The following is a 55588-nucleotide window of genomic DNA, read 5'->3' on the forward strand; positions in this document are numbered from 1 at the left end:
CGAGGTCGAGCCAGCGATCGGGCGGCGTGGCAGGCATGGGGCTTCCTTGCGAAGGTCGGGCGGCCAGCCAAGGCTAGCTGCCAGCGGCCCACAGGGCCTGTCGCAAGGGTTGCCGGATTTTTCTGTTCAGCGTACGTGCTGCAACGGCATGCGCGAGGCCGCCAGGGGTTCGACGCTGACCTGGGCGACACAGATCAGGTTGCGCATTTTCTGTGCAATCAGTTCGGCGCGGTGCCAGCTCAGGCCGGCTACGCCGATCTCCAGGTTCAACAGGTCGTCCTGCTGCCGCATCTGTACCTGGTGCGGGGTGAGGAACTGCAGGGCGAACAGGTTGAGCACGCGGCACAGGCTGTCCGGCTCGGCTTCCACCTGCAGGCTGTAGCGCACGCTGCTGTGCGCAGCATTGGCGGCCCAGACATCGCTGCGCAGCGGGGTGACGGGGCTGTCCAGCCGTTCGTGGGCGCTCATGGGAAATCTCCGGTTTCGATGGAGGAATTTTTACATCTTCAACCGGGTATTTTTTCTCTATGATCGAGCGATCTGTGTAATCTGCGCATTGTTCGATTCATTAATGGCGCCTTGAGGGGATAAAACATGCAAAGCCAACTGGACGCCTACGACCGACGTATCCTGGCTCTGCTGCAGGAGGATGCGTCGCTGTCCAGCGCACAGATTGCCGAACGGGTCGGCCTGTCGCAGTCGCCGTGCTGGCGGCGGATCCAGCGGCTCAAGGAGGAGGGGGTGATTCGCGGGCAGGTGACCCTGCTCGATCGCAAGAAGATCGGCCTGAACACGCAGATTTTCGCCGAGGTTAAACTCAACGCCCACGGGCGGACCAACTTCGCCGAATTCACCGAGGCGATCCGCGAGTTTCCCGAGGTGCTGGAATGCTATGTGCTGATGGGCGCAGTGGACTTCCTGCTGCGCATCGTCACCCCGGACATCGAAGCCTACGAACGGTTCTTCTTCGAAAAGCTGTCGATGGTGCCGGGGATCCAGGAGGTCAACTCGATCGTGGCCTTGTCCGAAATCAAGTCCACGACCAGCTTGCCGGTGTAGCCGTCACTTGCGCAGCAGGTGCTTCCAGCCGCGGCTCTGGAACACCGCCATGGCCTGATGCACACGGGCTTCGAGCACGTCGTCGCTGATTGGCAGGCTGGCCAGTTCGTGCAGCTTGTTCAGCTCGCCGAACAGGCGGTCCAGGTCGGGGCTTTCCAGCACCTGGCGGGCATGGTGCAGCCAGGCCAGCAGGCGCTCGATGCGCGGCAGCTGTTCGGCCAGGTCTTCAGGCTGGCGGTGGTACAGCGGCAGTTGCAGCGCGTTGGCTTCGTCCGACAGCAGCACCTTGAGCCAGTTGCCCAGTTGCGCAGCGCCCTGGCGGTCACCACGCTTGTTGCGCTCGACGGTCCAGCCACGGGCCAGCAGCCAGCGCGAGGTGTCCAGCGAGAACTGGCCCCAGCGAGTGTCGAGCAGTTCTTCGGCGAACTGCTCGGGCGCCGCGCGGCGCACGTCTTCGTCGTCGTTGCCGGCCAGCACCAGCGGGCGCCAGTCCTCGAGCAGGGCGTCGAGGCTGGCACGCAGGGCGCTGGTGGTCGGGCGCGGCGCGGCCTGGCCCAGGCTGCCGAGTAGGGCGCGCAGTTCGGCCAGGCTCTGGACCCAGTCCTGCAGCAGGCGCCAGTGTCCGTTGAACAGGTACTGCTCGGCCAGGCGCTGGCTGCTGCCCAGCAGGTGCCAGGCCAGTGCCGCGAAGGCATCGTCCAGCGGCATCTCGGCGTTCAGTTCAGCAGGCGGCAGGCTCACGGCGAAGCTCGAGGGGTCGAGCAGGCGGTAGCCGCGTTCGGCCTTGCTGATGTCGCACGGCATCAGCGGCAGGCTGGCGGCCAGCTCGGCGGCCAGTTCCAGCAGTGCGGCCGGGTCGCCTTCACGCAGTTCCAGCTCCAGCTCGCAGATGGCTTCCTTCTGCTTGCCGGCCACTACATGGCCCAGGTCCAGCGCAGCCTCGATGACCACCTTGGCCTTGCCACGGCCCCAGGCGATTTCGGCGTACTCGCGGGTGAAGTCGGTGCTGAACAGCGGCTTGATGGTTTTCTTGTCCAGGTCGGCCAGCTCGGCCGGCCATACCTGCTCGTCGAGCTTCTTGAGGTCGAGCTTGGCCTTGGGTAGCTGCCATTCGTGCTCGTTGCGTACCGACAGCCCGGCGGTGCTGTGGCCACGGGCCTTGAGGGTCTGGATCACCACGTCGCCGTCACGGCGCAGGCGCAGGGCCACCTTGGCCGTGGCCAGGTCGCGTTCTGGGGTATCGAAATATTGATTGAGCAGCTCGCGCTGCTGCCAGCCGGACTTGTTGCGCTTCTTCAGCAACGGGTGTTCGCGCAGGGCAGCGAGGGTCTCGCGGCTGACCCGCAGTTTGAGTTCGGTTTCTTTGTTCATTGCTGGCAGGCTCGATGACTGGGTGCGTCTTGGCCGTGCAGTGTACAGGAGTCGGCCGCTGACGGTTTATTCCAGGTGCCCGATAGCCCTATGATGGGCCTCGTACCGAGGAGAATGCGCATGCCTTTGCCGCCGCTCAAAGACCAGTTCGCCGCCCTGATCGCCACGCCGTCGGTCAGTTGCACCCAGCCGAGCCTGGACCAGTCCAACCGCGCGGTGATCGACCTGCTGGCCACCTGGCTGGGTGACCTGGGTTTTGCCTGCGAGCTGCAGGAGGTGACGCCGGGCAAGTTCAACCTGCTGGCCAGCTACGGCAGCGGCCCCGGTGGCCTGGTGCTGGCCGGGCACAGCGACACGGTGCCCTATGACCCGCAGCTGTGGCAGACCGATCCGCTCAAGCTGACCGAGGTTGACGGGCGCTGGGTGGGCCTTGGCAGTTGCGACATGAAGGGCTTCTTCGCCCTGGTGATCGAAGCGGTACGCCCGCTGCTCGAGCAGCCGTTCAGGCAGCCGCTGCTGATCCTGGCCACCTGCGACGAGGAAAGTTCGATGTCCGGCGCCCGCGCCCTGGCCGACGCCGGCCGCCCGCTGGGCCGTGCAGCGGTGATCGGCGAGCCGACCGGGCTGCGCCCGATCCGCCTGCACAAGGGGGTGATGATGGAGCGCATCGATATCCTCGGGCGCAGCGGTCATTCGTCCGACCCGAGCCTGGGCCACAGCGCCTCGGAGGCGATGCATGCGGTGATGGGCGAGCTGATGGGCCTGCGCCGGCAATGGCAGCAGCAGTACAGCAACGCCCAGTTCAGCGTGCCGCAGCCGACCATGAACTTCGGCTGCATCCACGGTGGCGACAACCCCAACCGTATCTGCGGGCAGTGCGCCCTGGAGTTCGACCTGCGCCCACTACCGGGGATGGACCCCGAAGTGCTGCGTGCGGCGATCCGCAGCAAGCTGGCGCCGCTGGCCGAACAGCACCAGGTGCAGATCGACTACGCGCCGCTGTTTCCCGAGGTGCCGCCGTTCGAGCAGGCCGCCGACGCCGAACTGGTGCGCGTGGCCGAGCGTCTTACCGGGCATACGGCCGAGGCGGTGGCCTTTGGTACCGAGGCGCCTTACCTTCAACGTCTGGGCTGCGAAACCCTGGTGCTGGGCCCCGGCGACATCAGCTGTGCCCATCAGCCGGGCGAATACCTCGAAATGTCACGCCTGGAGCCTACCGTGCGTCTATTGCGTGAGTTGATCGGGCATTATTGCCTCAACCCGGTAATTGCCCGCTGATTTCAACCGTTTTTACCCAAGGAGAATGCGCGTGACGCCAGACCTGTTGCGACGATAACCCTTCGAGCGCTGTGTGCTTTTCCGTTCTTGTCCTTTTTCCACAGGTTTCTACAGGCTCTGGTTATGCCCGAATACGTCAATTGGCTGCGTCATGCTTCGCCTTACATCAATGCCCACCGCGACTGCACCTTCGTGGTCATGCTGCCCGGTGACGGGGTCGAGCACCCCAACTTCGGCAATATCGTCCACGACCTGGTGCTGCTGCACAGCCTGGGCGTGCGCCTGGTTCTGGTGCACGGTTCGCGCCCGCAGATCGAAAGCCGCCTGGCCGCCCGCGGCCTGAGCGCGCACTACCATCACGGCCTGCGCATCACCGATGCGGCCACCCTGGAATGCGTGATCGACGCGGTCGGCCACCTGCGCATCGCCATCGAGGCGCGCCTGTCGATGGACATGGCCGCGTCGCCGATGCAGGGTTCGCGCCTGCGCGTGGCCGCCGGCAACCTGGTCACGGCGCGCCCCATCGGCGTGCTCGAAGGCGTCGATTATCACCACACCGGCGAGGTGCGCCGGGTCGATCGCAAGGGCATCAATCGCCTGCTCGACGAACGCTCCATCGTGCTGCTGTCGCCGCTGGGCTATTCGCCCACCGGCGAGATCTTCAACCTGGCCTGCGAAGACGTCGCCACCCGTGCGGCCATCGAGCTGGGGGCCGACAAGCTGCTGCTGTTCGGCGCCGAGCGCGGGCTGATGGATGAGAGCGGCAGGCTGGTGCGTGAGCTGCGCCCGCAGCAGGTGCCGGCGCATCTGCAGCGCCTGGGCTCGGACTATCAGGGCGAGCTGCTGGACGCGGCCGCCGAAGCCTGCCGTGGCGGTGTGGCGCGCAGCCACATCGTCAGCTATGCCGAGGACGGTGCGCTGCTCACCGAGCTGTTCACCCGTGACGGTGGCGGCACGCTGGTGGCTCAGGAACAGTTCGAGAAGGTGCGCGAGGCGGCCATCGAGGATGTCGGCGGCCTGCTGGACCTGATCAGCCCGCTGGAAGAGCAGGGCATCCTGGTGCGGCGTTCGCGCGAGGTGCTGGAGCGCGAGATCGAGCAGTTCAGTGTGGTGGAGCGCGAGGGGATGATCATTGCCTGCGCGGCGCTGTACCCGATCGCCGATTCGGAGGCGGGCGAGTTGGCGTGCCTGGCGGTGAACCCGGAATACCGGCATGGCGGGCGTGGCGACGAGTTGCTGGAGCGCATCGAGACGCGTGCGCGGGAGATGGGCTTGAAGACCTTGTTCGTGCTGACGACGCGCACGGCGCACTGGTTCCGCGAACGCGGCTTCGTGCCCAGCGAGGTGGAGCGGCTGCCTGCGGCGCGGGCTTCGCTGTACAACTACCAGCGCAATTCGAAGATCTTCGAGAAGGCGCTTTAAGGGCTTCGCCGGCAAGGCCGGCTCCTACACGGTCACATCGACCCTGTAGGAGCCGGCCTTGCCGGCGAATGGACCTTACACGGTGTGCAGGTACCAGTTGTACTCAAGGTCGGAGATGGAGTGTTCGAACTCCTCCAGCTCGCTTTCCTTGCAGGCCACGAAGATATCGATGTACTTCGGATCGATGTACTTGGCCATGATCTCGCTGTCGTCCAGCTCGCGCAGTGCATCCCGCAGGTTGTTCGGCAGGCTCTGCTCGTTCTGCTCGTAGGAGTTGCCCACCATCGCCGGGCCCGGTTCGACCTTGTTGGTCAAACCGTGGTGCACGCCCGCCAGTACGGCTGCCATCAGCAGGTACGGGTTGGCGTCGGCACCGGCCACACGGTGCTCCAGGCGCACGGCGTCCGGCGTGCCGGTCGGTACGCGCAAGGCCACGGTACGGTTGTCCAGGCCCCAGGTCGGGGAGTTGGGCACGTAGAACTGGGCACCAAAACGGCGGTACGAGTTGACGTTCGGGCACAGGAACGCCATCGACGCCGGCAGGGTCTCGAGCACACCGCCGATCGCGTGACGCAATGCGGCGTTCTGCTCGGGATCCTCGCTGGTAAAGATGTTCTTGCCATCCTTGTCCAGCACCGAGATATGCACGTGCAGACCATTGCCCGCCTGGCCAGGGTACGGCTTGGCCATGAAGGTGGTGTCCATCTCATGGTCGTAGGCGATGTTCTTGATCAGACGCTTGAGCAGTACCGCGTAGTCGCAGGCCTTGATCGGGTCGGCCACGTGGTGCAGGTTCACTTCGAACTGCGCCGGGGCACTTTCCTTGACGATGGCGTCAGCCGGGATGCCTTGTTCCTTTGCACCTTCCAGAATGTCCTGCAGGCAGTCGACGTACTCGTCGAGGTCGTCGATCAGGTACACCTGGGTGGAGATCGGACGCTTGCCCGAGATCGGCGAGCGCGGCGGCTGCGGACGGCCGTTCACGTTCTCCTGGTCGATCAGGTAGAACTCCAGCTCGAACGCGGCGCAGATGGTCAGGCCCAGGTCGTCGAACTTGCTCACCACCTGGCGCAGCACTTCACGCGGGTCGGCGAAGAACGGCTCGCCCTCGAGCTCGTGCATGGTCATCAGCAGCTGCGCGGTAGGGCGCTTCTGCCAGGGCTCGTTGGAGAGGGTGCCGGGGATGGGATAGCAGATACGGTCGGCATCGCCGATGTCCAGGCCCAGGCCGGTGCTTTCGACGGTGGAACCGTTGATGTCCAGGGCGAAGAGGGAGGCCGGCAGGTTGATGCCTTTCTCGTAAACCTTGTGCAGGCTCGTGCGTTCGATGCGCTTGCCACGCACCACACCATTCATATCTGCAATCAGAAGGTCAACGTAGAGAACCTCAGGATGTTCCTTAAGGAACGCGTTCGCTTCGTTAAGCTGAACGGCACGCGGGGGTACCGACATGATGCAACACCTTTGTTGTTAAAAATATCAATCAATGGGGGCTTGCAGGTTCAGTCAACGCGAAAGCCCTGCTGAAGTCAAGCCAGCCCCATCATGCCCTAAAACGGCGCTGAAGCGGCATTTTTGCTGCAAATGAGGGCGTCGACAAGGCCTGCTTTGGTAGCGAGACAGCGACTTTGAGCGGGCCGTATTCTATTTTTTACAGGGGTGTTGTGTAAAAAAATGAACAAGGCTAAGCTCGGTTGCAACCCATAACAGCAATAATACCGGGGGTTACATGTCTCGCCAGCCGACAATCGGCGTCACCGGCCGCACCGCGCGGATCGGTCTGCACGCCCGCCGCACCCACGGCAGATACCGCGTGGCCGTGCGCCGCCACCTGGCCGCAATAATTGACGGCCTGGGCTGCATGCCCGGTATCGCACCCTCTTCTGTAATCGACTGCCACCACTATAGCCGGCCAGGCGGCCCAGCGGGTATTGCCCTGCGCGTTCGCCCCGTGGCAGGTGCTTTGCTTTAGCGTCGTGCGGCATCCAGAATGAGCAGGACGGCCCAGCCTGGGCGTCCTGACGTCAGTCCAGACATTTACCTCCTGAGGTATTTATGAGTAACAACCTCGACCAGCTCACCGATTGGTTGAAAGAGCACAAGATCACCGAAGTCGAGTGTCTGATCAGCGACCTCACCGGTATCACGCGCGGCAAGATCTCCCCCACCAACAAGTTCATTGCCGAAAAGGGCATGCGCCTGCCCGAAAGTGTGCTGTTGCAGACGGTGACCGGCGACTACGTCGACGATGACATCTATTACGAGCTGCTCGATCCGGCCGACATCGACATGATCTGTCGCCCCGACGAGAACGCGGTATTCCTGGTGCCATGGGCCATCGAGCCCACCGCGCAGGTGATCCACGACACCTACGACAAGCAGGGCAACCCGGTCGAGCTGTCGCCGCGCAACGTGCTCAAGAAGGTCTTGAAGCTCTACGCCGACAAAGGCTGGCAGCCGATCGTGGCGCCGGAGATGGAGTTCTACCTGACCAAGCGCTGCGAGGACCCGGACTTCCCGCTGCAGCCGCCCATCGGCCGCTCGGGTCGCCCCGAGACCGGTCGCCAGTCGTTCTCCATCGAGGCCGCCAACGAATTCGACCCGCTGTTCGAGGACGTCTACGACTGGTGCGAACTGCAGCACCTGGACCTGGACACGCTGATCCACGAGGACGGCACCGCGCAGATGGAAATCAACTTCCGTCACGGCAACGCGCTGTCGCTGGCCGACCAGATCCTGGTGTTCAAGCGCACCATGCGCGAGGCCGCGCTCAAGCACAACGTCGCCGCCACCTTCATGGCCAAGCCCATGACCGGCGAGCCGGGCAGTGCGATGCACCTGCACCAGAGCATCATCGACGTGAACACCGGCAAGAACATCTTCTCCAACGAAGACGGCAGCATGAGCCAGCTGTTCCTGCACCACGTCGGTGGCCTGCAGAAGTTCATCCCGTCGGTGCTGCCGCTGTTTGCCCCCAACGTCAACTCGTTCCGCCGCTTCCTGCCCGACACCTCGGCGCCGGTGAACGTGGAGTGGGGCGAGGAGAACCGCACCGTGGGCCTGCGCGTGCCGGATGCCGGCCCGCAGAACCGGCGTGTGGAAAACCGCCTGCCCGGCGCCGACGCCAACCCTTACCTGGCGATTGCCGCCAGCCTGTTGTGCGGCTACATCGGCATGGTCGAAGGCATCAACCCCAGCGCGCCGGTCAAGGGCCGCGGTTACGAGCGGCGCAACCTGCGCCTGCCGCTGACCATCGAGGACGCCCTTGAACGTATGGAGAACTGCAGCGCGCTGGAGCCGTACCTGGGCAAGAAATTCATCGCAGGCTACGTCGCCACCAAACGCGCCGAGCATGAAAATTTCAAACGCGTGATCAGCTCCTGGGAACGCGAGTTCCTGCTGTTCGCGGTCTGATAAACCCCGGGGCCGCAGGAGCGCGGCCGTCAGTCATCGGAGAAGCACATGAGCGTCAAGAACCCGCAAACCCGCGAGTGGCAAGACCTGAGTCGTGATCATCACCTGGCGCCGTTCAGCGACTACAAGCAGCTGAAGGAAAAAGGCCCGCGGATCATCACCAAGGCCAAGGGCGTGCACCTGTGGGACAGCGAGGGCAACAAGATCCTCGACGGCATGGCCGGGCTGTGGTGCGTGGCCGTCGGCTACGGCCGTGAAGAACTGGCCGAGGCGGCAGCCAGCCAGATGCGCGAGCTGCCGTACTACAACCTGTTCTTCCAGACCGCCCACCCGCCGGCGCTGGAGCTGGCCCGGGCGATCACCGAGGTGGCCCCTGCGGGCATGAGCCATGTGTTCTTTACCGGCTCCGGCTCCGAAGGCAACGACACCAACCTGCGCATGGTCCGCCATTACTGGGCGCTCAAGGGCAAGCCGCAGAAGCAGGTGATCATCGGTCGGGTCAACGGCTATCACGGCTCCACCGTGGCCGGCGCTGCCCTGGGCGGCATGAGCGGCATGCACGAGCAGGGCGGTACGCTGCCGGGCATCGTGCATATTGCGCAGCCGTACTGGTTCGGCGAAGGCGGCGACATGACCCCGGACGCGTTCGGCGTATGGGCCGCCGAGCAACTGGAGAAGAAGATCCTCGAGGTCGGCGAAGACAACGTGGCCGCCTTTATCGCCGAGCCGATCCAGGGTGCTGGCGGGGTGATCATCCCACCAGAAACCTACTGGCCGAAGATCAAGGAAATCCTCGCCAAGTACGAAATCCTGTTCATTGCCGATGAGGTGATCTGCGGTTTCGGTCGTACCGGCCAGTGGTTCGGTACCGACTACTACGGCCTCAAGCCCGACCTGATGACCATCGCCAAGGGCCTGACTTCGGGCTACATCCCCATGGGCGGCGTGATCGTGCGTGACGAAGTGGCGGCCGTGCTCAGCGAAGGCGGCGACTTCAACCACGGCTTCACCTACAGCGGCCACCCGGTGGCGGCAGCAGTGGCCCTGGAAAACCTGCGGATCCTGCGCGACGAGAAAATCATCGAGCGCGTTCAGGCAGAAACGGCACCGTATTTGCAGAAACGTCTGCGTGAGCTGAACGATCATCCGCTGGTGGGCGAGGTCCGTGGCCTGGGCATGCTCGGCGCGATCGAGCTGGTCAAGGACAAGGCGACCCGCACCCGTTACGAGGGCAAGGGCGTGGGCATGATCTGCCGCCAGTTCTGCTTCGACAACGGGCTGATCATGCGCGCCGTGGGCGACACCATGATCATCGCGCCGCCGCTGGTCATCACCTGCGAGGAGATCGACGAGCTGGTGGAAAAGGCACGCAAATGCCTGGACCTGACGCTCGAAGCGTTGAAGTGAGCAGGTGCTAGGCTCAGCCTTGGGTTGAATGGCGATCTGCGGCGCACTCTGGTTGAAACCGCGCCGTGGATCTTGCCAGACTAGCGACTGTTTCAGTCGCCCAGCGCTTGCGCCGAACGAGTCGGTCGCTGAACAGATGGTTTCTATAAAAAATTCTGGAGCATTACGCATGAAGAAAATGGGCAAGACGCTGTTGGCCGCTACCCTCGCGGGGTTGATGGCCGGTGCTGTTCAGGCGGACGACAAGGTGCTGCACGTCTACAACTGGTCCGACTACATTGCGCCGGACACCATCGCCAAGTTCGAGAAGCAGTCGGGCATCAAGGTGGTCTACGACGTGTTCGACAGCAACGAAACCCTGGAAGCCAAGCTGCTGGCCGGCAAGTCGGGCTACGACGTGGTGGTACCGTCCAACAACTTCCTGGCCAAGCAGATCAAGGCCGGTGTGTACCAGGAGCTGGACAAGTCCAAGCTGCCGAACTGGAAGAACCTCGACGAAGACCTGCTCAAGGCCGTGGGCGATGCCAGTGACCAGGGCAACAAGCATGCCTTCCCGTACATGTGGGGCAGCATCGGCATCGGCTACAACCCCGAGAAGGTCAAGGCCGCGCTGGGCGTCGACAAGATCGACTCGTGGGACGTGGTGTTCAAGCCGGAAAACATCGCCAAGCTCAAGAGCTGCGGCGTGAGTTTCCTCGACGCACCGACCGAAATGATCCCGGCGGCCCTGCATTACCTGGGCAAGCCGACCAACAGCAAGGACAAGGCAGACCTGAAGGCCGCCGAAGACCTGTTCCTGAGCATTCGCCCATCGGTGGCGTACTTCCATTCCTCCAAGTACATCTCGGACCTGGCCAACGGCAACATCTGCGTGGCCGTGGGTTACTCGGGTGACCTGGAGCAGTCCAAGGCCCGTGCCCACGAAGCGGGCGACAAGGTCAAGCTGGCCTACAGCATTCCGAAAGAAGGCGCCGGCACCTTCTATGACATGGTCGCGATTCCCAAGGACGCCACCAATGTCGAAGCAGCCTACAAGTTCATGGACTTCCTGATGCAGCCGGAAGTCATGGCCGAGATCACCAACGCCGTGCGCTTCCCGAACGGCAACAAGGCAGCCACCGCTCTGGTGGACAAGGACATCTCCGGCGACCCGAGCATCTACCCGTCGGATGAAGTGAAGAAGCACCTGTACGCGATCAGCGACCTGGATGCAGGCACCCTGCGCCTGATCACCCGCAGCTGGACCAAGATCAAATCGGGCAAATAAATCCGGTTTTTCCCGTCAGGCACTGAAAAACAGTGCCTGAACGGGGCTCGAGGGCAAATTCTTTTTGCTCGATGGGTGTATCGAAGGTAAGTTGCGCGCCGGTTTGCCGGTACCGCAGGCGTATCTGCCAAACGACTCGGGCACTTTTGTAGAGGACCTCCCACTTGTCTACTTCACATTTTCGCAAGGCCGTCCTGGCCACAGCGAGCCTGACGCTGGCGATCAGTGTCCAGGCGGCGCCCACGGTGCATATTTACAACTGGTCGGACTACATCGGCCAGACCACCCTTGCGGACTTCGAAAAGGAGACCGGCATCAAGCCGGTGCAGGACGTCTTCGATTCCAACGAAACCCTGGAAGGCAAGCTGCTGGCCGGTCGCACCGGCTATGACGTGGTGGTGCCGTCCAACCATTTCCTCGGCAAGCAGATCAAGGCGGGCGCGTTCCAGAAGCTCGACAAGACGCTGCTGCCCAACTATTCCAATCTCGACCCGGCCCTGATGAAGCGCCTGGAGAAGAACGACCCGGGCAACCAGTACGCGGTCCCCTACCTGTGGGGCACCAATGGCATCGGCTACAACGTCGAGAAGGTCAAGGCCGTGCTGGGCACCGACACCATCGATTCATGGGCCGTGCTGTTCGAGCCGGAAAACATCAAGAAGCTCTCCAAGTGCGGCGTGGCGTTCCTCGACTCGGCCGACGAGATGCTGCCGGCGGTGCTCAACTACATGGGCCGCGACCCCAACAGCACCAACCCCAAGGACTACGCCGACGCCGAGAAGAAGCTGCTGGCCATACGGCCCTACGTGACCTACTTCCACTCGTCCAAGTACATCTCGGACCTGGCCAACGGCGACATCTGCGTGGCCGCCGGCTTCTCCGGCGACGTGTTCCAGGCCAAGTCCCGCGCCGAAGAGGCGGGCAAGGGCGTGGAAATCGCCTACGCGATCCCCAAGGAAGGCGGCAACCTCTGGTTCGACATGCTGGCGATTCCCAAGGACGCCAAGAACGTCAAAGAGGCCCACGCCTTCATCAACTATCTGCTCAAGCCTGAGGTCATCGCCCAGGTCAGCGATTACGTCGGTTACGCCAACCCGAACCCCAAGGCTGGCGAACTCATGGACCAGAGCGTGCGAACCGACGCAGCGGTTTACCCACCGCAAGAGGTGCTGGACAAGCTGTACGTCAACTCAGAGTTACCCCCCAAAGTGCAACGTTTGATGACCCGAAGCTGGACCAAGATCAAGTCGGGCAAGTAACTATCCAGGGCCCGTCACGGCAGGGGCGGGCACCAAAATCTTGTTGGGAGTTTCACACATGGCAGTTGCCTCCGGTGCCTATAAGAAAGCCCTAGAAGGCGATCAGCAACCTAAACAGGTGCTGGTCAAGATCGACCGGGTTACAAAGAAGTTCGACGAAACCGTAGCGGTGGACGATGTGTCCCTGGAGATCAAGAAGGGCGAGATCTTCGCGCTGCTCGGTGGCTCCGGCTCGGGCAAGTCCACCTTGCTGCGCATGCTGGCAGGGTTCGAGCGCCCGACCGAAGGGCGGATCTTCCTCGATGGCGTGGACATCACCGATATGCCGCCCTACGAGCGGCCGATCAACATGATGTTCCAGTCCTACGCGCTGTTCCCGCACATGAGCGTGGCCGACAACATCGCCTTCGGCCTCAAGCAGGACCGCATGAGCAAGGACGAGATCGAGGCGCGGGTGGCCGAGATGCTCAAGCTGGTGCACATGACCCAGTACGCCAAGCGCAAGCCGCACCAGCTCTCCGGTGGCCAGCGCCAGCGTGTGGCCCTGGCCCGTTCGCTGGCCAAGCGGCCCAAGCTGCTGCTGCTCGATGAGCCGATGGGCGCGCTGGACAAGAAACTGCGTTCGCAGATGCAGCTGGAACTGGTGGAGATCATCGAGCGCGTGGGCGTGACCTGCGTGATGGTGACCCACGACCAGGAAGAGGCCATGACCATGGCCCAGCGCATCGCGATCATGCACCTGGGCTGGATTGCCCAGATCGGCAGCCCCATCGATATCTACGAAACCCCCACCAGCCGCCTGGTGTGCGAGTTCATCGGCAACGTCAACCTGTTCGAAGGCGAAGTGGTCGAGGACGCCGAGGGCCACGCGCTGATCGCCAGCCCCGAGCTCGAGCGCAAGATCTACGTGGGCCACGGTGTGACCACCTCGGTCGAAGACAAGCGCATCACCTATGCGCTGCGTCCGGAAAAACTGCTGGTGACCACCGAGCAGCCGAGCTTCGAGTTCAACTGGTCCCATGGCAAGGTGCACGACATCGCCTACCTGGGTGGCCATTCGGTGTTCTACGTGGAGCTGCCAGGCGGCAAGATCGTGCAGTCGTTCGTCGCCAACGCCGAGCGCCAGGGCACCCGGCCGACCTGGGATGACCAGGTCTACGTGTGGTGGGAAGACGACAGCGGCGTGGTCCTGCGGTCATGACAGCGCGCAAGCTCAAGCGAGCGTTTCAGCGATTGATACCCGAAGGGCGTCACCTGGTGATCGGGGTGCCGTTCCTGTGGCTGTTCCTGTTCTTCATGCTGCCGTTCTTCATCGTGCTGAAGATCAGCTTTGCCGAAGCCGACGTGGCGATCCCGCCGTACACCGAGATCTTCACCTACCTCGAAGACAAGGTTCAGCTGGTACTCAACCTGGCCAACTATGGCCTGTTGACCGAGGACGAGCTGTACATCGCGGCCTACCTGGGCTCGTTGAAGATGGCCCTGATCAGCACGATCCTGTGCCTGGCGATCGGCTACCCGATGGCCTATGCCATCGCCAACGCGCGCAAGGAAATGCAGACCGTGTTGCTGCTGCTGATCATGATGCCGACCTGGACGGCGATCCTGATCCGCGTGTATGCGTGGATGGGCATCCTCAGCAACAACGGGCTGCTCAATGCCTTCCTGATGTGGCTGGGGCTGATCGATCAGCCGCTGCAGATCCTCAACACCAACCTGGCGGTGTATATCGGCGTGGTCTATTCGTACCTGCCGTTCATGATCCTGCCGCTCTACGCCAACCTGGTCAAACACGACCAGAGCCTGCTGGAAGCGGCGTCCGACCTGGGTTCGAGCACCTTCAACAGCTTCTGGAAAATCACCGTGCCGCTGTCCAAGAACGGCATCGTGGCCGGCTGCATGCTGGTGTTCATCCCGGTGGTGGGCGAGTTCGTGATCCCCGAGCTGCTGGGCGGCCCGGAAACCCTGATGATCGGCAAGGTGCTGTGGCAGGAATTCTTCAACAACCGTGACTGGCCGGTGGCATCCGCCCTGGCGGTGGTGATGCTGGCAATCCTGATCGTGCCCATCCTGCTGTTCAACCGCAGCCAGGCCAAAGAGATGGAGGGCAGGGCATGAAGCGTTTCAGTTTCTCCAAACTGATGTTGGTGGTAGGCCTGCTGTTCATCTACCTGCCCATGCTGATCCTGGTGATCTACTCGTTCAACGCCTCCAAGCTGGTGACGGTGTGGGGGGGCTGGTCGGTGAAGTGGTACGTGGGCCTGCTCGACAACACCCAGCTGATGGGCTCGGTGATGCGCTCGCTGGAGATCGCCTGCTACACCGCGGTGGCCGCGGTGGCGCTGGGTACCCTGGCGGCGTTCGTACTGACCCGTGTGACCCGCTTCAAGGGGCGCACGCTGTTCGGTGGCCTGGTCACCGCACCGCTGGTAATGCCTGAGGTGATCACCGGTCTGTCGCTGTTGCTGCTGTTCGTGGCCATGGCGCAGATGATCGGCTGGCCGCAGGAGCGCGGCATCGTCACCATCTGGATCGCTCACACCACGTTCTGCGCCGCCTATGTGGCGGTGGTGGTGTCGGCCCGCCTGCGCGAGCTGGACCTGTCCATCGAAGAGGCGGCCATGGACCTGGGCGCGCGGCCGTGGAAGGTGTTCTTCCTGATCACCATCCCGATGATCGCGCCGTCGCTGGCGGCGGGCGGCATGATGTCGTTCGCACTGTCGCTGGACGACCTGGTGCTGGCCAGCTTCGTGTCCGGGCCGGGTTCGACCACCTTGCCGATGGAAGTGTTCTCGGCGGTGCGCCTGGGCGTGAAGCCGGAGATCAACGCGGTGGCCAGCCTGATCCTGCTCAGCGTGTCGCTGGTGACCTTCATGGTCTGGTACTTCAGCCGCCGTGCCGAAGAGCGCCGCAAGCGCGCGATCCAGCAAGCCATCGAAGAAAGCGCCGCGGACTCGTGGAAGCAGCCGGACGTGCGCCGCGCCACTGCTGCGCAGGTCTCGGCCTGATCTGAAAAAGCCATCGCGGGTCACGCCCGCCCCCACAGGTTTTGCGAACACCGCAGACCCCTGTGGGAGCGGGCGTGACCCGCGATGGGCTGCACAGCAGCCCTAGGGCACCAGCCGCAACGTCCCCTCGGTCTCCCCCGCCAACCCCATCAGCGCCCGCTGATACCTGCCGTCGATATAGTCCTGCGCCTGATCGGCATAGTGCCTGTCGAACACCACGCCGCTCTGCCCGAGCGGGTTGATGCTCAGCGCCGCCCCCGCATCGGCGAAATCGATCACGCGCCGCGTCGATGGCCCGTAGGTCACCGGCCACGGTGCCGGGCCGATTCTGGATGACAGGTTGTTCGGTACCTCATGCGCGCCCGGCGCCGCGAATGGCCCCACGTTGAACAGCAGGTTCAGCGGCTTCTGCGCACCCAGCGGGTGCCCGTGGGTCAACGTGTGCGCCTTGCCCCACTGCCAGTTCGCCGGGTCCTTGCCCAGGGTGGTGCGCAGGTGCGCCAGGGTGTTGTCCCAGGCCAGCTTGACCACCGTTTCGCGGTCACTGTGCGCGTTGCTGCCCTTGCGCGCCCACCACTGCGAATCCACGTCTGCGGCCAGGCGCGGCAGCAAGGTATCCACCATGCGCGTCGACAGCAGCGTCTCGAACCATTCGTCACCGAGCTCGTCATGGGTGGCGGCGCGGGCGAATTCGTACAGCAGCTGGTTGAACAGCGTGGCGCTGGTCGATTCCACCGGGTAGTCGCCGCGCCACGCGGCCAGTTGCTCGACCAGCTCGCGCTCGTGTACGTCGGTGACCACCTGGCGCAGTACCGACAGCAGCGGTGTGAGCAGGTGCGGGCCATAGGCGGTGGCCGTGTCCAGCTGCAATGCCTGGCTGTTGTGCAGGTCCCACTTCACGCCGGGCGAGGCCAGGTTGTTGTTGAGCTGGCGGCCGCGGTCCGGCGGGTTGTAGTAGCCGGGGATGACCATGCCGGTGGGCGACACCGGCTGGAAGTTGGCCGAGACGATGTAGCCCGCGGCGGGGTTCTCCTGCTGCGGGTTGGCGCTGAACGGGTAGAAGCCGAGCTTGTCGGCCTGGGCCGTGCTGCCGTCGAGAATGAACGCCGGGTTCACCCCATCCGGGCGGATCGGCAACTGCGCTGCCGCCCACCAGCCGATGTCGCCCTGTGCGTTGGCCCATACCAGGTTGAGGCCGGGGGCGTGGATCTTGGCGGCGGCCGCACGCATCCTTTCCAGGGTGTTGGCGCGGTTGATGTCGTAGAAGGCCTCCAGGATCGGGTTCTCGGTTTCCAGGAATGCCCACCACATCGCGATCGGCGTGCCGTTTTCATGCCCACTGACGGCGGGGTTGATGATCGGCCCGTGCGGCGAGCGGCGCAGGGTGAGGGTGAGCGGGTCTTCCCCCTTGATCCGGACCTGCTGCTGGGTGGAGGTGAGGTCGTGCCACTGGCCGTGGATCTTCACCTGTTCGGGATTGTCCGGGTTGACCTGCTCGGCGATCAGGTCGAGGTCGTCGTTCTGGAACATGGTCAGGCTCCAGCCGAACTCGCGGTTGTGTCCCAGCGAGGCGAACGGGTTCAGCGCCTGGTGGTAGCCGTACAGGTGAAAGCCCGGCGCCGACAGTTCGGCCTCGTACCACACCGACGGCACCGAGAAGCGAATATGCGGGTCACCCGCCAGCAGCGGCTTGCCACTGGCGGTGAGCCTGCCGCTGACGGCCCAGGCGTTGCTGCCCTCGAATTGCGGCAGGCCCGCATCGCCCAGCGCCTGGTGGCTGACCTGGGCGATGCGGCCCAGCCTGCGCCAGTCGGCAGCGGCCAGGTGTGGCGGGGTTTGCACCGCGCCTTCGGGGTCCCAACCCAGGTCGAAGTCGCTGAGGTAGTACTTGCCCAGGTGATCGCGCACGTAGGTCAGCAGCGGCTCGGTACGAAACGCGGCGGCGAAGCTGTAGGCCATGAACCCTGCGATGCTCAGGGTGTCCTCGGCGGTGAACGGGCGCGGCGTGATGCCCAGCACATCGAACTCCACGGGCCTGGGGTGCGAGTCCTGCCAGGCGTTCACGCCCTCCAGGTAGGCTTGCAGGGCCAGCCAGGCCGGGGATTGCCTGTCCTGGCGGGCGACCATGCTGCGCGCCTGCTCGGCAATGCGCAGGCTGCGGAACAGGGTGTCGGTCTCCACCAGCTTGGGGCCCAGTACCTCGGCCAGTTCGCCATTGGCCAGGCGCCGGGTGATTTCCATCTGGAACAGGCGGTCCTGGGCGTGCACGTAGCCCAGTGCGCGGTACAGGTCGGTTTCGTTCTGCGCCTGGATGTGCGGTACGCCGCGCTGGTCGTAGCGCACGCTTACCGGCGCCTGCAGGCCGGCCACGGTGACTTTGCCGGTGCGTTGCGGCAACTTGCTGTGGGCATACCAGTAGCCGCCGCCGGCGACGGCGGCGATGAGCACCGCAAGAAGGGTAAGGCTGCGTTTCATCGGGGCTCCTTGTGCGAGGATCGTTCCTTGCCCTGGCCGGTCAGATGTTCGGCACAGGATAGACCCTGCAACTTAACCCATCCCAGGAAGCCACGGTCCGATGAACCTCAGTGAAAAGCAGAAAATGCTCGCCGGCCAGCTCTATCATGCCGGCTGTCCCGAGCTGCAGGCCGAGCAGATCGCCAACAAGCACTGGATGTACCGCTATAACCATTCCCCCGAACTGCTCAACGAGCAGCGTCATGCCCTGCTGGTCGAGCACTTCGCCAAGGTGGGGGCAGGCGCGGTGATCCGGCCGCCGTTTCATTGCGACTACGGCTACAACATCACGCTGGGCGCCAACGTGTTCGTCAACTTCAACTGCGTGATCCTCGACGTGGTGCAGGTGCACATCGGCGATGACTGCCAGATCGGCCCCGGTGTGCAGATCCTCACCGCCGACCATCCGCGCGATCCGGCCATCCGCCGTTCGGGGCTGGAGAGCGGGCGCCCGGTGAACATCGGCAGCAACGTGTGGATCGGTGCCGGTGCGCTGATTCTGCCAGGGGTGAGCATTGGTGATGATGCGATCATCGGCGCGGGCGCAGTGGTGACCCGCGATGTGCCGGCGGGGGCGACAGCGATGGGCAACCCGGCACGGGTACGCTAGCCGGCCCAGGGGCAATAGCAGCCCACCGCCAGGGTGTGGGTGGCGTTCACGCTGCGGCCCTGGGTGAGGGCCAGCAGAATGGGCTCGATGAAGCTGTTGCTCGAATTGCACGTGGCACCCTCGCTGTAGGGGCCGAAGTAGGCGAGCTGGCCGTTGCGGTCCCAGATCGCTACCGCAGGGCTTGCCGGCAGGTGCTCGGCGCCGGGCAGATCGGCCAGTGGCTTGAGCGCGCCGAGGGTGGCGGGCAGTTGGCCGTGGGTACCGGGCTTTTGCACCACGTAGAACTCCACGCCCTGGGCGGCGAAGTGCTCGGTCAGCTCGGCCAGGTGCTGCTGGTTGCCGACGTTGCAGGGGCAGGCCGGGTCCCAGAAGTGCACCAGGCGGACGGGGCCGGGGCCGGCGATGTCTTCCGGCAGGCGCAGAGTGTCGCCGGCGAACAGTGCGGTGTGGTTGTCGAAGGGGCGCAGGTAGCGGCCCTGGAAGCTGTCGTAGGCCCACCACAGGCCGGCGGCGCAGAGGAGCAGGGTGAGGCCGGTGAGCAGGTGGCGGGGCATCGGGGGTACCAATTCTGGAAAGGGGTGTATCTTTTCGCCGGTAAGGCCGGCGCCTACGGGCGAGGGGACGGCACAGGCAACAAAAAAGTCCCCCAGCTTGCCACGCCGTTCGCAACAGATGAATATCACAGGTCAATCCTTTGCCCCGTTGTTGGTAACTTCCATGCCCGCGTCATTCCAGCCCGACTCCCTGCGTGCCAGCCTGCAACCGCTGGCCGCGCGTCAGCCGTTGTCGACCCAGGCGCAGGCGTACCGGCATTTCTACAGCCTGGACATCCCCGGCGTCGACAGCTGGCTGGGGCGTTTCGACACCGCAGGCTTCGAGCTGGTCGCCCAGGTCTGGCTGCCCGCCGCGCCTGTGGCGACGCTGGTATTGCTGCACGGTTTCTACGACCACATGGGCCTCTACCGCCACGCCATCGAATGGGCTCTGGCCCGGCAGTTCGCGGTCATCGCCTGCGACCTGCCGGGCCATGGGCTGTCCAGTGGCGAGCGCGCCAGCATCGATGACTTTGCGGTGTATCAGGACGTGCTGCAGGCGCTGTTCGAGCAGGGCCAGGCGCTGAACCTGCCGCAACCCTGGCACCTGTGCGGGCAGAGCACCGGCGGCGCCATCCTGGTCGACCACCTGCTGCACCACGGCGCGCACAGCCCGGCCCAGGGCCAGGTGATCCTGCTGGCGCCGCTGGTACGCCCGCGTGCGTGGCGCTGGTCGAAATTCAGCTATCAGGTGCTGCGCCACTTCGTCACCGGCATCGAGCGGCGCTTCAGCGACAACAGCAACGACCCGACCTTTTTGCCGTTCCTGCAGGCCGACCCGCTGCAGCCGCGGCGCCTGCCCACCGCCTGGGTCGGGGCGCTGATGGCGTGGGTCAAACGTATCGAGGTGGCGCCATGCAGCCCGCGCCAGCCGCTGATCGTGCAGGGGCAGGCCGACATGACTGTGGACTGGCCGTACAACCTTGAGGTACTCAAGGCCAAGTTCGCCGAACCGCAGATTCTGCTGATGCCCGAAGCCCGCCACCACCTGGTCAACGAACTGCCGGCAATACGCCGAGACTACTTTGCCTTCATCGGCCAGCGCCTGGGCTGATCACTGCAGGTCCGAGGTGCTCTGACCGACCGCCAGGCCAGCCCGGATTGCGGCCAGGGCGGCGGCATAGTACGCCTTGCCTTCGGGCGATTCGGCAAAGCTTGCAAAGGCATCGAGTTCGGCATCCGACAGCCCGCGATACACATACAGCAGGGTGTTGTTCAGGTCGGCCTCGATCTGCTGCATCAGGCGCTGGCGCTGCCCGTCGAGCAGGCCCTGGGCCTGGCTGCCACCGAGCAGGCCGGGGATCATCTGGCTCAGGCTGTCGGCCGCCACCCCGGCAATCGCCAGGCTGACCTCGGCACCGGCCTCGCGGGCCGGCAGGGCCTGGGCCAGGTGGCCGATGATCAGCAGGCGGCTGTCGCTGGCCTCGATCTTGGGCAGGCCCTTGGCATTCTTGGCCAACTGGTCACGGCGGGTGGCCAGCAGCTCGGCCGCCACGATCTTGCGCCCCAGGGGGGATTGAAAAAACGCCAGCGCAGGCTTGGGGTCGCTGAGGTTGGCGCGCAACTGGGCTTCGGCGCGGCGGTCGACGGCGGTGGGTTCGAAACGCTGGTTGCTGTTGTTCACCAGGGCCTGGAAGACTGCAGGCGGCAGGCTGCTGCGATAGCGCTGCTGGGCGGCATCGAGGGCATCGGTGAAGTGGGCGCGCTGCTCCGGCCACCCGGCAACCTTGTACAGTTGGTCGTGGGTATCTGCCAGGACAGGCGTGGTGCAGATCATCAACAGCAGAAAAAACAAACGGCGCATTCAGGACTCCTGTCGGCAGGCCGCTATTGTCCGTGGCCCGGCGGGGCTTTGTCGAGACGCCAATGCACACTCTCGGCCAAGTGGCGCTGTCGGTTTTGCTGGCAGCTCGATACTATGCGCGGCATGCAGATATCCCTTGATCACCCCTTGCTGTCGCGCATCGTCGACGACCTGGCCACCCGTGGCTGGTCGCAGCACGACCTGTTCCTGCCGGCCCCGCTGACGCGGGCACTGGCGGCCGAGTGCCGCCGCCGCGCCGCCGAAGGCGAACTGGCCCCTGCGGGGGTCGGGCGAGGGCCCGCGCAGGAAGTACGCGAAGGTATTCGCAACGACCATATCCAGTGGCTCGAACCCGGTGACTCGGACGCCTGCGACCAGTACCTGGGGTTGATGGACGGCCTGCGCGAAGCGATGAACCGCGGCCTGTTCCTGGGCCTGGAAGACTTCGAGTGCCACTTCGCCCTGTACCCGCCCGGCGGCTTCTACCGCAAGCACCTGGACCGCTTTCGCGACGACGACCGGCGCATGGTCTCGGCGGTGATCTACCTCAACGAAGACTGGCTGCCCGAACATGGCGGGCAGTTGCGCATGACCCTCAAGGACAATGTGGAACACGATGTGCAGCCGACCGGCGGTTGCCTGGTAGTGTTCCTCTCCGGCGAGATCCCCCACGAAGTGCTGCCGGCCAACCGCGAGCGGTTGTCGCTCACCGGCTGGTTCCGTCGGCGCGGCAACGAGCCCTTCTAGCATGCACAAGGTTCTGGTCAGCGCCTGCCTGTTGGGGCAGCCGGTGCGCTATGACGGTCGCGCCAGCGGGTATCCGGATGTGCTCCAGGGCTGGCAGCGGGAGGGTCGCGTGGTGCCGTTGTGCCCCGAGGTCGCCGGCGGTCTGCCGACCCCGCGGCCACCTGCGGAAATTCCCGGTGGGCAGGGCAGTGCGGTGCTGGAGGGCCAGGCCCGGGTGGTGACGGTAGCCGGCGAGGACGTGACCGCGCCGTTCGTGCAGGGCGCGCACCTGGCGCTGGCACTGGTGCAGCGCCACGCCATAAGGGTGGCCGTGCTCAAGTCGGGCAGCCCGTCCTGTGGCAACCGGCTGACCTATGACGGTACGTTCAGCGGCACCAGGGTGGAAGGTGAGGGCGTGACCACGGCGCTGTTGCGCCGGGCCGGGGTGCAGGTGTTCAGCGAACTGGAGCTGGACGCGGCCGTGCAGGCCCTGGATGCCCTCGACGCCTAAGGTGCGTCGGTGTCCACGGCAGCATCCGCCGCCTCGGTGTGGGTCTGGGCCTGGGGCTCGACAGCGGGCCGCGCCGCCTGCTGCGCCAGCTCGGTCATGCGCCCGTTGTCCTTGATGCGCTGCAGGGCGGCGTTCAAGGCTTTCTCGAAGGCCGGGTTGTCCTTCTGGAAGGGCATCACATAGCGTTTGTCGTCGTCACCGTCGGTATAGGGTTCGCTGACACCCAGGCGCTGCTTGAGCTCGGGGCTGGCGGTGATCTGGTCCAGGGCGATGTCGTAACGGCCGCTTTCCACACCGTCCAGCAACTCGTCATGGTCGACGGGCACGAACTCCACCCCTACATCCAGCTCCTTGGCCAACGCCTGGCCCAACCCGATCTCGAAGCCGGTCCACTGGCCTTGCTTGCGGATATTGGTCGAGGAATCGGCGCTGATCGCGATACGCAGTTCATTTCGATCGTTGACCTCGTCGATCAGCTCGGCATGGGCCAACGGGGTCAGCAGGGCCGTGAGCAGTACCCCAATAGTCAAACGCATCTAAGCCCCTTTCCTGGTCTTTGGCAGTGAGTCCGGTCGCCGCGACTTTTTGTGTGTGTCGCGGTCGAACAGTGTCTAGGACCGCACTTGGCCGAGGATGTTAGATGCCAGGGAAGATTTTTCCGTGGCGTTTTTTAAAGCTTGCCTTGGCGCAATTGATCTATCGTAATGAACCGTTGCCCTGGTATTCAGGGGTAAGGGTTACCGAAGTAAATCACAGGAGAAGTGAATGAAAAGCCTATTTTCGCGTGCTGCCGTCGCTGGTTTGTTGATGGGCGTGTCCGCGCTGGCCGCCGCCGAAGGCCTGGTGAGCCAGGCACCACCCAAGGATGCCAAGGTATTCATCGTTTCCCCGGCCGATGGCGCCACCGTCGACAAGACCTTCACCGTCAAGTTTGGCATCGAAGGCATGGAACTCAAGCCGGCCGGCGACGCCACCCCGCATAGCGGCCATCATCACCTGCTGGTGGACGTCGACAAGGCGCCGGCTGCCGACCAGGTGCTGCCCACCAGCCTGATGCCGGAAAACGGCCAGCCGCTGCCCGCCGGCCCGCAGGTACTGCACTTTGGCAAGGCGCAGACCGAAACCCAGCTGACCCTGACCCCTGGCAAGCACACCCTGCAACTGGTGCTGGGCGACAAGTTCCACGTGCCGTTCAAGCCAAGCGTGGAATCGAAGAAGATCACCGTGACCGTGAAGTAAATCGCGGGCATGAAAAAAGGCGACCCGAGGGTCGCCTTTTTCATTTGGATCGGCGTTGCCGGCGAAGCGTTTAGAACAGCACGCGCGAACGGATGGTGCCGTTGATGTGCTGCAGCTTCTCTTGCGCCAGGTCCGAGTACTCGGCATCGACGTCGATCACCACGTAGCCGACCTTCTCGTTGGTCTGCAGGAACTGACCGGAGATGTTGATCGAGTTTTCCGCGAACACCTTGTTGATCTCGCTGAGCACGCCCGGAATGTTCTGGTGGATGTGCAGCAGGCGGTGCTTGCCCGGGTGCGCCGGCAGGGCCACTTCAGGGAAGTTGACCGACGACACGGAGGTACCGTTGTCGCTGTACTTGACCAGCTTCTCGGCCACTTCCAGGCCGATGTTGGCCTGGGCCTCGGCGGTGGAGCCACCGATGTGCGGGGTCAGGATCACGTTGTCCAGGCCACGCAGCGGGCTTTCGAACTGCTCGTCATTGGAGCGCGGCTCTACCGGGAACACGTCGATGGCGGCGCCGATCAGGTGCTTGTCCTTGATCGCGGCGGCCAGGTGGTCCAGTTCGACCACGGTGCCACGGGCGGCGTTGATCAGGATCGCGCCCTTTTTCATCGCGCGGATTTCCTTCTCGCCGATCATCCACTGGGTGGATGGCAGCTCAGGAACGTGCAGCGAGACGATGTCGGCCAGGCCCAGCAGCTCGTGCAGGCTGGCGACCTGGGTCGCGTTGCCCAGCGGCAGCTTGGTCAGCGGGTCGAAGAAGAACACCTGCATGCCCAGGCTTTCGGCCAGTACCGACAGCTGGGTGCCGATCGAGCCGTAGCCGACGATGCCCAGCTTCTTGCCACGGATCTCGAAGGAGTTGGCCGCGCTCTTGATCCAGCCGCCACGGTGGCAGGAAGCGTTCTTCTCGGGGATGCCGCGCAGCAGCAGGATCGCTTCGGCCAGTACCAGCTCGGCAACCGAACGGGTGTTGGAGTAAGGCGCGTTGAACACGGCGATGCCGCGCTCGCGAGCGGCGTCCAGGTCGACCTGGTTGGTGCCAATGCAGAAACAGCCGACAGCGACCAGTTTCTTGGCGCAGTCGAAGACCTCTTCGGTCAGCTGGGTGCGAGAGCGAATGCCGATGAAGTGGGCATCGGCGATCTTTTCCTTCAGTTGCGCATCCGGCAGGGAGCCGGTGAGGTATTCGATGTTGCTGTACCCGGCGGCCTTGAGGACGTCCACGGCGGATTGGTGGACGCCTTCGAGGAGAAGGAACTTGATCTTGCTCTTATCGAGAGAAGTCTTGCTCATCTGCGTAAACCTGTGTCCCGGAGAAAAATGGCAGGGAAAGAAGCGCTCGCAGCATCGGCTTTCGGCACGATCTGCGGGGGTGCGTATGCTAGCATAGGCACCCCTGTTTACGCCCATCCCTGGCACGTGAAACGTGCTCAGGGTGACCATGAATTGTTCGAGAGTTCTGTAGATGACCGATCGTGCGCTGTTGGATGAGCTGATGACCCTGGTTGAGCCTGGAAAGGTCCTGACCGACGCTGCTTCACTTGATGCGTACGGCAAGGACTGGACCAAGCATTTTGCTCCAGCCCCCCTGGCCATCGTGTTCCCCAAGAGCACCGAACAGGTTCAGGCCATCGTGCGCTGGGCCAACCAGCGCCAGGTCGCCCTGGTGCCGTCGGGCGGGCGCACCGGCCTGTCGGCTGCCGCAGTAGCTGCCAATGGCGAAGTGGTGGTGGCGTTCGACTACATGAACCAGATTCTCGACTTCAACGAATTCGACCGCAGCGTGGTGTGCCAGCCTGGCGTGATCACCGAGCAGCTGCAGAATTTTGCCGAGGACAAGGGCCTGTACTACCCGGTCGACTTCGCGTCGGCAGGTTCCAGCCAGATTGGCGGCAATATCGGCACCAATGCCGGCGGTATCAAGGTGATTCGCTACGGCATGACCCGCAACTGGGTAGCTGGCCTCAAGGTCGTGACCGGCAAGGGCGACCTGCTCGAGCTGAACAAGGACCTGATCAAGAACGCCACCGGCTACGACTTGCGCCAGCTGTTCATCGGCGCCGAAGGTACCCTGGGCTTCGTGGTCGAGGCCACCATGCGCCTGGACCGGGCACCCAACAACCTCACCGCGATGGTGCTGGGCACGCCTGATTTCGACTCCATCATGCCGGTGCTGCACGCCTTCCGTGGCAAGCTCGACCTGACCGCCTTCGAATTTCTTTCCGACAAGGCCCTGGCCAAGGTGCTGGGCCGCGGTGACGTGCCTGCGCCGTTCGAGACCGATTGCCCGTTCTACGCGCTGCTGGAATTCGAAGCCAGCACCGAGGAAGTGGCCAACGAAGCCCTGGCCACCTTCGAGCACTGCGTCGAGCAGGGCTGGGTACTGGACGGCGTGATGAGCCAGAGCCAGCAGCAACTGCAGAACCTGTGGAAGCTGCGCGAGTACATCTCCGAGACCATCTCGCACTGGACCCCGTACAAGAACGACATTTCGGTAACCGTGTCGAAGGTGCCGGCGTTCCTCAAGGATATCGACGCGATCGTCGCCGAACGCTACCCCGACTTCGAGGTGGTGTGGTACGGCCACATCGGCGACGGCAACCTGCACCTGAACATCCTCAAGCCCGACGACATGAGCAAGGACGAGTTCTTCTCCCGTTGCGCGGTGGTCAACAAGCAGGTGTTCGAGACGGTAGAGAAGTACAACGGCTCGATTTCGGCCGAACACGGCGTGGGCATGACCAAGCGTGACTACCTGACCTACAGCCGTTCGCCGGTCGAGATCGAGTACATGAAGGCAGTGAAGGCGGTGTTCGACCCCAACGGGATCATGAACCCGGGCAAGATCTTCGCCGTCGAGTGAACCCAGCAGCGCCAATAACATCGTTCCAGGAGTCGGCAATGAACTATCAGCACCAGTATGTAGACGGCACGCGTACTCATCTGCCGGTGGGCAAGGTGGTGTGCATCGGTCGCAACTACGCCGAGCACGCCAAAGAGCTGGACAACCCGATTCCGACCGAGCCGCTGCTGTTCATCAAGCCGGGCAGTTGCGTGGTATCGCTGGAAGGCGGGTTCAAGATCCCCGCCGAGCGTGGCTCGGTGCACTACGAGGCGGAAATCGCGGTGCTGCTGGGCAAGTCGCTGTCGCCGGCGCCTACCGAAGAAGAAGTGCTCGACGCCATCTCCGGCTTCGCCCCGGCACTGGACCTGACCCTGCGTGACCTGCAGGCCCAGCTCAAGGAAAAGGGCCTGCCCTGGGAGCGCGCCAAGTGCTTCGACGGCGCCTGCGTGCTGACGCCCTTCGTGGTTGGCAGCACATTCGAGGACCTGGCCGATATCGGCATTCGCCTGAGCATCAACGGCGAGGTGCGCCAGGACGGCAACAGCGCGCTGATGCTCAACCCGATCGTGCCGATGATCCAGCACATGGCCTCGCAGTTCGCGCTGCAGGCGGGTGACGTGATTCTTACCGGTACGCCGGCCGGCGTCGGGCCGCTGAGCGCTGGCGATGAGCTGGTGCTGGAACTGCCCGGTGTGAGCCGTTTCGAGGGCAGCGTTCGCTGACCTGCCCCGGGTGGCAGTCGATAGCCGACTGCCACCTTTTCCCCGGCCTTTGATCGGGCGTTGCCGTTTTTTTCACAAATGATCCGGATAATCCCCGCGAATCAACCTTGTGAACGTGCCTGCGTGTTGCGTGCCAGGCTAAAAAAACAACGGGAATACCTGATGGCCACACCTTATCCTTCCAGCGGTTCGCTCCCTCCTGTGCGCAAGCGTCGTCTCCTGTTGCGCTGGTCTACCTGGCTGGTGACGGCTGCGGTGATCGGCTATGGCGTGGCCATCGCCATGCACTGGGACGACCGTGGCCTGCTGTGGCTGCAGGAGCGTTTCGAGTCGGTGAGCGAACAGCAGGCCAGTATCTGGCTGCCGGGCTATACGGTCGATATCGACGCCAAGGTGCTGCCGGGCATGGAGGACGACGAGGCCTCCGACCTGGCCTACGACCCCCAGCGCAAGACCCTGTTCGCCGTCATGGGCAAGAACCCGTTCCTGGTCGAGCTGACCCTGGACGGCGATGTGCTGCGCAAGCTGCCACTTAACGGCTGGAGCAACCCCGAGGGGGTTGCGGTGCTGGCGGACGGGCGGTTGGCCATTGTCGACGAGCGTGATCACACCATGACCATCGTCAGCCTGGACGACAGCACCCAGGCACTGAACATCAAGGATTTCACGCAATACGACCTGGGCCCTTCGGCCAATCAGAACAAGGCCTTCGAGGCGATTGCCTGGGACCCGCGCAACCAGCGCCTCGTGCTGGGCGAGGAGCGTCCGCCGCGGCTGTTCACCTGGCGCACCGACGGCCGTTCGCCGCTGACCGGCGACAAGCAGCCGCTGCCCAGTGACGAGCTGGACCTGCGCAACCTCTCGGCGCTGGGGGTCGACCCGCGTACCGGGCACATGCTGGTGCTGTCGGCCGACTCGAACATGCTGCTGGAGCTGGACGAGCGGGGCGAGCAGGTCAGCTTCATGACCCTGCTCGGCGGTTTCAACGGCCTGAAAAAGCGCATCCCTCGCGCCGAGGGCGTGGCCATGGACGACCAGGGCACCCTGTACATCGTCAGTGAGCCGAACCTGTTCTACCGCTTTCGCAAGCAGTGACTCCCGCATAGTGGCATTAAGCTTCGATTCAGTTGGCTATGGTTAGATGACGCCCGAACCCTGCCGAGTCTTCCCGAATGCGTCGTTACCTGCCCCTGGTCTTTCTTGTTTTCAGTCTGCTGGCCCTTGCCGCCCTGGGCGTGGCGGGGCAGCAGCACCGCGTGTTCGAGCGTGCCTGGTTCGACCTCAAGGCCTGGTGGCAGCCGGCCGAGCAGGGCATGGGGCTGAGCCGCTACCAGGTGGTGGTCGAGGCACGCCCGGTCGAGGGGCTGCAGGCGGATATTTCGGCGCTGACCTTCGACCCGGACCGCAACAGCCTGTACACGGTCACCAACAAGAACCCCGAGCTGATCGAGCTGTCGCTGGAGGGGCGCATCGTGCGGCGCATCCCCCTGACCGGTTTCGGCGACCCCGAGGCGGTGGAGTATGTGGGGCCGGGCAGTTTCGTGATCACCGACGAGCGCGAGCAGCGCCTGATCCGGGTGCATGTGGCGCCCGATACCGCGTTCCTGGATGCCAAGGATGCCGAGCAGCTTACCCTGGGCATCGGCCTGAACGGCAACAAGGGTTTCGAGGGGCTGGCCTACGACTCGGGCGGCAAGCGCCTGTTCGTGGCCAAGGAGCGCGACCCGATGCTGATCTACGAGGTGCACGGGTTTCCCCATGACAATCCGGAGCAGCCCTATGCGGTGCACGTGGTGCAGGACCGCAAGCGTGATTCGCGGTTGTTCGTGAGAGACCTGTCGAGCTTGCAGTTCGACGAGCGCAGCGGGCATCTGCTGGCCCTGTCGGACGAATCGCAACTGGTGCTGGAGCTGGACGTGAAGGGCAAGCCGATCAGCAGCCTGTCGCTGCGCAAGGGGTCTGCCGGGTTGAAGGCGAGCGTGCCGCAGGCCGAGGGGATTGCGCTGGACGATGCCGGGACGCTGTATGTGGTGAGCGAGCCGAACCTGTTCTACGTATTCAAGAAGACCGAGTAGGCTGTATCGCGGGTCAAGCCCGCTCCCACAAGATCACACCGAACCTGTGGGAGCGGGCTTGGCCCGCGATGAGGCCGCCCCGCAAGCTTACTTGGTCAGGGTCTTCACGCCGTCCGCGGTCCCCAGCAGCAGCAGGTCCGCCGGGCGCGCCGCGAACAGGCCGTTGGTCACCACGCCCACGATCGCGTTGATCTGGGTTTCCAGCTCCACCGGGTTGGTGATCTGCAGGTTGAACACGTCCAGGATGATGTTGCCGTTGTCGGTCACCACGCCTTCGCGGTACACCGGGTCGCCGCCCAGTTTCACCAGCTGACGTGCCACATGGCTGCGCGCCATCGGGATCACCTCGACCGGCAGCGGGAAGGCGCCCAGTACCGGCACCAGCTTGCTCGCGTCGGCAATGCAGATGAAGGTCTTGGCCACGGCCGCGACGATCTTCTCGCGGGTCAGGGCTGCGCCACCGCCCTTGATCAGGTTCAGGCGCTCGTCGCTCTCGTCGGCACCGTCCACATAGAACTCCAGGTCGCTGACCGTGTTCAGCTCGTACACCGGAATGCCGTGGCCCTTCAGGCGTGCAGCCGTGGCCTCGGAGCTGGCGACCGCACCATCGAACGCACCCTTGTGCAGCGCCAGGGCGTCGATGAAGCAGTTGGCGGTCGAACCGGTGCCGACGCCGACGATGCTCTTGTCATCGAGCTTGGGCAGAATGAAATCGACAGCGGCCTGGGCGACAGCCTGTTTGAGTTGGTCCTGGGTCATGCGGGCTCCGGAGCGGGCAGGGGTATCGTGAGGGCGCGTAGTATAGCGGCTAAAACCACAGACTGGCTGTGGTCGCCCGACCGGGCGCTGCGGTAGACTCCGAGGCCCCGCCCAGCTGCCCAGTGATGCGTTCCCGATGCTCGAACAGTACGTCAAGAAGATCCTCACCTCGCGCGTCTATGACGTCGCCGTCGAAACCCCGCTGCAACCGGCCGGCCAGCTCAGCAAGCGCCTGGGCAACCACGTGCTGCTCAAGCGCGAAGACCTGCAGCCGGTGTTCTCGTTCAAGATCCGCGGCGCCTACAACAAGCTGGCGCAGTTGAGCGCCGAGGAACTGGCGCGGGGCGTGGTCACCGCCTCGGCCGGCAACCATGCCCAGGGCCTGGCGCTGGCCGCCCGTGAACTGGGGATCAAGGCCACCATCGTGATGCCCAAGACCACCCCCGAGATCAAGGTCGAAGGCGTGCGCTCGCGGGGCGCCAAGGTGGTGCTGCATGGCGATTCGTTCCCCGAGGCGCTGGCCTACTCGCTCAAGCTGGTGGACGAAAAGGGCTTCGTCTATATCCACCCCTATGACGACCCGCACACCATCGCCGGGCAGGGCACCGTGGCCATGGAGATCCTGCGCCAGCACCCCGGGCCGCTGGACGCGATCTTCGTGCCGGTGGGCGGCGGCGGCCTGATCGCCGGCATTGCCGCCTACGTCAAATACCTGCGCCCCGAGATCAAGGTGATCGGTGTCGAGCCGGACGACTCCAACTGCCTGCAGGCCGCCATGGCCGCCGGCGAGCGCGTGGTGCTGCCGCAGGTGGGCCTGTTCGCCGATGGCGTGGCGGTGGCGCAGATCGGCCAGCACACCTTCGACATCTGCAAGGATCATGTGGACGAGGTGATCACCGTCAGCACCGACGAGATCTGCGCGGCCATCAAGGACATCTACGACGATACCCGCTCGATCACCGAACCTGCCGGCGCGCTGGGCGTTGCCGGCATCAAGAAATACGTTGAGCTGCGAGGTGTGACCGGGCAGACCCTGGTGGCCATCGATTCCGGTGCCAACGTGAACTTCGACCGCCTGCGCCATGTGGCCGAGCGCGCCGAACTGGGCGAGGGCCGCGAGGCGATCATCGCAGTGACCATCCCCGAACAGCCGGGCAGCTTCAAGGCGTTCTGCGAGGCCATCGGCAAGCGCCAGATCACCGAATTCAACTACCGCTACCACGCCGACGGCGAGGCGCACATCTTTGTCGGGGTGCAGACCCACCCCGACACCGACCCGCGCAGTGCCCTGCTGCACAGCCTGACCGCGCAGGGTTTCCCGGTACTGGACCTGACCGACAACGAGCTGGCCAAGCTGCACATCCGCCACATGGTGGGCGGGCACGCTGCGCGGGTCAGCGACGAGCTGGTGCTGCGCTTCGAGTTCCCGGAGCGGCCGGGGGCGCTGTTCAACTTCCTCAACAAGCTGGGGGGGCGCTGGAACATCTCGATGTTCCACTACCGCAACCATGGCGCGGCCGATGGTCGCGTGGTGGCCGGGCTGCAGGTGCCGGATGATGAACGCCACCTGGTGCCGGCGGCACTGGCCAAGATCGGCTACCCGTACTGGGATGAAACCGACAACCCGGCGTACCGGCTGTTTCTGGGCTGAACGGCTACGCTGTTGGGCAACGCCTGAGGAATAAGAAGACATGGAATTGCTGACAAGCCTGAAAATCGCCCACGTACTGGCCACGGTCGTGCTGCTGGGCAGTGCCCTGGGCCTGGCGCTGTGGGTCTGGCTGGCACGACGCAAGGGTGACGTGACTGCGCACACGCGCCTGTTGCAGCGGCCTTTGCTGTTCGTATGGTTGCTGATGGGCGTATGCCTGGTGAGCATGCCGTTCAGTGGCTGGTGGCTGGTGCACCTGATCGGCTGGCCATTGGGGCAGACCTGGGTGCTGGGCTCCAGCCTGATCTATACGGTGGGGGCGTTCTGCTGGTTCTGGCTGAGTGTGCGCCTTAACCGGCTGCGCACGGCGCCGGGCGCAGGCAACCCGAAGGTGACGCTGGGCCTGGCGGTGTTCTGCACCGTGTGCTTCATCGCGATTGCCGGGCTGATGGGTGCAAAACCCGTCTGATGCCTTCGCCGGCCAGGCCGGCTCCTACACCCGTTGCGCTGTAGGAGCCGGCGTTGCCGGCGAATGGTCACACCTCAATCGCGCAGGCTGATCACCGGCCAGCCGCGTTTCTCGGCTTCGGCACGCAGGGTAGGGTCCGGGTTCACTGCCACCGGGTTGGCCACCTGCTCCAGCAGCGGCAGGTCGTTGATCGAGTCGCTATAGAAGTAGCTGTCGTCCAGGTTCAAGCCATTCTCTTCGAGCCAGCGGTTCAGGCGCGTCACCTTGCCTTCACGGAAGCACGGCACGTCGATGCTGCGCCCGCTGTAGCGACCGTCGACCATCTCGCATTCGGTGGCCAGCAGGGTCTCGACGCCCAGGCGCTGGGCAATCGGGCCGGTGATGAAGCGGTTGGTGGCGGTGATGATCACCAGCTTGTCGCCCGCGTCACGGTGCTTTTGCAGCAGCGCCAGGGCCTGGGGCAAGATGATCGGCTCGACGCAGTCGCGCATGAAGTCGCGGTGCCATTCGTCGAGTTGCGCCATTTCGGTCCTGGCCAGGATCTCCAGGGTGAATTCAAGGTAGGCGCCCTGGTCCAGCTTGCCGGCCAGGTAGTCCTGGTAGAACGCATCGTTGCGGTTCTTGTAGGCGATGGGGTCGAGAATCCCGCGTTCGCACAGGTAATCGCCCCAGGCGTGGTCGCTGTCGCCACCCAGAAGCGTGTTGTCCAGATCGAATAAAGCCAGGCGCATCGAAGTCACTCGCATAACATCTGAAAAGGCCCACAGAATACGGACTTTTATCTGCTATGCACATAAGGTGGAGCGGCGCGTTGCTGGCGTTGCAAGCTTTGTGGAACAATGCGGCGACATGCGTTTGCGAGGTTGCTGCCGTGATCGACCCCGATGGTTTTCGCCCCAATGTCGGGATCATTCTGACCAATGATCTCGGGCAGGTGCTATGGGCTCGACGGATCAACCAGGATGCCTGGCAGTTTCCACAAGGCGGGATCAACCCCGAGGAAACGCCGGAAGACGCCCTGTACCGCGAGCTGAATGAAGAAGTGGGCCTGGAGCGGCAGGATGTTGAAATTCTTGCCTGCACCCGTGGCTGGTTGCGTTATCGTTTACCCCAACGCCTGGTGCGTACCCACAGCCAACCGCTGTGCATCGGCCAGAAACAGAAATGGTTCCTCCTGCGCCTGGTGTCCAACGAGCAGCGGGTGCGGATGGATTTGACCGGTAAACCGGAATTCGATGGGTGGCGCTGGGTCAGCTATTGGTATCCGTTGGGCCAGGTGGTGACATTCAAGCGCGAGGTTTACCGCCGCGCTCTCAAAGAGCTTGCCCCGCGCCTGCTGGCGCGCGACTGACGACGGAGTTCGACCCCGAGCCATGCTCAATACGCTGCGCAAGATCGTCCAGGAAGTTAACTCCGCCAAGGATCTCAAGACGGCGTTGGGGATCATTGTGTTACGCGTCAAAGAAGCCATGGGCAGCCAGGTGTGTTCCGTCTACCTGCTCGACCCGGAGAGCAACCGCTTCGTGCTGATGGCCACCGAGGGCCTGAACAAGCGCTCCATCGGCAAGGTCAGCATGGCCCCCAACGAAGGCCTGGTGGGCCTGGTGGGTACCCGCGAAGAACCGCTGAACCTGGAAAACGCCGCCGATCACCCGCGTTATCGCTACTTTGCCGAAACCGGCGAAGAGCGCTTTGCCTCCTTCCTCGGTGCACCCATCATCCACCACCGCCGCGTGGTGGGCGTGCTGGTCATCCAGCAGAAGGAACGTCGCCAGTTCGACGAGGGCGAAGAAGCCTTCCTGGTCACCATGAGTGCGCAGCTGGCCGGGGTTATCGCCCATGCCGAGGCCACCGGCTCGATTCGCGGCCTGGGGCGCCAGGGCAAGGGTATCCAGGAAGCCAAGTTCGTCGGCGTGCCGGGCTCGCCTGGCGCGGCGGTGGGTACGGCGGTGGTGATGCTGCCGCCGGCCGACCTGGACGTGGTGCCGGACAAGACCGTCACCGACATCGACGCCGAACTCAAACTGTTCAACAACGCCCTCGAAGGCGTGCGCAGCGACATGCGCAACCTCTCGGCCAAGCTCGCCACCCAGCTGCGCCCCGAAGAGCGTGCGCTGTTCGACGTGTACCTGATGATGCTCGAAGACGTCGCCCTGGGCGGCGAGGTGGTGGAGGTCATCAAGACCGGCCAGTGGGCCCAGGGCGCCTTGCGCCAGGTGGTGGGCGAGCACGTCAACCGCTTCGAGCTGATGGACGACGCCTACCTGCGCGAGCGCGCCTCCGATGTCAAAGACCTGGGCCGGCGCCTGCTGGCCTACCTGCAGGAAGCCCGCCAGCTGACCCTGGTGTACCCCGACAACACCATCCTGATCAGCGAAGAACTGACCCCGGCCATGCTCGGTGAAGTACCCGAAGGCAAGCTGGTGGGGCTGGTGTCGGTTCTCGGCTCGGGCAACTCCCACGTCGCGATCCTGGCGCGTGCCATGGGCATCCCCACGGTGATGGGCCTGGTCGATCTGCCGTATTCGAAGGTCGACGGCATCCAGATGATCGTCGACGGCTACAAGGGCGACGTCTACACCAACCCCAGCGAAGTGCTGCGCAAGCACTACACCGAAGTGGTCGAGGAGGAGCGCCAGCTGGCCCAGGGCCTGGACGCCCTGCGCGAACTGCCGTGCGAGACGCTCGATGGCTTCCGCATGCCGCTGTGGGTCAACACCGGGCTGCTGGCCGACGTGGCGCGGGCGCAGCAGCGCGGCGCCGAAGGGGTGGGGCTGTACCGTACCGAAGTGCCGTTCATGATCAACCAGCGCTTCCCCAGCGAAAAGGAGCAGCTGGCGATCTATCGCGAGCAACTGGCGGCCTTCCACCCGTTGCCGGTGACCATGCGCAGCCTGGACATCGGGGGTGACAAGGCGCTGTCGTACTTCCCGATCAAGGAGGACAACCCGTTCCTGGGTTGGCGCGGTATCCGCGTGACGCTGGACCACCCGGAGATCTTCCTGGTGCAGACCCGCGCCATGCTCAAGGCCAGCGAAGGCCTGAACAACCTGCGCATTCTGCTGCCGATGATCTCCGGGATACACGAACTGGAAGAGGCATTGCACCTGATCCACCGCGCCTGGGGCGAGGTGCGCGACGAAGGCACCGACGTGCCGATGCCGCCGGTGGGGGTCATGATCGAGATTCCGGCGGCGGTCTACCAGACCCGCGAGCTGGCGCGCATGGTCGACTTCCTGTCGGTGGGGTCCAACGACCTGACCCAGTACCTGCTGGCGGTCGACCGCAACAACCCGCGGGTGGCCGACCTCTATGACTACCTGCACCCTGCGGTGCTGCAGGCCTTGCAGCACGTGGTGACCGCGGCGCATGCCGAGGGCAAGCCGGTGAGCATCTGTGGCGAGATGGCTGGCGACCCGGCAGCGGCGGTGCTGCTGATGGCCATGGGCTTCGACAGCCTGTCGATGAACGCCACCAACCTGCCGAAAGTGAAATGGATGCTGCGTCAGATCAGCATGAGCAAATCCAGGGAATTGCTGGAGCAAGCTATGGGTATCGATAACCCGCAGGTTATCCACAGCTCGCTGCAACTGGCCCTGAAGAACCTGGGGTTGTCGCGGATGATCAATCCTGGGGCTTCCAAGACCCTGTGAAGCCGGGGCCGCTTCGCGGCCCTTCGCGGGTCAAGCCCGCTCCCACAGGGATCTCACCGGTCTTGATGCTTGTGCTGTATCTGTGGGAGCGGGCTTGGCCCGCGAAAGCGTCAAACCTGCAGGGTGACCTCGCCCAACTGCCCCCCAAACGGCCCGAAGCTGCGCTCCACCATCAACCTGCTTCCATCCGCCTCGACAATCAACACCGTACTCGCCCGCGTCCCGTAGTTCTGGCTGGCAATGAACACGCTCGACAGCAACCGCTCGGTCGCCAGCCCCACACCGGTCTGCGGCAGCTCGGCCTCTTCGGCCTGCTGCTCATCCCCCAGCAACGCCAGCAGCCGCTGTGGTCGCGGGTCCTGCAGCTGGTCTTCGAGCGCAGCCCGCATCTTCAGCAGTTTCGGCCACGGCGTATCCAGCCCGGCATTCGACAAGCCGTACACCCCCTCGGCCAGCAGCACCGGCGCCGCCTCCTGCGCATTCAGGTACCCCAGCTGCCCAGCGTCCCCTACCAGCAGGTTGAATCCCGAATACTGGCTGCTGCGGCTGGCCACATGGTCCAGGTAAGCCTCCACCCCCAGCTCGCCGCGCAGAAACCCCGCCACCAGCTCGCCGCGCGAGCGCGCACCCTGCGCCTGCTGCGGGTCCCGAATATTGGTCAGCGCCGCAAAGCGCCCGCCCGGTCCGACCCCCAGCCAGCTGCCGCCAGCCTCGAGGTCACGTCCGGCATACACCCCCGGCGCATCCTCCCACGCCCCCAGCGCCTGGCTGGGGCGGGCATAGAACTCGTCACGGTTGGCCGCGACGATCAGCGGCCGGGCATGCCCCGGGCGCCATGCAAAAGCAATCAGACACATAGGTTCGCTCCCAGTGTTTTCAGCCACTCTACCCACACTGGCGTTCGCTATCCATCGACTAAACGTGTCTTCACTAGAGCCACAGGCCCACCTTCCGTTACCATGCCGAACTGATTTTGGGGGTCGACAATGGAATTTGTGATCTATCTGGTGCTGGGCGCCTGTGCAGGTGTACTGGCCGGGCTGTTCGGCGTGGGCGGCGGCATCATCATCGTGCCGGTGCTGGTGCTGAGCTTCACCCTGCAGGGCTTCGACGCCTCGGTGCTGACCCACCTGGCAGTCGGCACGTCGCTGGCGACCATTGTCTTCACCTCGGTCAACGCCATCCTCGAGCACCACCGCCGTGGCGCGGTGCAGTGGCCGATCTTCGTGTGGATGACCGTGGGCATCCTGCTCGGCGCCGGGGTAGGGGCCAAGACCGCCTCGCTGATCCAGGGCCCTCACCTGCAGAAGATCATCGGCGTGTTCGCCCTGCTGGTGGCCGTGCAGATGGCCCTGGACCTCAAGCCCAAGGCCAGCCGCGGCGTACCCGGCAAGCTTGGCCTGACCGCCGCCGGCGGCGTGGTGGGCTGGGCCTCGGCGATCTTCGGCATCGGCGGCGGCTCGCTCACCGTGCCCTTCCTGACCTGGCGCAGCCTGCCCATGCAGCAGGCGGTGGCCACGTCCTCGGCCTGTGGTTTTCCGATTGCGGTGGCCAGTGCCCTGAGCTTCATCGTGCTGGGCTGGAACGAGGCGCACCTGCCGCCCAACAGCCTGGGCTTCGTGTATTTGCCGGCGCTGCTCGGGATTGCCCTGACCAGCATGTTCTTTGCCCGTTTCGGTGCGCGCCTGGCGCATAAACTGTCGCCACGCCTGCTCAAGCGGCTGTTCGCCGCACTGCTGTTCTGTGTAGGCCTGAGCTTTTTGCTTTAACGAGAGGAGTCACCATGCTGCCTTACCCGCAGATCGATCCCGTGGCACTGGCCATCGGGCCGCTGAAAATCCACTGGTACGGCCTGATGTACCTGATCGGCATCGGCGGCGCGTGGCTGCTGGCGTCGCGCCGGCTGCACCGCTTCGACCCCACCTGGAGCCGCGAGAAACTCTCCGACCTGGTGTTCTGGCTGTCCATGGGCGTGATCGTCGGCGGGCGCCTGGGCTACGTGCTGTTCTATGACTTGAGCGCGTACCTGGCCAACCCGACGCTGATCTTCGAGGTGTGGAAGGGCGGCATGTCGTTCCATGGCGGCTTCATCGGCGTGATGCTGGCGGCGCTGTGGTTCGGCAAGCGCAACAACAAGTCGTTCTTCGAGCTGATGGACTTCGTTGCGCCGCTGGTGCCGATCGGCCTGGGTGCCGGGCGCATTGGCAACTTCATCAACGCCGAGCTGTGGGGCAAGGCCACCGACGTGCCGTGGGCCATGGTGTTCCCGCCGTTCAGCGACCCGGCGCAATTGCCGCGTCACCCGTCGCAGCTGTACCAGTTCGCCCTGGAAGGTGTGGCACTATTCCTGATTCTGTGGCTGTACTCGCGTAAACCGCGCCCGACCATGGCGGTTTCCGGGATGTTCGCGCTGTTCTACGGCATCTTCCGCTTCATCGTCGAGTTCGTGCGGGTGCCGGATGCGCAGCTGGGTTACCTGGCCTTCGGCTGGCTGACCATGGGTCAGGTGCTGTGCGTGCCGATGATCGTCGCCGGTATCGCGCTGATCTGGCTGGCCTACCGCCGCGCGCCGAGTGCCAAGGGCGCCGCGCTTTAATTTCCCCGGCAGGGGCCTGGCCCCTTCCGGTATCGAGACAGGTAAGACATGAAGCAATATCTAGAGCTGGTGCGTGATGTGATCGAGAACGGCACCCTGCAGGGCAACCGTACCGGCGTGCGCACCATCAGCCTGCCGGGCGCCATGCTGCGTTTCGACCTGCAGAAGGGTTTCCCGGCCATCACCACCCGCCGCCTGGCGTTCAAGTCGGCGATCGGCGAGATGGTGGGCTTTCTGCGTGGCGTGAAGAACGCCGGCGAATTCCGTGAACTGGGCTGCAAGGTCTGGGACCAGAACGCCAACGAGAACGCCCAGTGGCTGGCCAACCCGTTCCGCCAGGGGCATGACGACCTGGGCGAGATCTATGGCGTGCAATGGCGCCAGTGGCCGGCCTACAAGCGCATCCCGCTGAGCAACCCGGCGGCCATCGAGCTGGCGCAGAGCAATGGCTTCGTGAAGATTGCCGAGGCAGAAGAAGAGGGCGAGGCGTTCGTGGTGCTGTACAAGGCCATCGACCAGATTCGCCAGTGCATCGACACCATCCACAACGACCCGGGCAGCCGCCGCATCCTGTTCCATGGCTGGAACTGTGCGCAGCTGGACGAGATGGCGTTGCCGCCGTGCCACCTGCTTTATCAGTTTCACCCGAACGTGGAGACCAAGGAGATTTCCCTGACCCTCTACATCCGCTCCAACGACCTGGGCCTGGGCACGCCGTTCAACCTCACCGAAGGCGCCGCGCTGCTGTCGCTGGTGGGCCGCCTGACCGGCTACACGCCGCGCTGGTTCACCTACTTCATCGGTGATGCGCACGTGTACGAGAACCACCTGGACATGCTCACCGAACAGCTCAAGCGCGAGCCGCTGGCGGCGCCGAAGCTGGTGATCTCCGACCGCGTGCCGGAGTATGCCAAAACGGGTGTGTACGAGCCTGAGTGGCTGGAGAAGATCGAGCCGAGCGACTTCAGCCTGGAAGGCTACGAGCACCATGCGCCGATGACGGCGCCGATGGCGGTTTAAGCGCGCCATACCGCTTCGCCAGCAAGGCTGGCTCCTACAAGGATCACCGCGATCCCCTGTAGGGGCCAGCCTTGCTGGCGAAAGGGCTGTCAATTAACGTCCAGTTTGTAGCCTTGGCGCACAATGCGCCGTTACGCCTGCTTCATCCCCAACTCCGCATCATCGATCAGCGCCTTGGCGAACCCGCTGAGGTAATAAGCTGCCCACACCGCTGCGCCATCGTCCTCCATCACACCGTTCAGAATGAGCTTGTGCACGCAGCCGAGCATGATCGAAGCCTGCTCCAGTGCGTAATCGCAGGGGATGCCGGGGACGATTCGGAACAGCTCTGTAGGTGGGTTTTGGCTTCGAATGAACGTCGCGGCACCTATCGTCTCGCCTGTGCCAGCTTGCGGGCCGTTACTCATGCAGAAATCCTCGTTCCAGAGTTAGCAGGTTGGCTAGTGCATGCTCTACCAACGCTTTAGCCATCTCGGCCGAATGCAGCACACTCAGCAGCATACTGTGGCTTGGATCATTGGCGTGGGTTCTACAGAATTCATTGGTGGTTTCATGGATGCCGCGCATCAATTCGCTAGCGAAGGCAAGGGAGTCAGCGGTAACGAGGTCGCTGTGGATGGAGAAGTAGGGGCTGGTGAATGGGTGTAGAACAGGCGGATCGGGGACGATCTTTTTCATGGCGTAACTCCTAGGTTCACTCAGGAGCTACCGCCCAATCCCTCTCACAGGATGTAGGGTGGCAGCCGTACGCGGGGTGAGAGACCGGAGACCTAGGAACCCGGCCAGACCAAAGTCTGCCCGCGCACAGCTGCCATGACAAAGCTGCCATCAGGTCAAGGACGGGCTCTCACACCCGGTCGCCAAATCGACGACTAGGGAAAACTAGCCTTGATGTGCCTTCTCAGCAACGGAGAAAGGGTGGCAGCTTGCGTAGGATAGTTCTGAAAGCATTTAGACTGGAAATTTTTTGACCCATGTGATCGCAGACGAAGGATGGCCGTATAAGCGCGCCATACCGCTTCGACAGCAAGGCTGGCTCCTACAAGGATCACCGCGATCCCCTGTAGGAGCCAGCCTTGCTGGCGAAAGGGCTCTCAGTCAGTGCCCATGACTGCGCCCCACATGCGAATGCTCCGCCTCCGGGGCTGTCACCGCACCGTTCACCTCCAGATGCTGCAGGATCGAGCACTGCGTTTCCTGCGCCCGGCAATGCTGGCGCAACTCCAGCAACTGCCCCTGCAATGCCACCAACCCGTCGATGCGCGCCTTCACGTGCTGGATATGCTCGTCGATCAGCGCATTCACGCTTTCGCACTGGTCCTCCGGGCTGTCGCGCAGGCGCAGCAGGCTGCGGATCTCTTCCAGGGTCATGTCCAACGTGCGGCAGTTGCGGATGAAGGTCAGCCGCTCCACGTGCGCCTGGGTATACAGCCGGTAGTTGCCCTCGCTGCGCGCAGGCTCTGGCAAGAGGCTTTCACGCTCGTAGTAGCGAATGGTTTCCACCGGGCAGTCGGTGGCCCTGGCCAGCTCTCCGATCTTCATCTGCAAAATACCTCGGTTGGTTGCTTGACCCTATAGTGGCTACAGGGTGTTCACTTGGCAACAGGACCTTTAGGGATGAACCACATGAACCAGCCTGTCAGCCCCGACCACGTCGGCCACGCGCACGATCACAAGCATGAACATAGCCACGATCATGCCCACGACCACGCGGACCACGACCACGCCAGCCCCGCGCCTGCCGCGCCTGCCCACGACAGCTGCTGCTCCGGCGCCGCCGCACCGGCCCTGGTGCAGCTGCGTGAAACCACCAGCAGCGATGCGCGGCTGAGCCGCTTCCGGATCGAGGCCATGGACTGCCCGACCGAGCAGACCCTGATCCAGAACAAGCTGGGCAAGCTCGACGGCGTCGAGCAGCTGGAATTCAACCTGATCAACCGTATCCTCGGCGTCACGCATACCCACCCCGACACCCGCGGCATCGAGCAGGCGATCACCTCGCTGGGCATGCACGCCGAACCGCTCGACGAAGCGGGCGAGGTCGGCAGCGACGCAGGGGCTGCGCCGAAGAAACCCTGGTGGCCGCTGGCGCTGTCCGGTGTCGCTGCACTCGCCGCCGAGATCGTCCACTTCACCAATGCCGCCCCGGAATGGGCCGTGGCCCTGCTGGCGCTGGCGGCCATCCTCGGCTGCGGCCTGGGCACCTACAAGAAGGGCTGGATTGCCCTGAAGAACCGCAACCTGAACATCAACGCACTGATGAGCATCGCCGTGACCGGCGCCGTGCTGATCGGCCAGTGGCCGGAAGCGGCCATGGTGATGGTGCTGTTCACCCTGGCCGAACTGATCGAGGCGCGCTCGCTGGACCGTGCACGCAACGCCATTGGCGGCCTGATGCAACTGGCCCCGGACCTGGCCACCGTGCGCCAAGCCAACGGCCAATGGCAGGAGGTCGACGTGCGCCAGGTGGCCCTTGGCGCCACCGTGCGCGTGCGCCCAGGCGAACGTATCGGCCTGGACGGCGAAGTGCTGCAAGGCCAGTCCAGCATCGACCAGGCGCCGATCACCGGCGAAAGTCTGCCGGTGGAGAAGGGCCCCGGCGACAAGGTGTTCGCCGGCACCATCAACCAGTCCGGTGCGCTGGAGTACCGCGTGACCGCCGCCGCCGGCCAGTCGACCCTGGCCCGCATCATCAAGGCCGTGGAGCAAGCCCAGGGCGCCCGTGCCCCGACCCAGCGCTTCGTCGACCAGTTCTCGCGCATCTACACCCCGGTGGTGTTCGTGCTGGCACTGGCGGTGGCCGTGGTGGCACCGCTGTTCTTCGGCGGCCTGTGGTTCGACTGGATCTACCGTGCGCTGGTGCTGCTGGTGGTGGCGTGCCCGTGCGCGCTGGTGATCTCGACCCCGGTGACCATCGTCAGCGGCCTGGCCGCCGCTGCGCGCAAGGGCATCCTGATCAAGGGCGGCGTGTACCTGGAGGGCGGGCGCAAGCTCAGCTTCCTGGCGCTGGACAAGACCGGCACCATCACCCACGGCAAACCGGTGCAAACCGACTACCGCGTGCTCGATGCGCGCTTCGAAGACCGCGCCCAGCACATCGCCGCGAGCCTGGGCGCTCGTTCCGATCACCCGGTGTCGATGGCCATCGCACAGCAGTACGCCGATAAGCCGCTGGCCGAGGTCAGCGAGTTCCAGGCCCTGATGGGCCGTGGCGTGGGCGGCAGGATCGACGGCGTGCTGTACCACCTGGGCAACCATCGCCTGGTCGAGGAACTGGGCCTGTGCTCGCCCGAACTGGAAGCCCAGCTCGATGAGCTGGAGCGCCAGGGCAAGACCGTGGTGCTGCTGCTCGACGCCTCCGGCCCGCTGGCGCTGTTCGCCGTGGCCGATACGGTCAAGGAAAGCAGCCGCGAGGCGATTGCGCAGTTGCATGCACTGGGTATCAAGACCGTCATGCTCACCGGCGACAATCCGCACACCGCCGAGGCCATCGCCGCGCAGGTGGGCATCGATGAGGCTCGCGGCAACCTGCTGCCGGCCGACAAGCTCAAGGCCATCGAAGACCTGTACGCCCAGGGCCATCGGGTCGGCATGGTCGGCGACGGCATCAACGATGCCCCGGCGCTGGCGCGGGCCGAGATCGGGTTTGCCATGGCGGCGGCCGGTACCGACACCGCCATCGAAACCGCAGACGTGGCACTGATGGATGACGACTTGCGCAAAATCCCGGCGTTCGTCAGGCTCTCGCGGCAAAGCGCGGCGATCCTGGTGCAGAACATCGTTCTGGCCCTGGGCATCAAGGCGATCTTCCTGGCGATCACCTTCACCGGCATGGCGACCTTGTGGATGGCGGTGTTCGCCGACATGGGCGTGAGCTTGCTGGTGGTATTCAACGGCTTGCGCCTGCTCAGAAAGTAAGAGGCGGTATGTTGAGTTCCGAGTTGAAGGCGTTCTACATGGTGGCCCGCCTGGGCAGCATTACCCTGGCGGCGAAGAAACTCGGGCTCAGCCAGCCGACGGTGACCACGCAGATCCGCAACCTGGAGGCCCAGTACGGGGTCGAGCTGTTCTTTCGCGGCGGTCGCCGCCTGACCCTGAGCGACGACGGCACGCGGCTGATGCCGATGGTCAAGGCGCTGATGCAGCAGGAGTCGGATATCGAGTTCTTCCTGCGCAACAGCGGCCAGGGGCAGGGCGGCCTGCGCATTGCGGCCACCGCGCCGTACTACATTCTCGACCTGGTGAAGATCTTCCGCGAGCGCCTGCCGCAGGTGGAGCTGTCGGTGGAGATCGGCAACTCGCAGCAGGTGCTGGAGTGGCTGGAGGATTACCGCGTGGACATGGCCGCCTCGTCACAGCTGGTGGAGGATGCGCGGCTGGTGCGGCGGGTGCTGGGCGTCGACCCGCTGGTGGTGGCAGTGCACCGCAACCACCCCCTGGCCTCGCGTGAGGCGGTGCCGCTGAGTGCGCTGGGCGGGCACTGCCTGCTGATGCGCGAACAGGGCTCGACCACGCGCCGGCTCACCGAGCAGATGCTCGACGAGGCGGGGGTGAAGGTGGGCTCGCTGCTGGAGATCGGCAGCCGCGAATCGATCCGCGAGGCGGTGCTGCGCAACATCGGCATCAGCATCATCGCCCGCCACGAGGTGCCGCATAACCCGGAGCTGAAGGTGCTGGCGCTGGAGGGTGCGCCGGTGATGCATGAGTACCTGTACTGCCTCAAGGAACGCCGCCAGGCGCGGTTGCCTGCTGCCTTTCTCGGCCTGGCCCAGGAAGTATCGGCGTCTGGTCCATAGCCATCGCGGGTCAAGCCCGCTCCCACAAGATCGTTGTGGGAGCGGGCTTGACCCGCGATGGGCTGCGCAGCAGCCCTACAAAATCTGCCTATACCACTATCACCCGCTTTTGCCCCACCGCCACAGAACCTTCGCATTGCCCGCCTAGCATGGCCCTCACTCGTTCAGTGAGGTCCCGGCATGAACAACGCACTCGCAACCCCCGGCGCACAGATGAAAGTGCGCGGCATCCACAAACGCTTCGGCGCCTTCACCGCGCTGCACGACGTGTCCCTGGACATCGCCGCCGGCGAACTGGTGTGCCTGCTCGGCCCCTCCGGCTGCGGCAAGACCACCCTGCTGCGCTGCATCGCCGGGCTCGAACGCCAGGACCGCGGCACCCTCTACATCGGTGACCGCGACATTTCCGAGCTGCCGCCCCAGGCCCGCGACTACGGCATTCTGTTCCAGTCCTACGCGCTGTTCCCCAACCTCACCGTCGAAGCCAACATCGCCTACGGCCTGACCGCCAGCAGCCGCGACGAATCCCGTCAGCGCGTGGCCGACATGCTCGACCTGGTCGGCCTGCGCGGCAGCGAGAAGAAGTACCCCGGCCAGCTCTCCGGCGGCCAGCAACAACGTGTGGCCCTGGCCCGCGCACTCGCCCCGGCACCCTCCTTGCTGCTGCTCGACGAACCCATGTCGGCCCTCGATGCCCGCGTGCGCGACCACCTGTGCAGCGAGCTGCGTCAGTTGCAACGCCAACTTGGCATCACCACCCTGATGGTCACCCACAACCAGGACGAGGCCATGCTCATGGCCGACCGCATCGCGGTGATGAACAACGGCCAGGTCGAGCAGTACGACACCCCGCAGGCCATCTACGACAAGCCGGCCACGCCGTTCGTGGCCGAGTTCGTCGGCCAGGGCAACTGGCTGCCATTCCAGCAGCGCAGCGACAGCCATGCCCAGGTAGGTGACATGAACCTGCGCCTGGCCCCCGGTGCGGGCGCGGCCAACAGTGGCCGGTTGTTCTGCCGCCCCGAGGCGATCAGCGTCAACCCGCCGGTGCATGAAGAAAACCTGTTCCCGGCCCGCGTGCGGGAAATCACCTTCCTTGGCAATCGCTGCCGCATGAGTTTCGAGTTCAACCAACTGCCTGGCCACGCACTCACCGCCGAGGTGGCGCCCGAATCGATGCCGCGCCTGGGCTCGCAGGATATCTGGGTGGCCTTGCCGCCGTGCAGCCTGCAGGTGTTTGCCTGACATGGGCGCGCCGATGAGCCTGCCGATCGCACCTGCGAAGGCCAAGACCACCGGCGGCGTCGCGCTGGGTGATCGCCTGTTCGTGACCGGCGGCAAATGGCTGTTGCTGGTCCTGCTGACCGTCGCGGTGCTGCTGCCGTTGCTGGCGATCTTCTGGCGCGGCTTCAGCAGCGATGCCGGGCAGGGCGGCGGGCTGGTCGCGGCCCGCGAACTGTTCGCCAGCGCCAACTTCCACTGGCTGCTGGGCAACAGCCTCACCGTCGCGCTGAGCGTGGCGGCCATCGTGGTGCCCACCGCCTACCTGTTCGCCTATGCCCTGCAACGCACGCTGATTCCGGGCAAGCGCATCTGGCGCGGGATCTCGCTGCTGCCGCTGCTGGCGCCTTCGATGCTGCCGGCCATCGCGCTGGTGTACCTGTTCGGTAACCAGGGCCTGCTGCGCGGGCTGCTCAGCGACAATATCTATGGCTTCTGGGGCATCGTGCTGGGCGAGGCCATCTACACCTTCCCGCATGCGCTGATGATCCTGCTCTCGGCACTGTCGCTGGCCGACGCACGGTTGTTCGATGCGGCCTCCAGCATGGGCGCCGGGCCACGCCGCGCGTTCACCAGCATCACCTGGCCGGCCACGCGCCAGGCCGTGTTCGCCGCGTTCTGCCTGGTGTTCACCCTCACCATCACCGACTTCGGCGTGCCGGTAGTAGTGGGTGGCGACTACCAGGTGCTGGCGCTGGAAGCCTACAAGGCGGTGGTGGGCCAGCAGCAGTTCGGCCGTGGTGCACTGATTGGCATGGTGCTGCTGGTGCCGGCGCTGCTCAGCTTTGCGGTGGATGCCTGGCTGCGCCGGCGCCAGGGCGATGCCATGAGCGGTCGCGCCCAGGTGTTCGAGCCGGCCCCCAGCCGCCGGCGTGATGCGTGCTTCCTGGCCATCGTGCTGCTGGTGTGCGCCATTCTGCTGCTGGTGGTGGGCATGGCGGTGTACTCCTCGCTGGTCAAGTTCTGGCCCTACAACCTGTCGCTGTCGCTCAAGCACTACCAGTTCGACGACACCGCCGGCGGCGGCTGGCTGGCCTACCGCAACAGCATCACCATGGCGCTGGGCACCGCCCTGATCGGCAGCGCGGTGATCTTCAGCGGCGCCTACCTGATGGAGAAGACCAGAGGCCGTCTCAACCTGCTGCTGCGCCTGCTCAGCTTCGTGCCGATGGCCGTGCCGGGGTTGGTGCTGGGGCTGGGCTACGTGTTCTTCTTCAACCTGCCGGGCAACCCGCTGCATGTGTTCTACGGCAGCATGACGCTGCTGGTGGTGTGCACCATCGCGCACTACCTGACCACCGCGCAGATGACCGCCACCACTGCACTGCGCCAGCTCGACAGCGAGTTCGAGGCCGCCGCGCTGTCGCTCAAGGCCCCGCTGTACCGCCACTTTGCGCGGGTTACCGTGCCGATCTGCCTGCCAGCGCTGCTGGACATCATCCGCTACCTGTTCGTCTCGGCGATGACCACCGTGTCGGCGGCCATCTTCCTCTACAGCCCCGACACCATCCTGGCCGCGGTGGCGGTACTGAACATGGACGATGCCGGCAACGTCGGCGGTGCCGCCGCCATGTCCACCCTGATCCTGCTGACCAGCGCCGGCGTGTCACTGCTGCTGGCGTGGGCCTCGCGTGGCCTGCTCAAACGCTCCCAGGCCTGGCGCCAGCGCGCGCCGGGCCACTGATTGCTCTTCCAACCCTGTACTGCTCAAAGGAACCGCACCATGTTCAAGCCACTTGCTCTTGCCGCTGCCGTGCTCGCTGCCGTGACCGTGCAGGCCCAGGCCGCCGACACCCAGCTCACCGTGTACACCGCGCTGGAGGCCGAACAGCTCAAGACCTACAAGCAGGCCTTCGAGAAGGTCAACCCGGATATCGAGATCAAGTGGGTGCGTGACTCCACCGGCATCATCACCGCCAAGCTGCTGGCCGAGAAGGATCGCCCGCAGGCCGACGCGGTGTGGGGCCTGGCGGCGTCGAGCCTGGCGATCCTCGACCAGCAGGGCATGCTGCAGACCTATGCCCCCAAGGACCTGGACAAGATCGGCGCCAACTACCGCGATGCGGCCAACCCGCCGGCGTGGGTGGGCATGGACGTGTGGGCGGCGACCATCTGCTTCAACACCATCGAGGCCGAGAAGCAGGGGTTGAGCAAGCCGGTGAGCTGGCAGGACCTGACCAAGCCCGAGTACAAGGGCAAGATCGTGATGCCCAACCCGGCCTCGTCCGGCACCGGTTTTCTGGATGTGAGCGCATGGCTGCAGACCTTCGGCGAGAAGCAGGGCTGGCAGTACATGGACGAGCTGCACCAGAACATCGGCCAGTACGTTCACTCCGGTTCCAAGCCGTGCAAGCTGGCGGCGGCGGGAGAGTTCCCGATCGGCATCTCGTTCGAGTACCCGGCGGTGCAGCTCAAGCGCCAGGGCGCGCCGCTGGATATCGTGCTGCCCAAGGAAGGCCTGGGCTGGGAGATCGAGGCCACTGCGTTGATCAAGGGCAGTCAGCATGAAGCCGCGGCCAAGCGCCTGGCCGACTTCTCGGCGAGCCCGGCGGCGATGGAGCTGTACAAGGAGAACTTCGCGGTGCTGGCGCAGCCGGGCATTGCCAAGCCGCAGACCGAGTTGCCGGCCGATTACGAGCAGCGTCTGATCAAGAACGACTTCGGCTGGGCATCGAAGAACCGCGACAGCATTCTGGCCGAGTGGCGCAAGCGCTATGACGGCAAGTCGGAGAAGGTGGCGCAGCAGTAAATCCGCTTCGCATTCATCGCGGGTCAAGCCCGCTCCCACAGGGATCATCGCCGTCCTTGTGGGAGCGGGCTTGACCCGCGATGGCCGCACCACAATCCTGAAGGGAACCTCCATGTCAGATTTTCTCATCGTCGGCGCCGGCATCCTCGGTCTGTCCCACGCCTACGCCGCAGCCCGGCGCGGCCTGCGGGTCAAGGTGTTCGAACGCAGCGCCACCCCGCTGGGCGCCTCCATTCGCAACTTCGGCCAGGCCCTGGTCAGCGGCCAGCCACCCGGCCAGATGCTCGAACTGGCCAAGGCCAGCCGCGGCATCTGGGCCCACTGGGCCGAGCACGCCGGCTTTGCGCTCAAGCGCAACGGCTCGCTGCTGCTGGCCCGCACCGCGCTGGAGCAAGACCTGCTCGAAGCCTTCTGCAACGGGCGTGCACTCGAGCACGGCTACCCGGTCGAACTGCTGCAGGGCGCCGCGCTCGATGCGCTGTACGACGGCCAGTTCCGCCATCATCGCGCCGCCCTGCGTGGGCTGGACGATCAGCAGGTGTACTCGCGCGAGGCCATCCCTGCGCTGGTCAACTACCTGCGCGAGCAACTGGGCGTCGAGTTCCACTTTTCCACGCTGGTGCGTGAGGTGGAGCCGGGGTTTCTGACCACCACCGCCGGTCGCTTCAGCGGCGAGCACATCGTGGTGTGCAGCGGGCACGACTACCAGACGCTGCTCGCCGAGCCGATGGCGCAGTTGCAGCCGCAGGTATGTCGCCTGCAGATGCTGCGCGCCCGGCCATGCTTCGGCCTGGACCTGCAGCATTCGCTGCTGACCGGGTTGAGCTGCCTGCATTACGGAGCGTATGCCGACCTGCCGCAGGCGCAGGCCCTGCGCGCCGAGGTACAGGTCGGCAGCCCGCACCTGCTGGAAAACGGCATTCACCTGTTGATCAGCCCGACGCCCCATGGCGAGCTGATCATCGGCGATTCGCATGCCTATGGCAGCGATGCGTCGCCGTTCAATGCCGAGCAGGTGGACAACTGGATGATCGAGCTGGCCGAGCAGACGCTGGGTGGGCGCATCGAGGTGCTGGAGCGCTGGCAGGGGGTGTACGGCTCGGGTGGGCCGGGGCCGTTTTCGCTGCTGGCGGTAGCGCCGGGGGTGAGTGCGGCGCTGATGCACAGCGGGGTGGGGATGAGCGTGGGGCCGGCGTTGGCGGAGGGGCATATTGCACGTCTGATCTGAGACCGCCATCGCGGGTCAAGCCCGCTCCCACAGGGATCGCACACTCTCTGTGGGAGCGGGCTTGACCCGCGATTGGCCTTAAAGCTCCTGCACAAGACTGTCGATTTGCTCCTGCCGCTCCGCCTGCCCGAGCTTGGCCCCTGGGTTCATCGACGACCACTGCGGGTGCGCCCGCGCCTTGCTCAGCGCCTCCGGCAACTTGCCCTCGCGCCAGCCCTTGTCACTGGGCAACGTGAGCTTGATGCGAGCTGTCGCCGCATGCCCGCGCCCCTCCAGCGCCGCCAGCAACTGACGCTGACGCAACGCCAGCAAGCGCAGCACCCCGTCGTCCACCGTCAGTTCATGCTGGCCCTTCAGCTTGCCCATCAGCCGCGAACCGTAACTGCGTGCCGTCTGCAGCGCACCCCCGGCAATCGCCCCGGCCAGTGCGGCCGCCCCCAGGGTGATGCCGCCGACCAGCAGGTCGACCCCGGCACCGGCCGCCGCGCCCGCGGCAACCCCGCTGCCCAGGCGCACGCCCAGCAATTTCAAGGTCTCGGGGTTGAACAGGTCATCGCCCCAGCGCCCGTCCAGCAGCGGTAGCTCGCCGGTGTTGGCGTCGTCCTTGCGAAACGCATACAGCTTGAGCAGCGCCTCGACGCAGCGTTGTTCACGCTGGCGAATCACCTGATGCAGCTCGCTGATCGCCGCTGCCTCGGCCTCCGGCCTGGCGATCACGCTACGCCGGCACGCCGCGCAATCGAGCAGCAGTTCGGCAATCAGGCGCTTGGCGCTGTGCTGGCGTGCCACACGCTGGGCCTGCTGGTCATCGATAAGGCGCTGCAAGGCCGGGCGCGCATTCTCCAGCAGCAAGGCCAGGCTTTCGTACAGGCGCTGCTCGCCATCCTGCGGCGGGGCCACGCTGTCGAAGCGCACCAGTGCGTGCAGCCCCAGGCGTGCCAGGGCCTCGCGCCAGTCCGGCTCGCGATGCTCGTTGCTGGCCACGAAGTTGAGCACCGGCAGCAGCGGTTTGCCGCAACCGGCCAGCACTTCCAGTTCATCGCGGTACTTGGCCAGCACCGGCTCGCGGGCGTCGATCACGTACAGCCCGGCATCACTGGCCAGCAGCTGGCGCAACACCTTGGCCTCCTGCTCGAAGCGCTGGCGCGCCTCGTTGCCTTGCAGAAAACGCTCGACCCGCGCCGGGCCGTCCAGCCGCTCACCGGGCCGATCGAGACGCTCCAGGTAATCGAGCAGCGCGATGGCATCCTCCAGGCCCGGGGTGTCGTACAGCTCCAGCAGCGGCTCGCCCTCCACCGACAGCCGTGCGCCTTCCACATGCCGGGTGGTGCTGGGGCGGTGCGAGACTTCGCCGAAACCCACGTCGCGGGTGAGCGTGCGCAGCAGCGAGGTCTTGCCGACGTTGGTGTGGCCGACCACGGCCAGTTTCAACGGCTTAGTCATGGCCATGCTCCAGCCAGTTGAGGGGGGCACTGTCGGCGTAGGCCAGGCCCAGTTGCTCCAGCGCCTGGTGCCAGTCGCCCAGGCGGTCGGCGTCCAGTGCCTGGCCGGGTGGCGCCTGCAACAGCCAGATGCGCGTGGCCCCGGCGCTGCGCGCAAGCTCGGCCAGCAGCGCCAGGCTGCCCCGGTCGGGCGAGCGGCGCGGGTCGCAGGCGATGGCCAGGCGCGCGGGCGGGAAGCGGCTCAGCTGTTCGAGCAGCCTGTTGCGTGATTCGCGGCTGTCGAGGATGCCTGCGTTGGTCACCGAGGCTGGCAGGGCGGGCGGCCAGGGGCGCTGGTCGTCGAGCTCCAGGCCCACCAGCAAGGCGCCCTCGGCCGGTGCGTCGCCTTCGCTGCGGGTGATTTCGGGCAAGGCCTGCGGGGCAGGGTCGTTGACCCCCAGGCGTTCGCTGCTGGGCATCAGCACGTCGCGCAGGGCGCTGTAGCCGGGCAGGTTGAGGTCCAGGCCCAGGCGCCGGCGCCCGCTGTGCCAGCGCCACAGGCACAGGGCTGCGAGCACCAGCCGCGGCAGCAGGCCGTACACCACCAGAACGCCGAGCATCCAGCCGGCCCACGACTGGCGTGCCAGCTCCAGCGCCGGTTGGCTGGCGCCGCTGGCGCGGATCATGGCCGCGTCCGGCACGCTGAAGCCCAGCAGCGCGGGCAGGGTGCCGAGGGCCTGGGTCAGGCCGACAAAGGTGTCGGGGTCGAGGATGGTGGTTTCCCACACAAAGCCATAACGCCGGGTGGCCAGCAGCATCAGCATCACCACCAGGGCGCTGGCCAGCGCCAGCAGCCACAGGCCGTGCACCAGCAGGCCGAGCAGCCAGCGGTTGAGGCGCTGGCGTTGCAGCAGCACCAGCAGGGCAGGGGCCAGGTGCGCGGCCTTGGCATCGCGGGCGAACTTTTCGCTCAGCCATAGCCACAGCCGCCCCAGGCTGGCGCCATGGTCGCCGGCCAGGGCAAAGCCCAGAGCCCAGCTCAGCAGCATCAGCAGGTTAAGCCCCAGCAGGCTGCCCAGCGCCCAGAACACGTTGACCGGGCGCTGGCCGTCGCCCAGCCCGGCGAAGGCCAGGCCGGCGCCGCTGAGCACGGCGAGCAGCAGCAGGGCCAGCAGCGCCAGGCGCGCCCCGGCTTTCCAGCGCCCCAGCGCGGCGCGCAGGCCGTCGCGTTCGGCCAGCCACAGGGCGCGGTGTTCGATGCGTGCAGCCAGGTCGCCGCCTTGCTGGCGCGCGCGGCGGTTGGCTTCCTGGTCTTCCAGCGCGCCGGCATGTTCTTCACGCAGGCGCACGGCTTCGGTGAGCCAGCGTTTGTCCAGGTCAGTCAGTCCAGTCACACCCAGCTTCCATTGATCAAAACTGCCCAAAGCATAACCCACGCATCGGCCAGCGGGCTTTGCTATCCTCGCGGGCATGAAAACATCACTGCCTCTCAGCCTGATCGCGGCCCTCGCCGAGAACCGCGTCATCGGCATCGACAACAGCATGCCCTGGCATTTGCCGGGGGATTTCAAGTATTTCAAGGCCACCACGTTGGGCAAGCCGATCATCATGGGTCGCAAGACCTGGGATTCGCTGGGGCGCCCGTTACCGGGGCGTCTGAACCTGGTGGTCAGCCGTCAGCCGGGCCTGGTGCTGGAGGGCGCCGAGGTGTTCGGTTCGCTGGATGAGGCCATCGTGCGGGCCGAGCAGTGGGCGCTGGAGCACGGTGTGAACGAGCTGATGCTGATCGGCGGTGCGCAGCTGTACGGTCAGGCGTTGGAACGCGGGCTGGCGGATCGCCTGTACCTGACGCGGGTCGAGCTCAGCCCGGTGGGGGATGCGTGGTTCCCTGAAGTGGATGCACAGCAGTGGGCGATGACCTCGACCCAGGCGAACGCGGCTGAAGGGGACAAGCCGGCTTATCACTTCGAGGTGTGGGAGCGGCGTTGATGCATTCGCCGGCAAGGCCGGCTCCTACACGATTGCTGTAGGAGCCGGTCTTGCCGGCGAAGGGGCCTTCAGCTATGCGTCAACTGCGCATGCTCATCGGCCTCCAGCAGCACCTTGTCGGTCTGCCCCATGGCCTGGCTGGTCAGGGTACCGGCCACCATCGCACCACTCACGTTCAGTGCCGTGCGGCCCATGTCGATCAGCGGCTCGACCGAGATCAGCAGCGCCACCAGCTCCACCGGCAGGCCCATCGCCGGCAGCACGATCAGCGCGGCGAAGGTCGCACCGCCACCCACCCCGGCCACCCCGGCCGAACTCAGGGTCACGATGGCCACCAGCGTGGCGATCCACAGCGGGTCGAGCGGGTCGATGCCCACCGCCGGGGCCACCATCACCGCCAGCATCGCCGGGTACAGGCCTGCGCAACCGTTCTGGCCGATGGTCGCGCCGAACGAGGCGGCAAAGCTGGCAATCGCCTGAGGGATGCCCAGGCGACGGGTCTGCGCCTCGATGCTCAGCGGAATGCTCGCCGCACTGGAGCGGCTGGTGAAGGCAAAGGTCAGCACCGGCCATACCTTGCGGAAAAACCGCAGCGGGTTGACCCCGCCCAGGCCCAGCAACACACCGTGCACCACGAACATCAGGCCCAGGCCGATGTACGACACCACCACGAAACTGCCCAGCTTGAGAATGTCGTCCAGGTTGGAGCTGGCCACCACCTTGGTCATCAGCGCCAGCACGCCATACGGGGTGAGCTTCATCACCAGGCGTACCAGGCGCATCACCCAGGCCTGCAGGGTGTCGATGGCCACCAGCGCACGGTTGCCCTTGTCGGCGTCGTCCTTGAGCAGTTGCAAGGCGGCCACACCGAGGAACGCGGCGAAGATCACCACGCTGATGATCGAGGTCGGCTTGGCCCGGGCCAGGTCGCCCACCGGGTTGGTGGGGATGAACGACAGCAGCAGTTGCGGGATGTTGAGGTCGGCGACCTTGCCCGCGTAGTCACTCTGGATGGTCTGCATGCGCGCGGTTTCCTGCACGCCGGCCACCAGGCCTTCGGCGCTGAGGCCGAACAGGTTGGTCAGGCCGATGCCGATCAACGCGGCGATGGCCGTGGTGAACAGCAGGGTGCCGATGGTCAGGAAACTGATCTTGCCCAGCGACGAGGCGTTGTGCAGGCGTGCCACGGCGCTGAGGATCGAGACGAAGATCAGCGGCATGACGATCATCTGCAGCAGGCCCACATAGCCGTTGCCGACCAGGTCGAGCCAACTGATGGTGCTTTTCAGGACCGGGCTGCCGGCACCGTAGATGGCATGCAGGGCACTGCCGAACAGCACGCCGACGATCAGGCCGACCAGCACTTTCTTGGCCAGGCTCCAGGAGGTCTTGCTGGTTTGCGCCAGGCCCAGCAGCAAGGCTGCGAACACCAGCAGGTTGAGAAACAGCGGCAGGTTCATTGAAGCTCCAGACAAAGGGCGGGGCGTCGCGTCTGTGCGCGATTGCGAACAGAAATGCTAACAGCCTGAAAAACAACGAATTTAGATCTAAATGGAATTTATATAGACGATTTTGGAATATCCATATGCCTCGGGGAGGAAGGGTGGACAAAAACAGATCTGGGTGTGATTGGTAAGGGGCAGAAATTGCCGCGGGGCGTTGACGACAAAATATATTAATTGCGAATCACTCGCATCCTCTGCTAGCGTGCGCGCCATTCGATCCCAGTGCCAGGTGGTGCCGTGTCTTCGTGGAATACGCAGATCGCGCGTTTGTTCGCCGAGCAGAAGAACGCGCTGCAAGCCTTTGTGGCGCGCCGCACGGGCAGTGCGCAAGTGGCGGCCGACCTGACCCAGGAGTCGTTCCTGCGCCTGGCGCGCCTGCCGCCCGACAAGCAGATCGACAATCTGCCGGCATTTCTGTTCACCATCGCCAGCAACCTGGTGCGCGACCACCAGCGCCAGATGATCCGCCGCGAACGCCTGGACGGCGGCGAACCCAGCGATGAACTGCCCTGCGCCAGCCCTGGCGCCGACGAGCAACTGGCTGCCCAGCAGGAACAGGCCCTGATGCATGACGCGATTCAGGCGTTGCCCGAGGCGACCCGGCATATCTTCCTGCTCTATCATGTGGACGAATGCACTTACCGCGAGATCGGCGCACGCCTGAACGTGACCCCGCGCAGTGTCGAATACCAGTTGCGGCGAGCGTTGATCGAGTGTCGGGCGTATATCCAGGCCCGCCTGGCCAGCGACGCCGGGGGCAAGCGGCCATGACCCGTCTGCCCGTTGCCACGGACGCCCCGATGACCGATACCGACGATCTGTTTGCCCAGGCATCCGGGTGGTACTTCCGCTTGCAGGCCGACGACGTCACGCCCGCCGACACCGCAGCGTTTGCCGCCTGGCACGCCCAGGGCGTCGCCCAGGCGCAGGCCTGGCAAGAGGTCATCGACCTGCTCGGCGCCCTGCGTGAGCCGGCCCGCAGCATCCGCCAGGCCCAGCGTGAACAGTGGTGCGCCCCGGCCAAACGTCGCTGGCGCCCGCTGGCCAGCGCGGCGGCGGTGCTGCTGGTGATCGGCCTGGGCATCACCCACACGCCTTATCTGGACCGCATGCGCGCCGACTACGCCACCGCCACTGGCGAGTCGCGCACGCTGCAACTGGCCGACGGCTCAACCCTGCAACTGAACACCGACACTGCGGTGCAGGTACGACTGCTGGCCGGCGAGCGCCAGGTGCGCCTGCTGCGCGGCGAAGCCTGGTTCGAAGTCACCCGCGATCCTGCCCGGCCGTTTGTCGTTAGCGCCGACGACGGCTGGGTAAAAGTGCTGGGCACGCGCTTC

At 64.9% G+C, this 55588-nt stretch carries 53 protein-coding genes (2 of these 53 running past the window's edge); 35 read left to right on the forward strand and 18 right to left on the reverse strand.

Features of this window, described 5'->3' with window-relative positions; translation table 11 throughout:
* Positions 1-37, reverse strand: the 5' portion of a protein-coding gene (locus B4I46_RS23500; RefSeq protein WP_286902102.1) for a GspE/PulE family protein. It extends 1706 nt beyond the left edge of the window; 37 of the gene's 1743 nt are visible here — the first part of the coding sequence; the start codon lies at positions 35-37; its stop codon lies off the left edge, out of view.
* 89 nt (positions 38-126) lie between these two features.
* Positions 127-468 (reverse strand): hypothetical protein, encoded by a 342-nt coding sequence (locus B4I46_RS23505; RefSeq protein ID WP_054915509.1) that lies wholly within the window; start codon positions 466-468, stop codon positions 127-129.
* 126 nt (positions 469-594) lie between these two features.
* Between B4I46_RS23505 and B4I46_RS23510 the strand changes: the two genes are divergently transcribed.
* Positions 595-1059: an Lrp/AsnC family transcriptional regulator gene (locus B4I46_RS23510; protein WP_043863419.1), complete on the forward strand. Its 465-nt coding sequence runs from the start codon at positions 595-597 to the stop codon at positions 1057-1059.
* Positions 1060-1062: 3 nt separating this feature from the next.
* On the opposite strand, the gene B4I46_RS23515 is transcribed toward B4I46_RS23510, so the two are convergent.
* Positions 1063-2430, reverse strand: a complete 1368-nt coding sequence (locus B4I46_RS23515) for an inorganic triphosphatase (protein WP_286902104.1) — start codon at positions 2428-2430, stop codon at positions 1063-1065.
* Between the two features lie 120 nt (positions 2431-2550).
* Between B4I46_RS23515 and argE the strand changes: the two genes are divergently transcribed.
* Entirely contained in the window at positions 2551-3708 is a 1158-nt protein-coding gene (gene argE / locus B4I46_RS23520; protein ID WP_253086252.1) for an acetylornithine deacetylase, read from the forward strand.
* Positions 3709-3831: 123 nt separating this feature from the next.
* On the forward strand, positions 3832-5130 hold the full coding sequence (argA, locus tag B4I46_RS23525) for an amino-acid N-acetyltransferase (RefSeq protein WP_043863422.1): 1299 nt from the start codon (positions 3832-3834) through the stop codon (positions 5128-5130).
* A 75-nt stretch (positions 5131-5205) separates the two neighbouring features.
* On the opposite strand, the gene B4I46_RS23530 is transcribed toward argA, so the two are convergent.
* Complete coding sequence (locus B4I46_RS23530; RefSeq protein WP_043863423.1) at positions 5206-6582, reverse strand: glutamine synthetase family protein; 1377 nt, start codon at positions 6580-6582, stop codon at positions 5206-5208.
* 603 nt (positions 6583-7185) lie between these two features.
* Here B4I46_RS23530 and B4I46_RS23535 point away from each other — a divergent pair.
* The 7 genes from B4I46_RS23535 (at position 7186) to B4I46_RS23565 (ending at position 15485) form a co-directional block, all read left to right on the forward strand.
* Positions 7186-8544, forward strand: a complete 1359-nt coding sequence (locus B4I46_RS23535; RefSeq protein ID WP_043863424.1) for a glutamine synthetase family protein — start codon at positions 7186-7188, stop codon at positions 8542-8544.
* 48 nt (positions 8545-8592) lie between these two features.
* Positions 8593-9951, forward strand: a complete 1359-nt coding sequence (locus tag B4I46_RS23540) for an aspartate aminotransferase family protein (protein WP_043863425.1) — start codon at positions 8593-8595, stop codon at positions 9949-9951.
* A 169-nt stretch (positions 9952-10120) separates the two neighbouring features.
* A complete protein-coding gene (locus B4I46_RS23545) occupies positions 10121-11218 on the forward strand; it encodes a polyamine ABC transporter substrate-binding protein (RefSeq protein WP_043863426.1) in 1098 nt (365 codons plus the stop codon).
* A 164-nt stretch (positions 11219-11382) separates the two neighbouring features.
* Positions 11383-12477, forward strand: a complete 1095-nt coding sequence (locus B4I46_RS23550) for a polyamine ABC transporter substrate-binding protein (RefSeq protein ID WP_116052398.1) — start codon at positions 11383-11385, stop codon at positions 12475-12477.
* Between the two features lie 58 nt (positions 12478-12535).
* Entirely contained in the window at positions 12536-13678 is a 1143-nt protein-coding gene (locus tag B4I46_RS23555; protein WP_043863428.1) for an ABC transporter ATP-binding protein, read from the forward strand.
* A gap of 35 nt (positions 13679-13713) precedes the next feature.
* Positions 13714-14595 (forward strand): ABC transporter permease subunit, encoded by an 882-nt coding sequence (locus tag B4I46_RS23560; RefSeq protein WP_173925095.1) that lies wholly within the window; start codon positions 13714-13716, stop codon positions 14593-14595.
* A complete protein-coding gene (locus tag B4I46_RS23565) occupies positions 14592-15485 on the forward strand; it encodes an ABC transporter permease subunit (protein WP_043863430.1) in 894 nt (297 codons plus the stop codon). Before B4I46_RS23560 ends, B4I46_RS23565 begins: the two co-directional genes overlap by 4 nt.
* Positions 15486-15587: 102 nt before the next feature.
* On the opposite strand, the gene B4I46_RS23570 is transcribed toward B4I46_RS23565, so the two are convergent.
* Positions 15588-17960: a penicillin acylase family protein gene (locus B4I46_RS23570; RefSeq protein WP_286902114.1), complete on the reverse strand. Its 2373-nt coding sequence runs from the start codon at positions 17958-17960 to the stop codon at positions 15588-15590.
* 100 nt (positions 17961-18060) lie between these two features.
* On the opposite strand from B4I46_RS23570, the gene B4I46_RS23575 reads away from it, so the two are divergent.
* Positions 18061-18609: a sugar O-acetyltransferase gene (locus B4I46_RS23575; protein ID WP_043863432.1), complete on the forward strand. Its 549-nt coding sequence runs from the start codon at positions 18061-18063 to the stop codon at positions 18607-18609.
* On the opposite strand, the gene B4I46_RS23580 is transcribed toward B4I46_RS23575, so the two are convergent.
* Entirely contained in the window at positions 18606-19163 is a 558-nt protein-coding gene (locus B4I46_RS23580; protein WP_043863433.1) for a DUF6436 domain-containing protein, read from the reverse strand. The two genes, B4I46_RS23575 and B4I46_RS23580, sit on opposite strands and share 4 nt — an antisense overlap.
* A gap of 163 nt (positions 19164-19326) precedes the next feature.
* Here B4I46_RS23580 and B4I46_RS23585 point away from each other — a divergent pair, with 163 nt between their 5' ends.
* Entirely contained in the window at positions 19327-20256 is a 930-nt protein-coding gene (locus B4I46_RS23585; protein WP_043863434.1) for an alpha/beta hydrolase, read from the forward strand.
* On the opposite strand, the gene B4I46_RS23590 is transcribed toward B4I46_RS23585, so the two are convergent.
* Positions 20257-21006, reverse strand: coding sequence for a DUF2059 domain-containing protein (locus tag B4I46_RS23590; protein ID WP_043863435.1), 750 nt, complete (start codon positions 21004-21006; stop codon positions 20257-20259).
* Positions 21007-21120: 114 nt separating this feature from the next.
* Here B4I46_RS23590 and B4I46_RS23595 point away from each other — a divergent pair, with 114 nt between their 5' ends.
* Entirely contained in the window at positions 21121-21753 is a 633-nt protein-coding gene (locus B4I46_RS23595) for a 2OG-Fe(II) oxygenase (RefSeq protein WP_043863436.1), read from the forward strand.
* Position 21754: 1 nt separating this feature from the next.
* Positions 21755-22243, forward strand: a complete 489-nt coding sequence (locus tag B4I46_RS23600) for a DUF523 domain-containing protein (protein WP_286902124.1) — start codon at positions 21755-21757, stop codon at positions 22241-22243.
* On the opposite strand, the gene B4I46_RS23605 is transcribed toward B4I46_RS23600, so the two are convergent.
* Positions 22240-22779, reverse strand: coding sequence for a transporter substrate-binding domain-containing protein (locus B4I46_RS23605; RefSeq protein WP_043863438.1), 540 nt, complete (start codon positions 22777-22779; stop codon positions 22240-22242). The genes B4I46_RS23600 and B4I46_RS23605 overlap by 4 nt on opposite strands.
* 229 nt (positions 22780-23008) lie before the next feature.
* Here B4I46_RS23605 and B4I46_RS23610 point away from each other — a divergent pair, with 229 nt between their 5' ends.
* Positions 23009-23482, forward strand: coding sequence for a DUF4399 domain-containing protein (locus tag B4I46_RS23610; RefSeq protein WP_058541763.1), 474 nt, complete (start codon positions 23009-23011; stop codon positions 23480-23482).
* 70 nt (positions 23483-23552) lie between these two features.
* On the opposite strand, the gene serA is transcribed toward B4I46_RS23610, so the two are convergent.
* Positions 23553-24782 (reverse strand): phosphoglycerate dehydrogenase, encoded by a 1230-nt coding sequence (serA, locus tag B4I46_RS23615; protein ID WP_043863440.1) that lies wholly within the window; start codon positions 24780-24782, stop codon positions 23553-23555.
* A gap of 172 nt (positions 24783-24954) precedes the next feature.
* Here serA and B4I46_RS23620 point away from each other — a divergent pair, with 172 nt between their 5' ends.
* The 4 genes from B4I46_RS23620 to B4I46_RS23635 all read left to right on the forward strand — a co-directional run bounded on the left by B4I46_RS23620 (position 24955) and on the right by B4I46_RS23635 (position 29131).
* Positions 24955-26352, forward strand: a complete 1398-nt coding sequence (locus B4I46_RS23620; RefSeq protein WP_043863441.1) for an FAD-binding oxidoreductase — start codon at positions 24955-24957, stop codon at positions 26350-26352.
* Between the two features lie 38 nt (positions 26353-26390).
* Entirely contained in the window at positions 26391-27056 is a 666-nt protein-coding gene (locus B4I46_RS23625) for a fumarylacetoacetate hydrolase family protein (RefSeq protein WP_043863442.1), read from the forward strand.
* A gap of 162 nt (positions 27057-27218) precedes the next feature.
* Positions 27219-28151, forward strand: coding sequence for an SdiA-regulated domain-containing protein (locus tag B4I46_RS23630; RefSeq protein ID WP_054915519.1), 933 nt, complete (start codon positions 27219-27221; stop codon positions 28149-28151).
* 77 nt (positions 28152-28228) lie between these two features.
* Complete coding sequence (locus tag B4I46_RS23635) at positions 28229-29131, forward strand: SdiA-regulated domain-containing protein (RefSeq protein ID WP_088514631.1); 903 nt, start codon at positions 28229-28231, stop codon at positions 29129-29131.
* An 87-nt stretch (positions 29132-29218) separates the two neighbouring features.
* Here the strand turns inward: B4I46_RS23635 and rpiA are convergent, their stop codons facing one another.
* Positions 29219-29890, reverse strand: coding sequence for a ribose-5-phosphate isomerase RpiA (gene rpiA, locus B4I46_RS23640; RefSeq protein ID WP_058541765.1), 672 nt, complete (start codon positions 29888-29890; stop codon positions 29219-29221).
* 136 nt (positions 29891-30026) lie between these two features.
* Between rpiA and ilvA the strand changes: the two genes are divergently transcribed.
* Positions 30027-31541 (forward strand): threonine ammonia-lyase, biosynthetic, encoded by a 1515-nt coding sequence (gene ilvA, locus B4I46_RS23645; protein ID WP_054915520.1) that lies wholly within the window; start codon positions 30027-30029, stop codon positions 31539-31541.
* A gap of 40 nt (positions 31542-31581) precedes the next feature.
* The gene (locus B4I46_RS23650) at positions 31582-32010 is read left to right on the forward strand and encodes a DUF2269 family protein (RefSeq protein ID WP_286902131.1); all 429 of its coding nucleotides are present in this window, start codon (positions 31582-31584) and stop codon (positions 32008-32010) included.
* A gap of 74 nt (positions 32011-32084) precedes the next feature.
* Here B4I46_RS23650 and B4I46_RS23655 read toward each other — a convergent pair whose 3' ends face one another.
* Entirely contained in the window at positions 32085-32741 is a 657-nt protein-coding gene (locus tag B4I46_RS23655; RefSeq protein WP_043863448.1) for an HAD family hydrolase, read from the reverse strand.
* Between the two features lie 140 nt (positions 32742-32881).
* On the opposite strand from B4I46_RS23655, the gene B4I46_RS23660 reads away from it, so the two are divergent.
* Entirely contained in the window at positions 32882-33361 is a 480-nt protein-coding gene (locus tag B4I46_RS23660; protein WP_043863449.1) for an RNA pyrophosphohydrolase, read from the forward strand.
* A 22-nt stretch (positions 33362-33383) separates the two neighbouring features.
* The gene (ptsP, locus tag B4I46_RS23665) at positions 33384-35663 is read left to right on the forward strand and encodes a phosphoenolpyruvate--protein phosphotransferase (RefSeq protein WP_286902133.1); all 2280 of its coding nucleotides are present in this window, start codon (positions 33384-33386) and stop codon (positions 35661-35663) included.
* 110 nt (positions 35664-35773) lie between these two features.
* Here ptsP and B4I46_RS23670 read toward each other — a convergent pair whose 3' ends face one another.
* Positions 35774-36520 carry an NRDE family protein gene (locus B4I46_RS23670; RefSeq protein ID WP_116052393.1) on the reverse strand — a complete coding sequence of 249 codons (747 nt, stop codon included), beginning with the start codon at positions 36518-36520 and terminating at the stop codon, positions 35774-35776.
* 129 nt (positions 36521-36649) lie between these two features.
* On the opposite strand from B4I46_RS23670, the gene B4I46_RS23675 reads away from it, so the two are divergent.
* The 3 genes from B4I46_RS23675 to B4I46_RS23685 are packed head-to-tail and all read left to right on the forward strand — an operon-like array spanning position 36650 to position 39279.
* A complete protein-coding gene (locus B4I46_RS23675; protein ID WP_196932013.1) occupies positions 36650-37432 on the forward strand; it encodes a sulfite exporter TauE/SafE family protein in 783 nt (260 codons plus the stop codon).
* Between the two features lie 14 nt (positions 37433-37446).
* Positions 37447-38259: a prolipoprotein diacylglyceryl transferase gene (gene lgt / locus B4I46_RS23680; RefSeq protein WP_088514634.1), complete on the forward strand. Its 813-nt coding sequence runs from the start codon at positions 37447-37449 to the stop codon at positions 38257-38259.
* Between the two features lie 48 nt (positions 38260-38307).
* Positions 38308-39279, forward strand: coding sequence for a thymidylate synthase (locus B4I46_RS23685; RefSeq protein WP_043863454.1), 972 nt, complete (start codon positions 38308-38310; stop codon positions 39277-39279).
* Positions 39280-39410: 131 nt separating this feature from the next.
* Here the strand turns inward: B4I46_RS23685 and B4I46_RS23690 are convergent, their stop codons facing one another.
* The 3 genes from B4I46_RS23690 to cadR all read right to left on the reverse strand — a co-directional run bounded on the left by B4I46_RS23690 (position 39411) and on the right by cadR (position 40821).
* Entirely contained in the window at positions 39411-39686 is a 276-nt protein-coding gene (locus B4I46_RS23690; RefSeq protein ID WP_253086247.1) for a DUF3077 domain-containing protein, read from the reverse strand.
* Entirely contained in the window at positions 39679-39957 is a 279-nt protein-coding gene (locus tag B4I46_RS23695) for a hypothetical protein (RefSeq protein WP_253086246.1), read from the reverse strand. The genes B4I46_RS23690 and B4I46_RS23695 overlap by 8 nt, the downstream gene beginning before the upstream one ends.
* A 420-nt stretch (positions 39958-40377) precedes the next feature.
* Positions 40378-40821, reverse strand: coding sequence for a Cd(II)/Pb(II)-responsive transcriptional regulator (gene cadR, locus B4I46_RS23700; protein ID WP_043863455.1), 444 nt, complete (start codon positions 40819-40821; stop codon positions 40378-40380).
* A gap of 84 nt (positions 40822-40905) precedes the next feature.
* Between cadR and B4I46_RS23705 the strand changes: the two genes are divergently transcribed.
* From B4I46_RS23705 to B4I46_RS23730, 6 genes are all read left to right on the forward strand, one after another.
* Entirely contained in the window at positions 40906-43197 is a 2292-nt protein-coding gene (locus B4I46_RS23705; protein WP_286902137.1) for a heavy metal translocating P-type ATPase, read from the forward strand.
* A gap of 8 nt (positions 43198-43205) precedes the next feature.
* On the forward strand, positions 43206-44075 hold the full coding sequence (locus B4I46_RS23710) for a LysR family transcriptional regulator (RefSeq protein WP_043863456.1): 870 nt from the start codon (positions 43206-43208) through the stop codon (positions 44073-44075).
* Between the two features lie 180 nt (positions 44076-44255).
* Complete coding sequence (locus B4I46_RS23715; protein WP_286902140.1) at positions 44256-45320, forward strand: putative 2-aminoethylphosphonate ABC transporter ATP-binding protein; 1065 nt, start codon at positions 44256-44258, stop codon at positions 45318-45320.
* A gap of 1 nt (position 45321) precedes the next feature.
* Positions 45322-47040, forward strand: coding sequence for a putative 2-aminoethylphosphonate ABC transporter permease subunit (locus B4I46_RS23720; RefSeq protein ID WP_043863458.1), 1719 nt, complete (start codon positions 45322-45324; stop codon positions 47038-47040).
* A 39-nt stretch (positions 47041-47079) separates the two neighbouring features.
* Complete coding sequence (locus B4I46_RS23725) at positions 47080-48105, forward strand: putative 2-aminoethylphosphonate ABC transporter substrate-binding protein (RefSeq protein ID WP_043863459.1); 1026 nt, start codon at positions 47080-47082, stop codon at positions 48103-48105.
* A gap of 112 nt (positions 48106-48217) precedes the next feature.
* The gene (locus B4I46_RS23730) at positions 48218-49333 is read left to right on the forward strand and encodes a TIGR03364 family FAD-dependent oxidoreductase (RefSeq protein ID WP_286902143.1); all 1116 of its coding nucleotides are present in this window, start codon (positions 48218-48220) and stop codon (positions 49331-49333) included.
* A 78-nt stretch (positions 49334-49411) separates the two neighbouring features.
* Here B4I46_RS23730 and B4I46_RS23735 read toward each other — a convergent pair whose 3' ends face one another.
* Both B4I46_RS23735 and B4I46_RS23740 read right to left on the reverse strand, forming a co-directional pair.
* Entirely contained in the window at positions 49412-50776 is a 1365-nt protein-coding gene (locus B4I46_RS23735) for a DUF3482 domain-containing protein (RefSeq protein WP_058541772.1), read from the reverse strand.
* On the reverse strand, positions 50769-52148 hold the full coding sequence (locus tag B4I46_RS23740; RefSeq protein ID WP_088514640.1) for a DUF2868 domain-containing protein: 1380 nt from the start codon (positions 52146-52148) through the stop codon (positions 50769-50771). Before B4I46_RS23740 ends, B4I46_RS23735 begins: the two co-directional genes overlap by 8 nt.
* A 76-nt stretch (positions 52149-52224) precedes the next feature.
* Between B4I46_RS23740 and B4I46_RS23745 the strand changes: the two genes are divergently transcribed.
* On the forward strand, positions 52225-52743 hold the full coding sequence (locus B4I46_RS23745) for a dihydrofolate reductase (protein ID WP_286902147.1): 519 nt from the start codon (positions 52225-52227) through the stop codon (positions 52741-52743).
* A gap of 68 nt (positions 52744-52811) precedes the next feature.
* Here the strand turns inward: B4I46_RS23745 and B4I46_RS23750 are convergent, their stop codons facing one another.
* On the reverse strand, positions 52812-54203 hold the full coding sequence (locus B4I46_RS23750; RefSeq protein ID WP_058541775.1) for an L-cystine transporter: 1392 nt from the start codon (positions 54201-54203) through the stop codon (positions 52812-52814).
* Positions 54204-54485: 282 nt separating this feature from the next.
* On the opposite strand from B4I46_RS23750, the gene B4I46_RS23755 reads away from it, so the two are divergent.
* Both B4I46_RS23755 and B4I46_RS23760 read left to right on the forward strand, forming a co-directional pair.
* Entirely contained in the window at positions 54486-55019 is a 534-nt protein-coding gene (locus B4I46_RS23755; protein WP_236176459.1) for an RNA polymerase sigma factor, read from the forward strand.
* Positions 55016-55588, forward strand: partial view of a FecR family protein gene (locus B4I46_RS23760; RefSeq protein WP_236176458.1) — the 5' portion only. It continues 402 nt past the right edge of the window; only the first 573 of its 975 coding nucleotides appear in the window; its start codon is at positions 55016-55018; the stop codon falls past the right edge of the window. The genes B4I46_RS23755 and B4I46_RS23760 overlap by 4 nt, the downstream gene beginning before the upstream one ends.

It is taken from the genome of Pseudomonas sp. UBA7500 (genome assembly GCF_002478435.1).
Taxonomy (GTDB): Bacteria; Pseudomonadota; Gammaproteobacteria; order Pseudomonadales; family Pseudomonadaceae; genus Aquipseudomonas; species Aquipseudomonas palmensis.

Bases quoted from the DNA above. Each gene is read 5' to 3' on its own strand.
- B4I46_RS23505 (WP_054915509.1), bottom strand. From the start codon at position 468: ATGAGCGCCCACGAACGGCTGGACAGCCCCGTCACCCCGCTGCGCAGC.
- B4I46_RS23510 (WP_043863419.1), top strand. From the start codon at position 595: ATGCAAAGCCAACTGGACGCCTACGACCGACGTATCCTGGCTCTGCTG.
- B4I46_RS23515 (WP_286902104.1), bottom strand. From the start codon at position 2,430: ATGAACAAAGAAACCGAACTCAAACTGCGGGTCAGCCGCGAGACCCTC.
- argE (WP_253086252.1), top strand. From the start codon at position 2,551: ATGCCTTTGCCGCCGCTCAAAGACCAGTTCGCCGCCCTGATCGCCACG.
- argA (WP_043863422.1), top strand. From the start codon at position 3,832: ATGCCCGAATACGTCAATTGGCTGCGTCATGCTTCGCCTTACATCAAT.
- B4I46_RS23530 (WP_043863423.1), bottom strand. From the start codon at position 6,582: ATGTCGGTACCCCCGCGTGCCGTTCAGCTTAACGAAGCGAACGCGTTC.
- B4I46_RS23535 (WP_043863424.1), top strand. From the start codon at position 7,186: ATGAGTAACAACCTCGACCAGCTCACCGATTGGTTGAAAGAGCACAAG.
- B4I46_RS23540 (WP_043863425.1), top strand. From the start codon at position 8,593: ATGAGCGTCAAGAACCCGCAAACCCGCGAGTGGCAAGACCTGAGTCGT.
- B4I46_RS23545 (WP_043863426.1), top strand. From the start codon at position 10,121: ATGAAGAAAATGGGCAAGACGCTGTTGGCCGCTACCCTCGCGGGGTTG.
- B4I46_RS23555 (WP_043863428.1), top strand. From the start codon at position 12,536: ATGGCAGTTGCCTCCGGTGCCTATAAGAAAGCCCTAGAAGGCGATCAG.
- B4I46_RS23565 (WP_043863430.1), top strand. From the start codon at position 14,592: ATGAAGCGTTTCAGTTTCTCCAAACTGATGTTGGTGGTAGGCCTGCTG.
- B4I46_RS23570 (WP_286902114.1), bottom strand. From the start codon at position 17,960: ATGAAACGCAGCCTTACCCTTCTTGCGGTGCTCATCGCCGCCGTCGCC.
- B4I46_RS23575 (WP_043863432.1), top strand. From the start codon at position 18,061: ATGAACCTCAGTGAAAAGCAGAAAATGCTCGCCGGCCAGCTCTATCAT.
- B4I46_RS23580 (WP_043863433.1), bottom strand. From the start codon at position 19,163: ATGCCCCGCCACCTGCTCACCGGCCTCACCCTGCTCCTCTGCGCCGCC.
- B4I46_RS23585 (WP_043863434.1), top strand. From the start codon at position 19,327: ATGCCCGCGTCATTCCAGCCCGACTCCCTGCGTGCCAGCCTGCAACCG.
- B4I46_RS23590 (WP_043863435.1), bottom strand. From the start codon at position 21,006: ATGCGCCGTTTGTTTTTTCTGCTGTTGATGATCTGCACCACGCCTGTC.
- B4I46_RS23595 (WP_043863436.1), top strand. From the start codon at position 21,121: ATGCGCGGCATGCAGATATCCCTTGATCACCCCTTGCTGTCGCGCATC.
- B4I46_RS23600 (WP_286902124.1), top strand. From the start codon at position 21,755: ATGCACAAGGTTCTGGTCAGCGCCTGCCTGTTGGGGCAGCCGGTGCGC.
- B4I46_RS23605 (WP_043863438.1), bottom strand. From the start codon at position 22,779: ATGCGTTTGACTATTGGGGTACTGCTCACGGCCCTGCTGACCCCGTTG.
- B4I46_RS23610 (WP_058541763.1), top strand. From the start codon at position 23,009: ATGAAAAGCCTATTTTCGCGTGCTGCCGTCGCTGGTTTGTTGATGGGC.
- serA (WP_043863440.1), bottom strand. From the start codon at position 24,782: ATGAGCAAGACTTCTCTCGATAAGAGCAAGATCAAGTTCCTTCTCCTC.
- B4I46_RS23620 (WP_043863441.1), top strand. From the start codon at position 24,955: ATGACCGATCGTGCGCTGTTGGATGAGCTGATGACCCTGGTTGAGCCT.
- B4I46_RS23625 (WP_043863442.1), top strand. From the start codon at position 26,391: ATGAACTATCAGCACCAGTATGTAGACGGCACGCGTACTCATCTGCCG.
- B4I46_RS23630 (WP_054915519.1), top strand. From the start codon at position 27,219: ATGGCCACACCTTATCCTTCCAGCGGTTCGCTCCCTCCTGTGCGCAAG.
- B4I46_RS23635 (WP_088514631.1), top strand. From the start codon at position 28,229: ATGCGTCGTTACCTGCCCCTGGTCTTTCTTGTTTTCAGTCTGCTGGCC.
- rpiA (WP_058541765.1), bottom strand. From the start codon at position 29,890: ATGACCCAGGACCAACTCAAACAGGCTGTCGCCCAGGCCGCTGTCGAT.
- ilvA (WP_054915520.1), top strand. From the start codon at position 30,027: ATGCTCGAACAGTACGTCAAGAAGATCCTCACCTCGCGCGTCTATGAC.
- B4I46_RS23650 (WP_286902131.1), top strand. From the start codon at position 31,582: ATGGAATTGCTGACAAGCCTGAAAATCGCCCACGTACTGGCCACGGTC.
- B4I46_RS23655 (WP_043863448.1), bottom strand. From the start codon at position 32,741: ATGCGCCTGGCTTTATTCGATCTGGACAACACGCTTCTGGGTGGCGAC.
- ptsP (WP_286902133.1), top strand. From the start codon at position 33,384: ATGCTCAATACGCTGCGCAAGATCGTCCAGGAAGTTAACTCCGCCAAG.
- B4I46_RS23670 (WP_116052393.1), bottom strand. From the start codon at position 36,520: ATGTGTCTGATTGCTTTTGCATGGCGCCCGGGGCATGCCCGGCCGCTG.
- B4I46_RS23675 (WP_196932013.1), top strand. From the start codon at position 36,650: ATGGAATTTGTGATCTATCTGGTGCTGGGCGCCTGTGCAGGTGTACTG.
- lgt (WP_088514634.1), top strand. From the start codon at position 37,447: ATGCTGCCTTACCCGCAGATCGATCCCGTGGCACTGGCCATCGGGCCG.
- B4I46_RS23685 (WP_043863454.1), top strand. From the start codon at position 38,308: ATGAAGCAATATCTAGAGCTGGTGCGTGATGTGATCGAGAACGGCACC.
- B4I46_RS23690 (WP_253086247.1), bottom strand. From the start codon at position 39,686: ATGAGTAACGGCCCGCAAGCTGGCACAGGCGAGACGATAGGTGCCGCG.
- B4I46_RS23695 (WP_253086246.1), bottom strand. From the start codon at position 39,957: ATGAAAAAGATCGTCCCCGATCCGCCTGTTCTACACCCATTCACCAGC.
- cadR (WP_043863455.1), bottom strand. From the start codon at position 40,821: ATGAAGATCGGAGAGCTGGCCAGGGCCACCGACTGCCCGGTGGAAACC.
- B4I46_RS23705 (WP_286902137.1), top strand. From the start codon at position 40,906: ATGAACCAGCCTGTCAGCCCCGACCACGTCGGCCACGCGCACGATCAC.
- B4I46_RS23710 (WP_043863456.1), top strand. From the start codon at position 43,206: ATGTTGAGTTCCGAGTTGAAGGCGTTCTACATGGTGGCCCGCCTGGGC.
- B4I46_RS23715 (WP_286902140.1), top strand. From the start codon at position 44,256: ATGAACAACGCACTCGCAACCCCCGGCGCACAGATGAAAGTGCGCGGC.
- B4I46_RS23720 (WP_043863458.1), top strand. From the start codon at position 45,322: ATGGGCGCGCCGATGAGCCTGCCGATCGCACCTGCGAAGGCCAAGACC.
- B4I46_RS23725 (WP_043863459.1), top strand. From the start codon at position 47,080: ATGTTCAAGCCACTTGCTCTTGCCGCTGCCGTGCTCGCTGCCGTGACC.
- B4I46_RS23730 (WP_286902143.1), top strand. From the start codon at position 48,218: ATGTCAGATTTTCTCATCGTCGGCGCCGGCATCCTCGGTCTGTCCCAC.
- B4I46_RS23735 (WP_058541772.1), bottom strand. From the start codon at position 50,776: ATGACTAAGCCGTTGAAACTGGCCGTGGTCGGCCACACCAACGTCGGC.
- B4I46_RS23745 (WP_286902147.1), top strand. From the start codon at position 52,225: ATGAAAACATCACTGCCTCTCAGCCTGATCGCGGCCCTCGCCGAGAAC.
- B4I46_RS23750 (WP_058541775.1), bottom strand. From the start codon at position 54,203: ATGAACCTGCCGCTGTTTCTCAACCTGCTGGTGTTCGCAGCCTTGCTG.